At 61.5% G+C, this 57,671-nt stretch carries 49 protein-coding genes and 6 pseudogenes (1 of these 55 running past the window's edge); 27 read left to right on the top strand and 28 right to left on the bottom strand.

The window, feature by feature from the left end; all coding sequences use genetic code 11:
- Nucleotides 1-69: 69 nt before the first annotated feature.
- The 4 genes from NWE53_RS29760 to NWE53_RS29745 all read right to left on the bottom strand — a co-directional run bounded on the left by NWE53_RS29760 (nt 70) and on the right by NWE53_RS29745 (nt 2,108).
- Nucleotides 70-315, bottom strand: coding sequence for a hypothetical protein (locus tag NWE53_RS29760; RefSeq protein WP_265055299.1), 246 nt, complete (start codon nt 313-315; stop codon nt 70-72).
- A gap of 98 nt (nt 316-413) precedes the next feature.
- Nucleotides 414-737 (bottom strand): DUF6894 family protein, encoded by a 324-nt coding sequence (locus tag NWE53_RS29755; RefSeq protein ID WP_265055298.1) that lies wholly within the window; start codon nt 735-737, stop codon nt 414-416.
- A gap of 167 nt (nt 738-904) precedes the next feature.
- Nucleotides 905-1,144: a DUF2171 domain-containing protein gene (locus NWE53_RS29750; RefSeq protein WP_265055297.1), complete on the bottom strand. Its 240-nt coding sequence runs from the start codon at nt 1,142-1,144 to the stop codon at nt 905-907.
- Between the two features lie 319 nt (nt 1,145-1,463).
- Complete coding sequence (locus NWE53_RS29745) at nt 1,464-2,108, bottom strand: hypothetical protein (RefSeq protein ID WP_265055296.1); 645 nt, start codon at nt 2,106-2,108, stop codon at nt 1,464-1,466.
- 105 nt (nt 2,109-2,213) lie between these two features.
- On the opposite strand from NWE53_RS29745, the gene NWE53_RS29740 reads away from it, so the two are divergent.
- From NWE53_RS29740 to NWE53_RS29705, 8 genes are all read left to right on the top strand, one after another.
- On the top strand, nt 2,214-2,972 hold the full coding sequence (locus NWE53_RS29740) for an ImuA family protein (protein ID WP_442865108.1): 759 nt from the start codon (nt 2,214-2,216) through the stop codon (nt 2,970-2,972).
- Entirely contained in the window at nt 2,890-4,410 is a 1,521-nt protein-coding gene (locus tag NWE53_RS29735; protein WP_265055294.1) for a DNA polymerase Y family protein, read from the top strand. Before NWE53_RS29740 ends, NWE53_RS29735 begins: the two co-directional genes overlap by 83 nt.
- On the top strand, nt 4,407-7,667 hold the full coding sequence (locus tag NWE53_RS29730; RefSeq protein WP_265055293.1) for an error-prone DNA polymerase: 3,261 nt from the start codon (nt 4,407-4,409) through the stop codon (nt 7,665-7,667). The genes NWE53_RS29735 and NWE53_RS29730 overlap by 4 nt, the downstream gene beginning before the upstream one ends.
- Nucleotides 7,668-7,728: 61 nt before the next feature.
- On the top strand, nt 7,729-8,475 hold the full coding sequence (locus NWE53_RS29725; protein WP_265055292.1) for an exonuclease domain-containing protein: 747 nt from the start codon (nt 7,729-7,731) through the stop codon (nt 8,473-8,475).
- Nucleotides 8,476-8,815: 340 nt separating this feature from the next.
- Nucleotides 8,816-9,028: a hypothetical protein gene (locus NWE53_RS29720; RefSeq protein WP_265055291.1), complete on the top strand. Its 213-nt coding sequence runs from the start codon at nt 8,816-8,818 to the stop codon at nt 9,026-9,028.
- A 5-nt stretch (nt 9,029-9,033) separates the two neighbouring features.
- Nucleotides 9,034-9,246 (top strand): hypothetical protein, encoded by a 213-nt coding sequence (locus NWE53_RS29715; protein WP_265055290.1) that lies wholly within the window; start codon nt 9,034-9,036, stop codon nt 9,244-9,246.
- A gap of 50 nt (nt 9,247-9,296) precedes the next feature.
- Nucleotides 9,297-9,575: an acyl carrier protein gene (locus tag NWE53_RS29710; RefSeq protein ID WP_265055289.1), complete on the top strand. Its 279-nt coding sequence runs from the start codon at nt 9,297-9,299 to the stop codon at nt 9,573-9,575.
- 222 nt (nt 9,576-9,797) lie between these two features.
- Nucleotides 9,798-10,100, top strand: a complete 303-nt coding sequence (locus NWE53_RS29705; RefSeq protein WP_442865106.1) for a DUF982 domain-containing protein — start codon at nt 9,798-9,800, stop codon at nt 10,098-10,100.
- 269 nt (nt 10,101-10,369) lie between these two features.
- On the opposite strand, the pseudogene NWE53_RS29700 reads toward NWE53_RS29705, so the two are convergent.
- The 11 genes and pseudogenes from NWE53_RS29700 to NWE53_RS29650 form a co-directional block, all read right to left on the bottom strand.
- A pseudogene (locus NWE53_RS29700) lies at nt 10,370-10,645 on the bottom strand (glutathione-dependent formaldehyde dehydrogenase); the annotation flags it as partial.
- A gap of 268 nt (nt 10,646-10,913) precedes the next feature.
- Nucleotides 10,914-11,981 carry an ABC transporter ATP-binding protein gene (locus NWE53_RS29695; RefSeq protein WP_265055288.1) on the bottom strand — a complete coding sequence of 356 codons (1,068 nt, stop codon included), beginning with the start codon at nt 11,979-11,981 and terminating at the stop codon, nt 10,914-10,916.
- 17 nt (nt 11,982-11,998) lie between these two features.
- Nucleotides 11,999-12,787, bottom strand: coding sequence for an ABC transporter permease (locus tag NWE53_RS29690; protein WP_265055287.1), 789 nt, complete (start codon nt 12,785-12,787; stop codon nt 11,999-12,001).
- 1 nt (nt 12,788) lies between these two features.
- Nucleotides 12,789-13,676, bottom strand: a complete 888-nt coding sequence (locus NWE53_RS29685; RefSeq protein ID WP_265055286.1) for an ABC transporter permease — start codon at nt 13,674-13,676, stop codon at nt 12,789-12,791.
- Nucleotides 13,661-14,722, bottom strand: a complete 1,062-nt coding sequence (locus tag NWE53_RS29680) for an ABC transporter substrate-binding protein (RefSeq protein ID WP_265055285.1) — start codon at nt 14,720-14,722, stop codon at nt 13,661-13,663. Before NWE53_RS29680 ends, NWE53_RS29685 begins: the two co-directional genes overlap by 16 nt.
- Before the next feature lie 12 nt (nt 14,723-14,734).
- On the bottom strand, nt 14,735-15,700 hold the full coding sequence (locus tag NWE53_RS29675; protein ID WP_265055284.1) for a dipeptidase: 966 nt from the start codon (nt 15,698-15,700) through the stop codon (nt 14,735-14,737).
- 12 nt (nt 15,701-15,712) lie between these two features.
- Entirely contained in the window at nt 15,713-16,423 is a 711-nt protein-coding gene (locus NWE53_RS29670) for a hypothetical protein (protein ID WP_265055283.1), read from the bottom strand.
- Nucleotides 16,420-18,096 (bottom strand): hypothetical protein, encoded by a 1,677-nt coding sequence (locus tag NWE53_RS29665; RefSeq protein WP_265055571.1) that lies wholly within the window; start codon nt 18,094-18,096, stop codon nt 16,420-16,422. Before NWE53_RS29665 ends, NWE53_RS29670 begins: the two co-directional genes overlap by 4 nt.
- 61 nt (nt 18,097-18,157) lie before the next feature.
- Entirely contained in the window at nt 18,158-18,874 is a 717-nt protein-coding gene (locus NWE53_RS29660; protein ID WP_265055282.1) for an IclR family transcriptional regulator, read from the bottom strand.
- Nucleotides 18,875-19,185: 311 nt separating this feature from the next.
- Nucleotides 19,186-19,548, bottom strand: coding sequence for a hypothetical protein (locus NWE53_RS29655; RefSeq protein ID WP_320109591.1), 363 nt, complete (start codon nt 19,546-19,548; stop codon nt 19,186-19,188).
- 169 nt (nt 19,549-19,717) lie between these two features.
- Nucleotides 19,718-20,047 carry a winged helix-turn-helix transcriptional regulator gene (locus tag NWE53_RS29650; RefSeq protein ID WP_265055281.1) on the bottom strand — a complete coding sequence of 110 codons (330 nt, stop codon included), beginning with the start codon at nt 20,045-20,047 and terminating at the stop codon, nt 19,718-19,720.
- A gap of 223 nt (nt 20,048-20,270) precedes the next feature.
- On the opposite strand from NWE53_RS29650, the pseudogene NWE53_RS29645 reads away from it, so the two are divergent.
- From NWE53_RS29645 to NWE53_RS29610, 8 genes and pseudogenes are all read left to right on the top strand, one after another.
- A pseudogene (locus tag NWE53_RS29645) lies at nt 20,271-20,828 on the top strand (alpha/beta fold hydrolase).
- Between the two features lie 57 nt (nt 20,829-20,885).
- Nucleotides 20,886-21,158, top strand: a complete 273-nt coding sequence (locus NWE53_RS29640) for a XapX domain-containing protein (RefSeq protein WP_265055280.1) — start codon at nt 20,886-20,888, stop codon at nt 21,156-21,158.
- The gene (locus tag NWE53_RS29635; RefSeq protein WP_442865105.1) at nt 21,158-23,152 is read left to right on the top strand and encodes an amidohydrolase; all 1,995 of its coding nucleotides are present in this window, start codon (nt 21,158-21,160) and stop codon (nt 23,150-23,152) included. The genes NWE53_RS29640 and NWE53_RS29635 overlap by 1 nt, the downstream gene beginning before the upstream one ends.
- Before the next feature lies 1 nt (nt 23,153).
- A complete protein-coding gene (locus tag NWE53_RS29630) occupies nt 23,154-23,567 on the top strand; it encodes a DoxX family protein (protein WP_265055278.1) in 414 nt (137 codons plus the stop codon).
- Nucleotides 23,567-25,198: an MFS transporter gene (locus NWE53_RS29625; protein ID WP_265055277.1), complete on the top strand. Its 1,632-nt coding sequence runs from the start codon at nt 23,567-23,569 to the stop codon at nt 25,196-25,198. Before NWE53_RS29630 ends, NWE53_RS29625 begins: the two co-directional genes overlap by 1 nt.
- Entirely contained in the window at nt 25,199-25,441 is a 243-nt protein-coding gene (locus NWE53_RS29620) for a hypothetical protein (RefSeq protein ID WP_265055276.1), read from the top strand.
- A 55-nt stretch (nt 25,442-25,496) separates the two neighbouring features.
- The gene (locus tag NWE53_RS29615) at nt 25,497-26,180 is read left to right on the top strand and encodes a hydrolase (RefSeq protein WP_265055275.1); all 684 of its coding nucleotides are present in this window, start codon (nt 25,497-25,499) and stop codon (nt 26,178-26,180) included.
- A 483-nt stretch (nt 26,181-26,663) separates the two neighbouring features.
- Complete coding sequence (locus NWE53_RS29610) at nt 26,664-26,999, top strand: hypothetical protein (protein WP_265055274.1); 336 nt, start codon at nt 26,664-26,666, stop codon at nt 26,997-26,999.
- Between the two features lie 501 nt (nt 27,000-27,500).
- Here NWE53_RS29610 and NWE53_RS29605 read toward each other — a convergent pair.
- The 3 genes and pseudogenes from NWE53_RS29605 to NWE53_RS29595 all read right to left on the bottom strand — a co-directional run.
- Nucleotides 27,501-27,875, bottom strand: a complete 375-nt coding sequence (locus NWE53_RS29605) for a low affinity iron permease family protein (RefSeq protein WP_265055273.1) — start codon at nt 27,873-27,875, stop codon at nt 27,501-27,503.
- Nucleotides 27,876-27,898: 23 nt separating this feature from the next.
- Nucleotides 27,899-28,315, bottom strand: coding sequence for a low affinity iron permease family protein (locus NWE53_RS29600; RefSeq protein ID WP_442865104.1), 417 nt, complete (start codon nt 28,313-28,315; stop codon nt 27,899-27,901).
- A 141-nt stretch (nt 28,316-28,456) separates the two neighbouring features.
- Nucleotides 28,457-28,663: pseudogene (locus NWE53_RS29595) on the bottom strand (DUF892 family protein); the annotation flags it as partial.
- A 776-nt stretch (nt 28,664-29,439) separates the two neighbouring features.
- On the opposite strand from NWE53_RS29595, the gene NWE53_RS29590 reads away from it, so the two are divergent.
- The 6 genes from NWE53_RS29590 (at nt 29,440) to NWE53_RS29565 (ending at nt 38,464) form a co-directional block, all read left to right on the top strand.
- The gene (locus NWE53_RS29590; protein WP_265055272.1) at nt 29,440-30,072 is read left to right on the top strand and encodes a DUF6766 family protein; all 633 of its coding nucleotides are present in this window, start codon (nt 29,440-29,442) and stop codon (nt 30,070-30,072) included.
- A 58-nt stretch (nt 30,073-30,130) separates the two neighbouring features.
- Nucleotides 30,131-31,042, top strand: coding sequence for an NAD(P)/FAD-dependent oxidoreductase (locus NWE53_RS29585; protein WP_265055271.1), 912 nt, complete (start codon nt 30,131-30,133; stop codon nt 31,040-31,042).
- A 254-nt stretch (nt 31,043-31,296) separates the two neighbouring features.
- The gene (locus NWE53_RS29580) at nt 31,297-32,511 is read left to right on the top strand and encodes an MFS transporter (protein WP_265055270.1); all 1,215 of its coding nucleotides are present in this window, start codon (nt 31,297-31,299) and stop codon (nt 32,509-32,511) included.
- A 72-nt stretch (nt 32,512-32,583) separates the two neighbouring features.
- A complete protein-coding gene (locus NWE53_RS29575) occupies nt 32,584-33,702 on the top strand; it encodes a glycosyltransferase family 4 protein (protein ID WP_265055269.1) in 1,119 nt (372 codons plus the stop codon).
- The gene (locus NWE53_RS29570) at nt 33,699-35,945 is read left to right on the top strand and encodes an amylo-alpha-1,6-glucosidase (protein ID WP_265055268.1); all 2,247 of its coding nucleotides are present in this window, start codon (nt 33,699-33,701) and stop codon (nt 35,943-35,945) included. The genes NWE53_RS29575 and NWE53_RS29570 overlap by 4 nt, the downstream gene beginning before the upstream one ends.
- 422 nt (nt 35,946-36,367) lie before the next feature.
- Nucleotides 36,368-38,464: a catalase gene (locus NWE53_RS29565; protein ID WP_265055267.1), complete on the top strand. Its 2,097-nt coding sequence runs from the start codon at nt 36,368-36,370 to the stop codon at nt 38,462-38,464.
- A 506-nt stretch (nt 38,465-38,970) separates the two neighbouring features.
- Here the strand turns inward: NWE53_RS29565 and NWE53_RS29560 are convergent.
- The 4 genes from NWE53_RS29560 to NWE53_RS29545 all read right to left on the bottom strand — a co-directional run bounded on the left by NWE53_RS29560 (nt 38,971) and on the right by NWE53_RS29545 (nt 42,120).
- Nucleotides 38,971-39,261, bottom strand: coding sequence for a hypothetical protein (locus tag NWE53_RS29560; RefSeq protein WP_265055266.1), 291 nt, complete (start codon nt 39,259-39,261; stop codon nt 38,971-38,973).
- A gap of 47 nt (nt 39,262-39,308) precedes the next feature.
- A complete protein-coding gene (locus NWE53_RS29555) occupies nt 39,309-39,614 on the bottom strand; it encodes a VOC family protein (protein WP_265055265.1) in 306 nt (101 codons plus the stop codon).
- Nucleotides 39,601-41,124, bottom strand: coding sequence for an FAD-dependent oxidoreductase (locus NWE53_RS29550; RefSeq protein WP_265055264.1), 1,524 nt, complete (start codon nt 41,122-41,124; stop codon nt 39,601-39,603). The genes NWE53_RS29555 and NWE53_RS29550 overlap by 14 nt, the downstream gene beginning before the upstream one ends.
- A gap of 579 nt (nt 41,125-41,703) precedes the next feature.
- Nucleotides 41,704-42,120 (bottom strand): Lrp/AsnC family transcriptional regulator, encoded by a 417-nt coding sequence (locus NWE53_RS29545; RefSeq protein WP_265055569.1) that lies wholly within the window; start codon nt 42,118-42,120, stop codon nt 41,704-41,706.
- A gap of 131 nt (nt 42,121-42,251) precedes the next feature.
- On the opposite strand from NWE53_RS29545, the gene NWE53_RS29540 reads away from it, so the two are divergent.
- On the top strand, nt 42,252-43,904 hold the full coding sequence (locus NWE53_RS29540) for a M20/M25/M40 family metallo-hydrolase (RefSeq protein WP_265055263.1): 1,653 nt from the start codon (nt 42,252-42,254) through the stop codon (nt 43,902-43,904).
- Between the two features lie 137 nt (nt 43,905-44,041).
- Here NWE53_RS29540 and NWE53_RS30155 read toward each other — a convergent pair.
- Nucleotides 44,042-44,404, bottom strand: a pseudogene (locus tag NWE53_RS30155) (DDE-type integrase/transposase/recombinase); the annotation flags it as partial.
- Between the two features lie 1,046 nt (nt 44,405-45,450).
- Between NWE53_RS30155 and NWE53_RS29530 the strand changes: the two are divergent.
- Nucleotides 45,451-50,442, top strand: a pseudogene (locus NWE53_RS29530) (HAMP domain-containing protein); the annotation flags it as partial.
- A gap of 10 nt (nt 50,443-50,452) precedes the next feature.
- Entirely contained in the window at nt 50,453-52,129 is a 1,677-nt protein-coding gene (locus NWE53_RS29525; RefSeq protein WP_265055261.1) for a response regulator, read from the top strand.
- A gap of 703 nt (nt 52,130-52,832) precedes the next feature.
- Here the strand turns inward: NWE53_RS29525 and NWE53_RS29520 are convergent.
- The 5 genes and pseudogenes from NWE53_RS29520 to NWE53_RS29500 all read right to left on the bottom strand — a co-directional run bounded on the left by NWE53_RS29520 (nt 52,833) and on the right by NWE53_RS29500 (nt 56,431).
- On the bottom strand, nt 52,833-53,738 hold the full coding sequence (locus tag NWE53_RS29520) for a hypothetical protein (protein ID WP_265055260.1): 906 nt from the start codon (nt 53,736-53,738) through the stop codon (nt 52,833-52,835).
- A gap of 69 nt (nt 53,739-53,807) precedes the next feature.
- Complete coding sequence (locus NWE53_RS29515; protein WP_265055259.1) at nt 53,808-54,344, bottom strand: L,D-transpeptidase; 537 nt, start codon at nt 54,342-54,344, stop codon at nt 53,808-53,810.
- 163 nt (nt 54,345-54,507) lie between these two features.
- Entirely contained in the window at nt 54,508-54,657 is a 150-nt protein-coding gene (locus tag NWE53_RS29510) for a hypothetical protein (protein ID WP_265055258.1), read from the bottom strand.
- Between the two features lie 212 nt (nt 54,658-54,869).
- Nucleotides 54,870-55,397 (bottom strand): annotated as a pseudogene (locus tag NWE53_RS29505) (alpha/beta hydrolase family protein); the annotation flags it as partial.
- 242 nt (nt 55,398-55,639) lie between these two features.
- The gene (locus tag NWE53_RS29500; RefSeq protein WP_265055257.1) at nt 55,640-56,431 is read right to left on the bottom strand and encodes a metallophosphoesterase; all 792 of its coding nucleotides are present in this window, start codon (nt 56,429-56,431) and stop codon (nt 55,640-55,642) included.
- Nucleotides 56,432-57,155: 724 nt separating this feature from the next.
- On the opposite strand from NWE53_RS29500, the gene NWE53_RS29495 reads away from it, so the two are divergent.
- Together NWE53_RS29495 and NWE53_RS29490 are read left to right on the top strand one after the other, a co-directional pair.
- Nucleotides 57,156-57,587 carry an MbcA/ParS/Xre antitoxin family protein gene (locus NWE53_RS29495; RefSeq protein ID WP_265055256.1) on the top strand — a complete coding sequence of 144 codons (432 nt, stop codon included), beginning with the start codon at nt 57,156-57,158 and terminating at the stop codon, nt 57,585-57,587.
- A gap of 12 nt (nt 57,588-57,599) precedes the next feature.
- Nucleotides 57,600-57,671: the start of an HAD family hydrolase gene (locus NWE53_RS29490; RefSeq protein WP_331489888.1), read on the top strand. It continues 579 nt past the right edge of the window; the window shows 72 of its 651 coding nt (coding positions 1-72); the start codon lies at nt 57,600-57,602; the stop codon falls past the right edge of the window.

Below are 57,671 nucleotides of genomic sequence, written 5' to 3'. Positions count from 1 at the left end.
GGCGCGCGCGCTGGCCACTGGCTCTGCCGGTTTCATGAGAACGCCTCGCTCGTAAAAGCAAACGACCGGTCAATCCTTGTGAAGCTTGCCCAGATTTCCAGGCAGCCCCGAGAACGGCAAGTCGTCCGGCCGCAGCAAGCTTTGGTCTGCATCGGGGCCGTGAGCATTGTCACCCTTATGCGCTTCGTCCCACTGTCGAATTTCGGATGTAAGGCGAGTGAACTCGTCTGCCCCTTCCGAACCATCTGTTGCGTCGCTGATCGCCGCAGCGCGTTCGACCGCAGCCCGATATTCCGCGTGGCTTGTGATGGTCATCGCCATATCTCCCACTGTCCCTATGTCGGCCAACCCCACGCCCGTCAGGCTTGTTCCAATCGGTGCTAATGACTCGCGACCCGTGGACAGAAGCCCTTCTAGTCCGGCTTAACGGCAAGAGCCCTGGCCACCGCCTCAGCAGCATCGTCCGCCGCGGCCTCGAAATCGGCAGCCTTCGATCGCGCGTGTTCGGCCGTTTCGCCGCGAAATTTGAGCGAAGCGCGATAAATCTCTTCGCCGGCCGAATTTTCTACAGCTGCTGTCAAATCGACGGAGTTACCATCAGGTAAGGCATCGTGGGCCATGTCCGCCAAGGCCACCTGTGCCGCGTCTACGGCGGATTTATCACTCGCGAACTCCTTCGGCTCGTTGTCGCAATCTGTCTTCGTCCCGTCATTCATGGTGAAGCGATACACCGGCATGTCGCCCTCCGTTGAGCCGAAGCCTGATGGCTCAGTCGCGCCGAACTACACAAGGGGTTCGAATAGTTCCGCTTCCTGCTGCCTTCTCTCCGAGGCGGGAAGACGGCTGGGGCTGCCATCACCGATCCCGTTGCATGGCCGTAGTTGGGATGATGTTGGTTCTGCGTTTAATCAGCCGCCTCCGACCACCGCTCCCTGGCCTCAGCCGCGGGGACGATAAGCTTGATGATATCTCCATCCACACCGATCACGAGCCCGAGGTCGATATAGTGGTGTGCTCCACCAGACTCCGGATCGTTCTTCTTGAGCTTGATGAGCTGTCCGCTCAGTGCGTCGACGGTCCCGACGTGAACTCCATCGGAGCCCAGCACGCGTTGGCCTTCCTTGATTTGCTCGACGAACATCATCGCCTTGATCTCCTGGTGATACCTATTGAAGCGGCAACGGAGCGATCGGCGCAGAAGTTCCAACGAGCCAGCGGAACCAAGCTCCCATTGAGATTTTCGGCGGGGTGCGCAATCTCAAGACAGGGCAATGGGTGCGGATGGATTTCGGTGCGATAGTTGCGGCTCTGCCGTCGCATCTTTGGCCAACAAGCGACGTGTATTGTGGCGCTGCTCGCCCCATCTCGCGACATGGTCGGAATAGCGGGCCTTGTTGACCTCAGTGTTGTTTTGCGGAGCGAATGTTCGTCAGCCAGTTGTCGCTGATCCGCTTCGTGATCGTTCAGCGTAAAAAACCTTTAGCGACAAATTCTTCCCAACCCTCCAGCTGAGCATCCAGCATCTCATCTGATGCTACGGGAGCCGCTTTCGACGGGGCGTGCCGCTTTCCTGCTCGGGTCAGCGCGGCTTTGCCCGCGGCCCGCCGACGGTTCTCCACAAGCGTCGCCCCGTCCTCCTCGCGCCAAATCTCGGTCAGGTCGCCATTGAGGATGTGCTCGATATGCGCTGGCTCGAAGACGTGAAAGGTCACTGCCTTCGATCGCCCGCGCAATTTGACCGTTCGGGTTCCGGCACTCTGCAGGCGGCCAGCGCCCATCCATTTGTGGCGCTCGCGGGAAGACATCGACAGGATGTCCTCCGCCTCACTCGGAAGTACCGGAAGGTTTGCTAGTCCTCGCATCGCCTGGGAAATTGTCGTGGATGCGGCTTCGAATTCGTCCAGCGACGCGCCCGGCATATCCAGCAAAGCTTTCCCGGCTTCGACTTTCAGGAATTTCCTTGTCGCCCAAGGCAGCTTCCGTCGGAGTTCGCGTTCTATGCCCTTGGCCCGGACTGAAGATCCAAGGGTCGCACTCGATTGCAGGGGCCACTCGGCGGTTAGGTCTGATGTGCGATTCACGTCAATCGCTCGCTTCTGATAGCCCACTGGCTCAACCGCCTACAGCGCTCCCGAGTTCCGGCCAAAAAGCAAGCTTGACTCGGAATGCGGTACCGAGAACATAAGAGGAACATAAGGCGTCATTCTATAGGTATAGGCCAGTTGCTGTCACAGCCGGTATTCCAGTCGCTCCGCGACCAGATCGAGCGAATTGAAGGGCGGGGCACTCGTGATCGGACGGTCCTGCCGTTCGGAATCACGATGGTCGATTCACGCTTACCTGGGGGCGGTCTGGCACGGGGTGCTCTGCATGAGGTCGCCGGCGGCGGCAACGGTGCCCTCGACGGCGCCGCGGCCGCTCTGTTCAGCGCCGGTGTCGCAGCCAGAAGCCGCGGCAAAGTGCTCTGGTGCCTGACCAGGGCCGACCTCTTCGCCCCAGCATTCGCCCAGGCGGGGCTCGTTCCCGACCGCGTCATCTACGTCGAGGCCGGCGATGACAAAACGGTTCTCGCCTGCATGGAAGAGGGCCTGCGCCATGGCGGGCTTGGCTCCGTCGTCGGAGAAGTCGCCCGTCTTTCGATGACGGCGTCCCGGCGGCTCCAGCTTGCAGCTGAAGGAACAGGCTCGATCGGTATTGCCTTACGCAGATGGCGACGGGAGGTGGACGCCTCCGACTTCGGGCAGCCGACAGCAGCGATGACCCGATGGCGGGTCTCGGTTCTCCCATCAACGGCACTACCGGTGCCGGGCGTGGGACGGCCACGATGGCTTGTCGAGCTGATCAGGGCCAGGGCGGGCGAAAGCGCGGATTTTGAATTGGAGGCATGCGATGACACGGGTCGTCTCCGTCTTCCTGCCGAACTGGTCAATCGATCGGTACCGACGGATGGCTGGCGACGCGCCTCGGCCTGAAGTCCCGCTCGTCCTCATCGCTCGCGACGGAAGCAGGAGGTTGGTGCAGGCTGCAAATGCCGCTGCACTCGCCGCCGGGCTACGCGTCGGCATGCCGGCCACAAAGGCGCAGGTGCTTGTGTCATCGTTGGTGGTTAAGCAAGCCGATCTTGCAGCAGACGCGCGGGAACTGGAGCGACTCGCGATCTGGCTGCATCAGCGTGTCGCGCCGATTGTGGCGCCGGATCCGCCGCATGGCATCGTCATCGACACGACTGGCGCCGACCACCTCCATGGCGGCGAAGCGGACATGCTGGAGGCCATCGTCGGACGCCTCGCGATGTCGGGCGTCGAGGCAAGGGCCGCGATCGCCGACAGCTGGGGCGCCGCCCATGCGCTGGCGCGATACGTCTCTCGGTCCATAGTCATCGCGCCTGTCCGGCATGAGGCGCATCCGCTATTACCCCTTCCGTTAGAATGCCTTCGGCTGCCTGCGCAGATATCGGCCGACCTGCGTGTGCTCGGTTTCGACACGGTCGGCGACATCATCGCCCAGCCCCGTTCTCCGCTAACCCTTCGTTTCGGACCCGCGATCGCCCGTCGACTGGCCCAAGCCCTCGGGGAAGTCGCCGAACCTATCGTCGCGATCCGACCACCCGACCTGATCGAGGTGCGGCGAGCGTTCGCCGAGCCGATCGGCGCTTCGGAGACCATCGCCCGCTACATCGGCAAGCTCGTGGCGCAACTCTGCGAGCGCTTGGAACAGCGGGGTCTGGGCGCTCGCCGGCTCGATCTCGTCTGCCATCGCGTCGACCGCGGCCTTCAAACGGTCCGGGTGGGTCTGGCGCGACCGGTCTGCGATGGCAAGCGGCTGACGCGGCTGCTCTGCGAGAAGATCGAGGCGATCGAGCCGGGCTTCGGCATCGAGATCATGACGCTTGCGGCTACGCTGGCCGAGCCCTTGGAACGGAAGCAGTCCATCAGCTCTCTCGTCGAGGAGACCAGCCCCGACATTTCCGGGTTGATCGATATCCTCGCCAATCGGGTTGGCGAACAGGCCGTCTATCGTCTCGCGCCCGTGTCAAGCGACGTTCCCGAGCGTTCGGTTCGCCGCGTTGGGGCGCTTACCGAGGAGACCGGGGCGGCATGGCCGCGCCATTGGCCCCGCCCGGCACGGCTGCTGCCGCGTCCGGAGCCTGTCGAGACCATGGCGCTATTGCCAGATCATCCGCCGTCCTGGTTCAGCTGGCGTGGCGTCCGCCGGCGGGTCCAGCGGGCCGACGGGCCGGAGCGCGTATTCGGCGAGTGGTGGAAGCGCGAGGCCGAGATGGTGGCCGTACGCGACTACTTCCGGGTCGAAGACGATGCCGGTGAGCGCTATTGGATCTATCGCGCAGGTGACGGCGAGGATGTCGCCACGGGATCGCATCGCTGGTTCCTTCATGGAATTTTCGGATGAACGCCCGCTACGCCGAGTTGCAGGTCACGAGCCATTTCAGCTTCCTGCGTGGCGCATCCTCCGCCGAGGAGCTGTTCGCGCAAGCAGCCTTGCTGGGCATCGAAGCCCTGGCCGTCGCAGACCGCAACTCGCTGGCCGGCATCGTTCGCGCCCACGAAGCGGCCAAGGCGACAGGTGTCAGGCTCATCGTCGGCTGCCGGCTGGATCTCACCGACGGAATGTCGCTCCTCGTCTATCCCACCGACCGGGCAGCCTACTCCCGACTTTGCCGGCTGCTCTCGATCGGCAAGAAGCGCGGCGGCAAGGGGCGCTGCCATCTCGAATGGTCAGACGTCATTGCCCAAGGCGATGGCGTGATCGCCGTCCTTGTTCCGGATTTGCCTGACGACGAGTGCGCGTTTCGCCTGCGCCGGCTGCGAGAGGGATTCGGCGACCGTGCTTATCTCGCGCTATCGCTGCGCCGCCGACCGAATGATCACCTTCGCCTTCACGAATTGGCGAATCTCGCCATCCGCATGCGCGTACCCACGGTCGCGACCAACGACGTGCTCTTTCACGAGCCAGTACGTCGGATCCTGCAGGATGTTGTGACCTGCATCCGCCACAACGTTACGATCGATGCGCTGGGCAACCGGCGTGAGCGCCATGCGGACCGCTACCTGAAGCCGCCGGCGGAGATGCACCGGCTCTTCGCCCGCTACCCCGAGGCTCTGGACCGGGCGCTGCAGATCGCCGACCGCTGCCGGTTCTCGCTCGACGAGCTCGCATACCAATATCCGGAGGAGCGCGACGATCCCACGCTGACGCCTCAGGAGACATTGACGAAGCTGACATGGGAGGGCGCCGCGCAACGCTATCCCGAGGGCATGTCGGACAGTGTACGGGCAAGCCTCAACCATGAGCTGTCGCTGATAGAGCGGCTGGGCTACGCGCCTTACTTCCTGACGGTGAACTCTATCGTCCGTTTCGCCCGCTCGCGCCATATCCTCTGCCAGGGCCGCGGCTCGGCCGCGAATTCCGCCGTCTGTTTCGTGCTCGGCATCACCTCGATCGATCCCGGCCTCAATGATCTCCTCTTCGAGCGTTTCGTCTCGGAAGAACGCCGGGAGCCACCTGACATCGACGTCGACTTCGAGCACGAGCGGCGCGAGATCGTTATGCAGTGGGTGTTTGACACTTACGGCCGTGATCACGCGGCCCTGTGCTCGACCGTCATCCGATACCGGACCAAGGGGGCCTTGCGCGATGTCGGCAAGGCTCTGGGGCTCCCTGAAGATCTGATCGGTACATTGTCGTCGCAGGTCTGGGCCTGGTCAGAGGAAGGCGTCGAGAAGCGGCATGTAGAAGAGCTAAATCTCAACCTGGCCGATCGAAGACTTCGCCTTGCGCTCGATCTCGCTCGCCAACTCCAGGGCGCGCCACGGCATCTCTCTCAGCACCCCGGCGGGTTCGTCCTGACTCATGATCGCCTCGACGACCTCGTCCCGATCGAGCCGGCGGCGATGACCGATCGCCAGATCATCGAATGGGACAAGGACGATATCGACGCTTTGCGTTTCATGAAGGTCGACGTGCTCGCGCTTGGCATGCTCACCTGCATGAAGCGGGGTCTGGACATGCTCGCTGACCACAAAGGCATCAAGCTCGACCTGGCGTCGATCCCCCCGGAGGATCCCCGAACCTACGCGATGATCCGCAAGGCCGACACGCTCGGGACCTTCCAGATCGAGAGCCGAGCTCAAATGTCGATGCTGCCTCGGCTCAAGCCGCGGACGTACTATGACCTCGTCGTGCAGGTCGCGATCGTTCGGCCTGGCCCGATCCAGGGCGACATGGTTCATCCCTATCTCAGGCGCCGCGAGGGCAACGAGCCGGTGCACTATCCCAAGCCAGAGCTCGAAAAAGTTCTCGGAAAAACGCTGGGTGTACCGCTGTTTCAGGAGCAGGCGATGCGCGTGGCAATTGAGTGCGCCGGCTTCACGCCTGGCGAAGCCGATATGCTGCGAAAGAGCATGGCGACCTTTAAGTTCACCGGTGGGGTCTCTGCTTTCAAGGAGAAGCTGGTCGTCGGCATGGTCGAAAATGGCTATGAGGCCGAGTTTGCCAAAAAAACATTTCGGCAGCTCGAAGGATTTGGGAGCTACGGGTTTCCCGAGAGCCACGCTGCCTCCTTCGCCCTGATCGCCTATGCCTCTGCCTGGCTGAAGTGCTGGCATCCAGACGTCTTTTGCGCCGCGCTCCTAAATAGCCAGCCGATGGGATTCTACGCGCCGGCCCAGATCGTGCGGGATGCCCGCGACCATGACGTGGAGGTTCGGCCGGTCTGCGCCAACATCTCCCGCTGGGACTGCACGCTGGAGCCCACAGGTGACGAAACGAGGTTCGCTGTTCGCCTAGGGCTTCGGATGGTGAAGGGGCTCTCAAATGCCCATGCGGCCGCGATCATCACCGCGCGAGCCCGCCTGCCGTTCGAGTCGATCGAGGATCTCTGGCGCCGCTCTTGTGTGCCTGTGGCGGCGTTGGCCCAGATTGCCGAGGCCGACGGGTTCCAGCCCAGTCTCGGCCTCGCGCGGCGGGAAGCGATCTGGGCGATCCGAGTACTGCGAGACGAACCGCTGCCCCTATTTGCGGCCGCTGTGGATCGACAAGCCGACGAGGCGCCGGAGCCAATGGTTGCGCTAAGACCGATGGTGGCCGGCGGAGACGTCGTCGAGGACTACCGACACGTCGGGCTGTCGCTTCGCGATCACCCGGTCTCGTTCCTGCGCCACGATCTAAAACGCAGGGGCATCGTGAGCTGCGAGGTCGCGATGGAAACTCGCGACGGACGATGGATCGAGACCGCGGGCATCGTACTGGTGCGGCAACGTCCAGGTTCAGCTAAGGGCGTCATGTTCATCACACTGGAAGACGAGACTGGCATCGCCAATCTCGTCGTATGGCCGAAGGTGTTCGAGCGCTTTCGGCGAACGATTTTGTCGGCCGGGATGATATCGGTACGAGGACGCATTCAGCGGGAGGGCGAGGTTGTGCATCTCGTCGCTCAGCGGCTCACCGACTTATCCGCCGACCTCGCCGGCGTGGGCCAGCGGGATCGCCAATTCCCTTTGCCGCGCGGCCGGGGCGATGAATTCCACCACGGCTCGCCGACCCCGGACCCGCGCGACCTACCGCCGAAAGACCTCCGTACCCGGGATATCTACCTCCCCGACCTGCACCTCGACACGATCAAGGTGAAGACACGAGACTTTCGGTGACCAGCCAATGGCACCTCGCTCCTGACTTGCATCGACCTCTGGGCATGATGATCTCGTGTCTATGCTCAATCAACGCTTGAGAGTGATCGACCTCGAGACCGCCGGAGACGGCCCGCATGACGTCTGCGAAATCGGCTGGCAGGACATCTCCATCGGTGCAGACGGTCAATGGCAACTTAATGAGGAGCGCGGCGCGCATTTCGTGAAGCCGGGCAGGCCTATTTCCCCAGACACGATGGCGGTACATCATATCCGTGACGAGGACGTTGCCGATGCTCCGTTCTGGAATGAAATTGCCCCTTCGATCCTAAAGCCGCCAGGCGGCGTCATCGCTCTAGCAGCGCACCGCGCGGCGTTCGAGCAGCGCTATTGCCGGCCGCGCCTGAGCGCGGGAGCGAAATGGATCTGTACGTGGAAATGCGCTTTGCGGCTCTGGCCGCACCTGCCGCGATTCTCCAACCAGCTTCTGCGGTATCAGCGCAAGCCTGAAGGCCTCGTCCATGAAATCGGGCTACCCGCACATCGAGCTATGCCTGACGCCTACGTGACGGCACATCACCTAAGGGACATGTTGAACCAAGCATCGCTAGAGCAGCTACTGTTGTGGAGCAGTCAACCGGGGCTCTTGCCTCGCGTGCCGACCGGCCTCGACCGTGGCAAGAGTTGGGATCAGCTGAGTCTCGCTGCCTTGTCAGAGATGGTGGCAGGCCGCGATGCTGATCTCCGCTTCAGTGCCCAGACTGAAATGGAACGTCGACGGATCGGGCTCGAGATCGAAGCAGAACCTGCTCAAGCGAGATTGTTGTAGTCCCCGACCGTTCGTCGGCTGGAAGCCAAGCCCAGCTGGGCTGATCGCATTCGCCACGGTGTCGCTCGGCCGGAGTAGCAGGCTGACTTTTCTCCAACGTGTGGCGGCACGATAAGTCCGACCTCTTTAACGAAGCGCGCGCGTTCAAATTCCTCCGCGTTCGCCACTCGCCGGTTCGATTGAAATGTCATGGAGAAAATTGGGCAAGAGAGAGTTACCTCACTATCTGCCCTACCGCGCGAAACTTGCGCCGCCTCGTCGGCAGTCCCCAACTCGAGAGATCGCTTAAGCCATAGGAACGAAAGTTCAACGTCTGGGTTGAGCGGCCATGAGCCGATTGGTGATCCGCAACGACGATGAGCTGAACGCCGCGCTTGAGCGCGCCCATGATCTGGCGGGCTGCACTCACGACAGCGACGAAGAGCGAGAGCTGTCCGCAATCGCCGATGCCGTGAAAATCTACGAGGACACACTCGCCATGCTGAGAGGCGTAGAGAACAGGGCTGCGGCTGACCCTGAGCGAGACGTCCCGACTGGTAGCGGGTCGGAGTAAACGGAATGCCGATCGACAATCCGCCGCCGCCCGATAAGGCCACGAAAGCCGGAATAGGTGCGGTCGCGATAATCGCTTTCATCATCATGGCGATATTCTTCGGCTTCAACTTCTACCATGCCGACACGCAGCGCGACTTGAAGTCTGGCCAGCTCGATCCAAGAGACGCGCCGAAAAGCCCGACCGATCTACAGGCCCCAAGGCCTCCGCAGAAATAGGATACGCAGGACCGCGTGTGCACGCCGAGAAGGAGGAGGCTCGTACCGCAATGACCAAACACACCCCCGGCGAGGCCAAGCTTGTCAGGAGATTGCTGGAAATCATTGCTGCTGAGGGGCTCGTAAGTCCCGACCTGCTGGAGCCACATGCGACGGTCGACGATATCGGTCTTTCGCTTGATGACCTGACGCTCATCGGAAATGCGATAGAGCGTGAATTCGACTGCGATATGATGCCTGACGAAGAGATGCAGGCGTGCACTACGGTTCGCGAGCTTGTCGGGCTGATTGGTCGAAGGCTTCAAGATCGTGCGGCTAGCAACCGATGACAGCTCCCATAATCGACGCGGCGGCAAAAAGAGGCTTCCGAGCCTCGGGTATGACGAGAACTGAGCACGCTTAGTTGCAATTGACCCTACGAAAAAGGCGCCCAGCCAGCCGAAGCGCGACCGGATCTTGAACACCTCAAACTAGGACACCTAAATCAGCGTCATCCGCCCGCCAACCGCGGCGCGGACCCAAATCCATGTTGCTTCTAGGAGGATGTGGCGATGGCACTGATGCCTTCGGATGAATTTGAACAACCTGTTGTCATTCTGACCGGTCTCGGAATCCCGACCACCGTCTCGTCGGCGATGGAGGCCTACATGTTTCTGGCGGATTGGCCGAAGAGCCAGAGAGACGCTGTCCACGCCTTCGCATTGAGGGCCTGCTTGGCGGCGGTCCGCGACGAGATTGAGCCCGAGACTGCGAAAGGCGTCTTCGCCTCCTGGGCTGAGAAGAACGACATTCTGGCGCCGGACGTGACCGCGTTTGCAACCAGCCGCCGGACAGGATCGCACGGCACCGCCTGAAACGAAAAGGCCCCGCCAGCCGGAGCTGACGGGGCCATTAAGCGCGGCGCGGAACAAAACCAATCAGCTATCAACGTGCTCTCTCTCAACTGGTCCGTGGAGAGTGCCTTGGCATCATGTCCCTAATCATGGAGGTGTACCGTCGCGTGGGATCGAACTGCCGCGGTCGGCTTATGAGGTTCTCAATTTGATTGCTAGCGAACCGCACTTGGGCGGGAGCTTGCGCCCAAAGGCAGCGCCAAAGCCATAAGGCGCCGCGCCATCTTCCTTTAGGGCTTCAATACGACCTTGATGCAGCCGTCCTCCTTGTCGCGGAATTTTCTGTACATTTCGGGCGCATCCTCGAGACTCGCTGGATGGGTGATGACGAAGCTCGGGTCGATTTCTCCGGCCTCGATCCTCGCCAGCAGCGGCTTTGTGTAAGCCTGGACATGGGTCTGGCCCATTTTAAAAGTCAGGCCTTTGTTCATCGCGGCGCCCAGCGGGATTTTGTCGCCCATTCCGACATAGACGCCGGGAATCGAAACCGTGCCCCCCTTGCGGCAACGTTTCCATTAGGGCCCAGCCGTGACTTTTTCGTACCGCTTCCGCGACGCGGCGGGGCGGCGTGGTGTATGTCCGCCGCGGCCTGTGATTGAGGTCATCAACCAGTGGTGTCACGGGGATCAATCGACAACATGACCCATAACGAGGAATACGCATGAGTTCCGATCGACGGTGGTGACCAACACCAGGGCGAGGCAACTGACTTCGACGAGCTGGCGAACGTGCTCGCGAGCCCTATAAGCAGCGCCATATGCGAGTATTTTTAAGTCAGTGCTCGATCACATGGATGCGCGTGGGGGTCCATTCGACGCCGCATTCGTCGCCGCGGCGCAAGTTTGGCATGTCCATGCTGGGAACCCGGATCCGCAGTTCTTGCCCGGCCTTGCTGCCTAGGACAAGAACGCTGTCGCCATAGTTCACCAACTCCTCCACGGTAATGGAATTTCGCAGGGGCGATGCTCCCGCCCGTTCGGAATTGAGCCGGACCGTTTCGGGGCGAACCAGCACGCTGATGTCCTTGCCCGGAGAGATGTGCCGGGCGCTGGTGGCGACCGTGCCGAACCCGTCGACGTCCACGAGGCCGTCCTCGCGGGTCTTGCCCGAGAACAGGTTGCTGTCGCCGACGAAGGAGGCGACAAAGCGCGTCTTAGGCGTGAAGTAGACCTCGCTCGGCGTTCCGATCTGCTCTATGCGGCCTCGGTTGAAGACGGCGATGCGATCCGACATCGCCATCGCCTCGGTCTGGTCATGGGTCACATAGATCATGGTGACGCCAAGCTCGCGATGGATGCGCTTCAGCTCCATCTGCATTTGCTCGCGCAAGGTCTTGTCGAGCGCTCCCAAGGGCTCGTCGAGCAGAACGAGGTCCGGCTGGAATACGAGGGCGCGCGCCAGTGCGACGCGCTGCTGCTGGCCGCCGGAGAGCTCGGCCGGGGCGCGGCCGGCATAGTCGGCGAGCCCGACCATGGCGAGCGCAGCCGCGACCTTCGCCTGCGCCAGCGCCTTGGCGACGCCGCGCATGCGCAACGGAAAGCCGACATTTTCAGCCGCGTTCATATGAGGAAACAAGGCATAGTTCTGGAAGACCATGCCGATATTCCGGTCATAGGGCTCGACTGCATCGATCTGGCGCCCGGCGATGCTGATCTCGCCTCGCGTGGGGCGCGCAAAACCTGCGATCATCATCAGCGTGGTCGTCTTGCCGGAACCGGAGGGGCCGAGGAAGGAGATGAACTCGCCCGGCGCGACATCCAGGTCGATGGCGTCGACCGCGTTTTGCCCTGGCAGATAGCTCTTGGTCACCGATTTCAGCGACAGCGAACGGGCGGTTTCCATCGGAAGGCTCCAGCGTCTCAGAGGGTCGTCGCAGGCCGTTGCCGGCGCACAAGCCGGGCGGCGAACTGCGCACCGAGCCCGGCCAGCACGGCAGCCAGCAGTAGCGAGGATGCGGCGGAAATGGCAGGGTCGGCTTCCATCTGGAAACTGTTGAACATCTGGCGAGGCAGGGTTGCGCTGTCGCGGCCGGAGATGAAGATCGCGATCACCGCCTCGTCGAAGGAATGGATGAAGGCAAACAGCGCCGCCACGAGGAAGGCCGGTCGCAAGATTGGAAAAGTCACCAGCCGAAAGGTCTTCAGCGGCCGGGCGCCGAGATTCGCTGCAGCGTTCTCGAGTCTGCGATCGAAACTGACCAGCGCCGAGGTCAACGTCAGTACCACGACCGGTATCGACAGGCAGGCATGGGCGAGGATCACGCCGGTCATGCTCTGAACCAGCCCGAGCGAACCGAAATAGCTATAATAGCCCAGCGCCATCACGATGTGGGGCACGATCAGCGGCATCATAACGACGAGCCGGAAGGCCGCCCGAAAGCGAAACCGGTAGCGCACCAGCGCGAAGGAGGCGGGCGCACCGAGCAGCATCGCCAGGACCATCGTACCAAGCCCGATCAGGAAGCTGTTCAGAACCGGGCCCGTCCAGTTCGGATCGGAAAAGAAGCGCCGGTAATAGCCCAGCCAATAGCCCGGTGGCGGAAACTCCAACGACGGCGCGGTGCTGAAGGACATCGGCACGACGATGAACATCGGAGCGGCCAGCAGGATCGCGACAACAACCGCGATGATCACCGTGGAGCGCGACATCTCACCTCCACATCTTTTCGATGCCGAATAGGCGGTCGTAGATCACGAAGAGAGCGACCGCGGCGGCGAGCAGGACCATCGAAGTCGCCGAGGCCGCGCCAAATTCGAGCAATTGCTCGATTTGCTGGCCGATGCGACCGGCGATCATCTTGTCCTGCGGGCTTCCGATCAGCGTCGGCGTCACATAGAAGCCGAGGCAGGTGATGAAGACCAGGGTAGCGCCATTGAGCACGCCGGGCAGGCTCTGCGGCAGATAGACGGTCAAAAAGGCCCTGAGCGGCCGGGCGCCGAGGCTGGCTGCGGCGCGCATATAGACCTCGTCGATACGCTTCATCACGGCATAGAGCGCCAGCACCATGAACGGCACCAGCATATGGGCCATAGCGAAGGTCGCGGCGAAGGTGGTGAAGAGCAGGCGCGGCGGTGGGGTGACGCCGAGCGCCACGAGGACTCCGACGACCGGCCCGCGCGCGCCCAGGATTACCATCCACGCGTAGGTGCGGACGAGAAAGCTCGTCCAGAAGCTCAGCGCCACGACACCGAGCAAAAAGGCTGCGACCGCCCCGCCCTTCCGGGCTGCGACATAGGCCACGGGATAGGCGAAGATGAGGCTGGTGACCGTGACGATCAGCGCCGTCTGGAAAGTTCGCGCAAGGACGCTGAGATCGTATTTCGAGGCGAAGAATTCGGCGTAATTGTCGAGGCCTAACGTAGGCTCGCTCACGCTTATCCAGACGACCAGGCCCAGTGGCGCGAGGAAGAACACGGCCAGGAACAGGGTAGCTGGCGCATAGAGCAGGAACGGCGGCCGGATCAGGGCTCTGCCCCATCCGGACGCGCTCCAAGAGCCTCCTTGCGCTGCGACCGGCAGGGTCAAGTCGACAGCCATTGTTCGAAGCGCTTGGCCATGACGTCGAGCTGCGGCAACAGCTTCTCGGCATCGAGGATGACGGATCTCGACAGGTTCTCCGGCGAGGTCGGCATGTGGCGGATGACTTCGGGTGACAGATATTTGAACGAGATGGGGTTCATCGGGCCGTAATTGTTCTTCTGCGCGAACTGCGCCAGCCGCTCAGGACCGACGGCGAACTCGATGAAGCGCCAGGCATTCTTGGCCCGTGGGGAGCCGCGCGCGACCACCCAAGTCGCGACATCGATCACGGCCTGATCGAACACGAGTTCGACCGGCTGCTTCTGATCGACCATCGCCTGCGCGCTGGTGTTCCACATACCGATCAACTCGACCTCGCCATCACGCAGCAATTGCTGGGATTGCGGGCTCTGGCTCCACCAGACGCGGACCTCTTTCTTGATCCTGTCGAGTGATTTGAAGGCGCGGTCGAGATCATATGGAAACAGCTTCGCAGGCTCGACACCGTCCGCCATCAGCGCAAAGGCGAGCACGCGGGCAGGGTAGTTCTGCAAGCTGCGCGAACCCGGAAATCTGGTGGTGTCCCAGAACTCCTTCCAACTCTTCGGACCGCCATTGGGCATCTTGTCGCGGCGATAGGCGATGATGTTGGCGAAGGCATGCGAGTTGACGCCGTTCAGCGTCACCGCCCCGGGCCAGAGCGACGAGGTAGGGATCTTGCTCTCGTCATAGGTGTCGATCAGCTTGGCGTGGTTGGCGCGGCCGAGCTCAGCGACGCCAAGTGTCGTCACGTCGAATTCATAGACGCCGGTGCGGGCTTGCGCGGCGAGTTTGGCGAACGAAACCGGTGCGATCGTGCGGATCTCAATGCCGGTCTCCGCCGTGAACGGGGTGAAGAGTATCGCGCGCGCTGCTTCTTCCCAAGGACCGCCCCAGGTATTGATGTAGAGCGTCTCGGCGGCGCGAGCCCGCTTGATAAAGGGAATCGCGACGAGGCCGCCCCCCAGCATCGATAGCAGGTTGCGGCGCGTGGTCTGCGGTCGAGCCATCACTTTCCTAACCATGATACTGTCCTCTCAACCGATCGTTGCGCGATAGAGACGTAGCCAGTTGCCGGAGGTGAGCTTCTCGACCTCGGCCGCATTGAAACCGACCCGCTCCAGTGCCGGTGCGACGTCGGCCAGGCCGCTTATTTTCTTCAGCCAAGCTGGCTTCTCGCTGGGGCCGGCCTTGGCTGCCGAGCCCGCGCCGTACTGGACCGAGCGGGTCCAACGGCCCGAGCGCATCCAATCGAGATAGGCCTGGCTGGAGTGATGGCTGAAATCGGTGCCAAGGGCGACATGGTCGATGCCGGCTATGTCGACGGTCTGCGCCACCATCCGCGCCCAGGCATCGACGCTGTCGCAGGCCGGTTCAGGCGTGATGTTGCGATAGGCGGCGCAGCCAATGACGCCGCCCTTTTCCGCTAGCGCCTTGATGATCGCATCGCTCTTGTTGCGCTTGTGCGGAAAGACGGAGGCCGGGTTGGCGTGGGTGATCGAGACCGGCTTTTGCGACCACTCGATTGTATCGAGCGTGGTCTGGTCGCCGACATGCGAGAGGTCGATCAGCATGCCGCACTGGTTCATTTCCCGGACGACCTCGCGGCCAAAGCGGGCGAGGCCAGGATCTACCGTCTCGTAGCAGCTCGAGCCAAGCTCGTTCTGGTTGTTGTAGGTGAGCTGCAGGACCTTGACGCCGAGATCGGCGAAGAGCTCGACATAGCGGATGCGGCCATCGAGTAGATTGGTGTTCTGGTAGCCCAGCAGCATCGCGACCTTGCCGTCGCGATCGGCTGCGAGGATGTCGTCGGTCGTCCGCACAATAGTCATCAGATCGGCGTTGGCGCGCGCAAGGTCGCGCCACTTCGCGACGGAATCAAATGACTCGATCGCGCCTTCCCAGAAGCCAAGCGTCGGCGTGACGCAACTGAATCCGCCGGCCTTGAGATCCTCGAATACGCCGCGGTCGAACAAACCGCATTGCAAGCCGTCTATCAGCATCGGAGAGCGCCTTTACGAAGCGGAGGAAACAGGAGTGGCATGAAGCCGGGAGGGGTCGGCGGTCAGCATCGAGAGATCGGTCTCATCCTCGTCATTGCGGCCGATGACCCGTCCGTCCGCCTCGACGCGCACAGTGCCGGCATGGCGGCGGCTCTCGAAGGAATCGGGCATCAGCGCATCGTGCGAGGCGTGGTACAGCGGCCACCAGCTCGAAGCGGCGGCGGCAAAGCCGTCGCGACGCACCATATCGATGGTGCTGCGCTTCGCTGAGGGCCGGGCCGCGACTGAGATCTGGACACCGTCCCCCTTCGGCTCGATGTCGGCCGTCAGGCCGAAACGTTCGGCAAGCCCGCAGACGACCCGCAATTCGGCGGCCTCCGTGAGGTTGAGCGCGAGAACTGCGCCCTTGCCGGTCAGCCGGAAGCGCTCGGCAGCGAGATCGAGCAGCGTCTCGGCGACAGTCCAGGCATGCTGGCCGACGCAGTCGATCGTCAGCGTTTCGCCGGAACCGACATCGTCGAGCGGGGCGATGCGGCTCGCCCGCAGATGCTCGATCTGCTGCGCGATGCCGGCCAGACCCGGCCCCGGCAGCACGGCCGAGTAGAAGGCGCAATCGCGCACGGAGTGCAGCAGCCCACCGGGAGTGCCGGCCGCCTGGACCAGCCGCTCAAGAATGAGCCGGAGCTCGCGCACGGACAGGATCAGCGTGTCGGACGGCATCATGCCCGGGGCTCCGGCGGATAGAACCAATGGGGATCGGCGCTGCCGGAGGCGAGATCCTCCGGCATCGGGGCGCCGTGAAAGATCACGCCGCGTAAATTGCGGTTCAAGAAGTCGCGGGCTTTGTCGATGCCGTGGATGCCGACATTCAGCAGCCGGGTGATATGGGCCGGAACGAAGTCCTCGGCCATAATGTCGGCATGCGGCGAGTGATAGGGCAAGCCGGCGAGCGCCTGAATGCGGGTGACGACCTGGCGGTGGAGGGGATGCGCCATCAGGAAGCGCGCTACGCTGAGGCGCGGATCAGCTGCGGCAAGATCACGATCGAGCGCCACCACGAGGCGTGGCAGGTCGAGGCCGAGATTGTGCGCGTCGCCGATTTCCTCGCGCGGTCCGCGCCGCGGCTCCTCGGCCGTGCGCGACTTGTACCAGACATAGCGCTGCGAGCGCTCGGAGACGAGATCGAGATCGAAGGCCCAGCCATAATCGGCCTGGACGATGTCGCGCAGGCGAGCGATCGACATCTCTGGTCGACCGGCGAGTTCCTCGTCGATCACAAGAGTTTGCGCCAGGCCGTCGGCGATATCCGGTACGAGTTCGATGACAAGCGAAAGCAGTGTCTCATGGGCCTCGGGATGGACCCGGCCGTCGAGCGAAGCCGTGAATTCGACCAGAGGCGTCGGGTCAGCGCTGCCGGCACGGACGCGGCCGATCAGGAGATCGAGTTCGCGCCGGATGATCGCGAGATCGTCGGCAACGGTGCTGCTGGGCGCGAAGGCTTCGTATTCGGCGCGATCCTGGCGTCGTGCGAGGATCGCCTTGTCGAGCAGGGCCGCCAATTGGACGAGCGGTGCCGCATCTGTTCCGACGCGTACCAGCCTGCCATGGGCTATGGCTTCCTCATGAACCGTCAGCCACCGGTCGATCAGGCGCGGGTGGTTGTTGACGAAGAACATCAACCCCAAGGCCGAGCCGTTGCCGACGCCGAGGAAGCGGCGCAGTTCCGGCTGCATCGCCACTGCCGCCGCACCGCCTTTCATCCGTGCGAAATGCTGGACGAGATCGCCAGCAAAGACGCGCATCATATAGGCGGTGAGCATCTGCGCCTGCAGCGAGGCGCGCAGCGGGTGGTCAGGCGCGAACGCCAGGAAAGATTTGGTGCCGAAGGTGCCGTTGCCGTCGATGCCGGTATTGCGCATGAAGTAGCAGGTGCGGCCAAGCTCGGCGATCGGTGGCTGTCGCCCGAATGCGAGGTGGTCCACGGCGAGATCAAACAGCCGTCCCGACCGGTTCGAGCGCGCCCACGTCAAGGTTTTCGGGGTGGCGCGGCCCTCATAGAGCTTCGGCAGTTCTTGACGGAGCTGTTCGATCCCGGCCGGCGAGAGTTTGCCTTCGATGAGCCCGCCCATCATGTCCCAGGACCGGCCGATGATGCGGCCGGTGCGTTCGCGGCCACAGGGCTCGAACGAGAGGATAGGGAAGGTAAAATGCCACCCATTGGCCTCGATGCTATAGCGCGCCGTGCCGCGACCGCGCTCGTCGATGGCGAAATCCTCGCAGGTGATCTGCCATCGCTGATCGGAGGCGCGTGCCATCAGGGTCCGCGAGGCACTGATCCGCGAGGGCTGGATCGCAGCCAACATCTCCGGCCGCATCAGCGTGGCGGGCGACCGCATCAGGGCCTGCGGCTGCCAGGGACCGGATTCGGAGGCGTGGGAGAACGACAGGGCATTCAAGTCATGTATTCCCGAATTGAGCGCTGAAACGTCGAGCGGCAGCGACCGCAATCGGCGCGCAGGTTGCGTGGTCGAAGCGCGTGGTCGGACCGGAGATCGCGATGACTGCAATGCATTGGCCGGCGGCGTCGAAGACCGGCGCGGCCACCGCTGCGACAAATTGCGGGTCGGTTGGGGCGAATACGGCAAAGCCTCGTTCGCGGACCTCTCCCAGCGCGGCATCGTCTGGAAGCGTGATGCCCTGTTCACGTAGGCGCTCCCGCATCTCCTGCGAGCCGAAGGCGACGAACACCGAACCCGAGGCGCTGGCTCCCAGCGCCATGCGCGCGCCGACCCGCAGATCGGCACGCAGCACCTGGCGTGACTCCACCCGGTTGATGATGACCGCGTGATAGCCGTCGAGCACGGAGATGGTCGCCGTCTCGCCGCTCTCCGCGACGATCTCTTGAAGTAGTTCCGTCGTCCGCTCTCCGAGATTGGCCTGCTCAAGCGCGCGCACGGCGTAGAACTGGAAGCGCAGCGCCAGGCGGAACGCCCCGTCGGGCGTCTGCTCGAGGAAGCCTGCATCCACCAGCGTACGCAGCCGCTGATAGACCGCGGCGCGCTGGTCGCCTGTCGCCTTGACGACGTCGGGCAGCCTCATGGGCTTCGGTGACGCGGCGATGATGTCGCAGACCGCGAGCGTCTTGAGCGTAGTCGAAAGAGAGCGAACAGCCATTGCGTCTTCTATATGAATACATTGTATTATATTAAAATCGCCAAATCTGGATCTATGTCAAGCCCCGGCGGTGCCGTTTTCGCAAACAGCGACGATGCGCGTCTCGGTCAGATCGAATTGCTCACTCAAAAGCGAGGCGCAGGCTTTCCGTTTTGTGACTTCACTGCCCCGGCCGCGAGAGGCGCATCGAGCTGGGTGAGAGGCTCGGGCGGGTCCGCCGACGAAAGCTTTCCATGGCGTCATAGCGCTCAGACGATGGAGATGAATGTCGAGAGCGGGGAACGTTACGCAGACCCTGGTCCAGACACCGGTCATGATAAGGGATTTTCAGCCGGTCGGCTTAACTTGAGCCACGAGGTCGTCATTATCCCAGCGTTCACCTTCCCCTTTCGCCGACGCAGACGGCCGTAAGGGGCGAGCTTATGAAGCTCCGGCATAAAATGGGCCGTTGGTGCCGGCTGTTCTTCTAAGGCGGTCGTGATCACCGGAATGTTCAGGAGCGCGCACAGCCGAGCGATCATCTCAACATTGCGACGGAGGTCGGCAACGGGGATATCGTTGACCGTTTGGAACAGCACCAACTGATGGTCGAGCAGAAGGACCAGCGTGTCCGATGGATCGATAAGTGCCGCCGCCTGCGGGGGCCCGCGGTCGTCTTGGTAGTGACAATCCATACTCGCGTCCGGGCAGTCCCACAGACGGCTTCATCGATGTTTGCGCCGGCGGGAAGGGGTGTCTCCCGTTGCCTGGCGCCGCGATATCTAGGATCGCTGAAACGATCACCCGCGACGATCGACACAGCCCTGAGATTGATTGATCAAGTCGCCGCGCTGCGACGCAGAACTAGCGCGCATCGTCGGACAGAAGCTGCTCGCTCCTGGAGAGCGCGGCGTCAACGGCGCGCCCGGAAGCTGTGAGAGAGTACTCGATATGAAGCACCCGGCCGCTGAGATCGCGGCGTTCAACGTAGCCTGCAGCCTCGAGGGCCTTCAGCCGGGCAGACAGAACCCGCGCCGAAATAAGCGGCGGGAGCTGCCGTCTCAAGGCTCCGAAACGCAACGGCCCGCGGCGCGCCAATGAGAATACGATGTGGCTCATCCATTCCTGCGAGAAGAACTTCAGGAAGCTATCGGCAACGCAATGTTCTTCTGCGTTCTCTTTCGATCGGTTCATGCGATTTGCTCTGGTCGCTAGTATCTCTCAGGTAACTAATGGCTTTTGCCCGAAACGCCGCCTAAGTTCCGCCCGAGTTTGGATCGCCTCGGTTTTTAACATCGGCCCTTGGGCATGCAAGGCCACCTACCTACAAGCCAATTCGAGTGGCGCTCTTAGCGCGGAAGACTCACTCTTTTCTGGCCGATCGCGCGGGCCCTACAGGATCGTTCAAGGAGCTTTCATGCGATTCGTCACGACGAAGGACGGCGTCGAGATTTTCTACAATGACTGGGGTCCGAGGGACTCCCAGCCAATCGTGTTCCATCATGGCTGGCCACTATCGTCGGACAACCGGGATGGGCAGATGCTCTTCTTCCTCTCCAACGGGTATCGTGTTGTCGCACATGACCGGCGCGGGCACGGCCGTTCCCCCCAAGGTCCCCGAAGGGCACGACATGGATCACTATACCGCGGATGCCTTCGCAGTCGCCGAGCCTTGGATCTCCGGAGGTCGACCAGGGCGTGGCGCCAAGGCATGATGGGCAGCGCCAAGGCCTATTGCGAAGGCCTCAAGGCCTTCTCCGAAACCGATCAAACCGCGGATCTGAAGGCGATAGGTGTGCCGACGCTCGTTCTGCATAGCGAGAACGATCAGATCGCGCCGATCGGCGCCGCGTGCGAGTCGATCAAGCATTTGATGCACCGCACGCTGAAGACCTATCCCGGTTATGGTCACGGCATGCTGACCGTGAACACGAATATGCTGAACGCCGACCTTTTGGCCTTCATCGAAGCCTGAGGCCCCGCGCAGCGGCCGGTCGCCGACCGTTGCCGTTCAACTCGACAGGAAGGCATGATGAAGCCCTATCTGGTCTCGCTTGGAGCCGGCCTCCTGGTAGGCGTCGTCTACGGCTTGCTGAACGTCCGATCGCCCGCGCCGCCCGTGGTCGCGCTCGTCGGCCTGCTTGGTATCCTGGCCGGAGAGCAGATCGCGCCAATCGCAAAGCGCCTCGCTTCGGGGCAGGGGCTGACCCCTGGATGGCTGCGGCGGGAATGCGGCGAGCACCTCTTCGGCTCGCCGCCGTCGCCAACTTCCGGCGATAAAAGTCAAGAATGGAGCGACCGATGATCCCGACCCGCCGCCAAACCACCTTCGGCGCCGCTGCCGGGGCCTTCTCGGGCCTATTCGGAAGCGCCGTCGCCCAAGCGGCCGGCCCCCAATCCCCTGGCCAAGGAGCCCGCCCGATGACCGCCGATCTCATTCTCCGCAGCGGCCGCTTTACGACGCTGGATCCTGGCAACCCGACCGCAAGCGCCGTAGCGGTGAAGGACGGAGTTTTCCTCAGTGTCGGCAGCGAGCCAGAAGTCATGGTTCATGCTGGCTCCAACACAAAGGTGATCGACCTCAAGGGTCGTTGCGCATTGCCAGGCCTGATCGACAATCATCTCCACATCATCCGAGGGGGGCTTAACTTCAACATGGAGCTTCGCTGGGACGGCGTGCGGACGCTGGCCGATGCTATGAACATGCTGAAGCGCCAAGTGGCGGTCACGCCGCCGCCTCAATGGGTGCGCGTCGTCGGCGGCTTCACCGAGCACCAGTTCGCCGAGAAGCGCCTACCGACAATCGCGGAGCTGAACGCCGTCGCACCCGACACTCCGGTCTTCATCTTACATCTTTATGACCGCGCTCTACTTAACGGTGCTGCGCTGCGGGCGGTCGGCTATACCAAGGACACGCCGAACCCGCCCGGCGGCGAGGTCACCCGCGACGCCAATGGCAATCCGACGGGCCTGCTGCTGGCTCGGCCCAATGCCGGCATCCTCTATGCGACGCTCGCCAAGGGGCCGAAGTTGCCTTTCGAGTATCAAGTCAACTCGACCCGGCATTTCATGCGCGAGCTCAACCGGCTCGGCGTCACCGGTGCGATCGACGCCGGTGGCGGTTTCCAGAACTACCCAGACGACTACGCCGTCATCCAGAAGCTCGCCGACGACAACCAAATCACCATCCGCCTCGCCTACAACCTATTCACGCAGAAGCCAACGCAGGAGAAGGAGGACTTTCTTAACTGGACGAAGACCTCCAAGTACAAGCAAGGCGACGATTATTTCCGTCATAACGGCGCGGGCGAGATGCTTGTCTTCTCCGCTGCCGACTTCGAGGATTTCCGCGAGCCTCGGCCCGATATGCCCCCTGAGATGGAGGGCGATCTAGAAGGCGTCGTGCGCATCCTCGCCGAGAACCGTTGGCCCTGGCGCCTGCACGCGACCTATGACGAAACAATTTCGCGCGCCCTTGATGTCTTCGAGAAGGTCGACAAGGACATTCCCCTCAAGGGGCTGAACTGGTTCTTCGACCATGCCGAGACGATTTCGGAGCGCTCGATCGACCGCATCGCCGCTCTCGGCGGCGGCGTCGCGGTGCAGCACCGCATGGCCTATCAGGGCGAGTATTTCGTAGAACGCTACGGCGCGAAGGCGGCCGAGGCGACCCCGCCGGTGGCGCGCATGATAGAAAAGGGTATCAAGACTTCCGCGGGCACCGACGCCACCCGCGTCGCCTCCTATAACCCTTGGGTCGCGCTCGCCTGGCTCGCCACGGGCAAGACCGTCGGCGGCTTGCGCGTCACGCCGCAGCGCAATTGCCTCGATCGCGAGACGGCGCTCAGGATGATGACCGAGAAGGTCACCTGGTTCTCCAATGAGGAGGGTAAGAAAGGCCAGATCGCGGTCGGCCAGTTTGCTGATCTGATCGTGCCCGATCGCGATTTCTTCGCCTGTCCGGAGGACGAGATCGCGCATATCTCCGCGGATCTTACGGTGGTCGGTGGCAAGGTCGTCTATGGCGCCCGCGATTTCGCTTCCTTCGAAGAGAGCGCCCCCCCACCGGCGATGCCCGACTGGTCACCGGTCCGAACCTTCAAAGGATACGCCGCCTGGGGCGAGCCCGATGGCGCCGGCAAGAACTCGTTGCGCCGCGCCGCCATGACCAATTGCCGCTGTGCCAGCGCCTGCAACGTCCATGGCCACGACCATGCCGGCGCCTGGTCGAGCGCGCTGCCGGCCTCCGACTATCGTTCCTTCTGGGGAGCGCTCGGCTGCGCCTGCTGGGCGGTGTGACATGGCCAGGAACGGCGCCTCTCCGCCGGCCGGCGCCTTGCGCTGGTTCGCGCTGCTGTTGCTCTGTGCCGCCTATATCCAGGGGCCAGTGACCAAGATCCTCGATTTTGAGGGTGCGCTAGCCGAGATGACCCATTTCGGCTTAACGCCGGCACCGCTCTTCGCCGTCGGCATCATTGTCTTCGAGCTTGCGATGACTGCTCTGATCCTGATCGGACGCTGGCGCTGGCTGGCTGCGCTGGCGCTCGCCGGGTTCACGCTGGCCGCGACCTTCATCGCCATTCGCTTCTGGGAGATGTCGGCCGGCCAGGGAAGGGCGATGGCGATGAATGGCTTCTTCGAACATCTCGGCTTGGTCGGCGGCTTCATCGTGGTCGCGCTCGACGACCGATCGCGGCGCAAGGGAGACACGTAGTGAATACTTCCACGACGCCGGCACCTCCGTCCGGCTTCGCGCCGCTGCGCCAAACCGTCTTCGCCGTGCTCTGGGCGGCGACCATCATTGGCAATATCGGCTCCTTCATGCGCGATGTCGCCAGCGCCTGGCTAGTGACGGACCTCTCCGGTGCGCCGGCCGCAGTGGCGCTCGTTCAGGCGGCGGCGACGCTCCCGGTCTTCCTGCTCGCCATCCCCGCCGGCGTGCTCTCGGACATCCTCGACCGCCGCAGGTTCCTGATCGCGGTCCAGCTCCTGCTCGGCTGCGTCAGCCTGTCGCTGATGGCGTTGGCGAGCCTGGGCCAGCTCAGCGTGCCGGCCCTGGTCGGCCTGACTTTCGTCGGCGGCGTCGGCGCGGCGTTGATGGCGCCGACCTGGCAGGCGATTGTGCCTGAGCTTGTCGGCAAGGCCGATCTCAAGAGCGCGGTGGCGCTGAATTCGCTCGGCATCAACATCTCGCGCGCCATCGGCCCGGCGCTGGGCGGGCTGATCCTCGCCGCCTTCGGCGCCGGCGTGACCTACGGCGCCGACGTGCTGAGCTACGTCATTGTCATCGGCGCGCTTTTCTGGTGGCGCCGCCCTATAGGCGCCGACGATGCGCTAAGCGAGCAGTTCGCCGGTGCCTTCCGGGCCGGCCTCCGCTATGCCCGGGCGAGCCGCGAGCTGCACGTCGTGCTGCTGCGTGCGGCGATCTTCTTCGGCTGCGCCAGCGCCGTCTGGGCACTGCTGCCGCTGGTCGCGCGCAACCTACTCGGTGGCGGGGCTGGCTTCTACGGCGTGCTGCTCGGCGCGGTCGGCGCGGGTGCAATCGGCGGCGCTATCCTGCTACCACGTCTGCGCGCCGGCCTCGATGCCGAAAGGCTTCTGCTGTTCTCGGCCGTCTTGACTGCGGCGGTCATGGCCGTGCTAACGCTCGCGCCGCCGCAATGGCTCGCGATCGTCGTCCTTCTGCTGCTCGGCGCCGCCTGGATCGTGGCGCTGACGACGCTCAACGGCGTCGCCCAGGCGATCCTACCGAACTGGGTGCGCGGCCGCGCGCTTGCAGTCTATCTCACTGTGTTCAATGGCGCGATGACCGCGGGCACCCTTGGATGGGGTGCGGTGGCGGAAGCCGCCGGCATCCGCGTCACGCTGTTGATTGGAGCAGCCGCACTGCTTGTGACCGGCCTGATTATGCAGCGGATCAAGCTGCCGGCCGGCGAAGCCGACCTCGCGCCCTCCAACCACTGGCCAGAGCCGCTCGTCGCCGCCGAGGTCGCCAACGACCGCGGACCTGTCCTGATCCTGATAGAGTACCGCGTGCCGGCGGCCGATCGCGAGGTGTTCCTACGCGCGATCAACGCGCTCTCGGTCGAGCGGCGTCGCGACGGCGCTTACGGCTGGGGCATCACCGAGGACACGGCAGATCCGGAGGGGCTGGTCGAATGGTTCATGGTCTCGTCTTGGGCCGAGCATCTTCGCCAGCACCGCCGGGTGTCCAAGTCCGATGCCGATGTGCAAAGCGAGGTCAGGCGCTTCCATGTCGGGAAGGAGGGGCCGGTCGTGCGACACTTCCTGCATATCCATCCGCTGCCTGGCCTTGCAGGCGCGGGGGAGGGAGCCAAGGCGTGAATGGCGGCGCGCGATCGCTTCCCTGGCAGGCCTCTGGCTGGCCTCGGCACGAGGCGAAGACCCGGGCAAAAAACGGCGGCCCTGCCGGAGCCGCCGCCTTACGCGCAGCTGCAGCAGAACCCGGACTATTCCTATTTCGCCGATCCTCATGTGCAGGCGCGATTCGCAGCCGCCATGCGCATCAGAGCGACAATTCCCACCGCGGATCTGCAAGCTGCGCTGCAGGGCGAGCAGGGTAACTGACCCATTCTGCTACGCATCGTCAGGCCGTCCACACGTTCACCTAGAGGAGAGCAACATGTCCAAGTACCTGGAAGTCCTGACCCCGAAGAACTGCCAAATGATCTTCATCGACCAGCAGCCGCAGATGGCGTTCGGCGTGCAGTCGATCGACCGGCAGGTGTTGAAGAACAACGTCGTGGGCCTCGCCAAGGCGGCGAAGACGTTCAACATCCCAACGACAATCACCACGGTCGAAACGACCAGCTTCTCCGGGCACACCTATCCCGAGCTGCTGGCCGTGTTCCCCCAGAACAAGATCCTCGAGCGCACCTCGATGAACTCATGGGACGACCAGAACGTGCGCGATGCGCTCGCCGCTAACAACCGCAAGAAAGTCGTTGTCTCCGGCCTGTGGACCGAGGTCTGCAACACCACCTTCGCGCTCTGCGCCATGTTGGAAGGCGCCTACGAGATTTATATGGTTGCGGACGCCTCCGGCGGTACCTCCGGCGATGCGCATAGATACGCTATGGACCGGATGGTCCAGGCCGGCGTCGTACCGGTGACCTGGCAGCAGGTGCTCCTGGAATGGCAGCGCGACTGGGCCCATCGCGAGACCTATGACGCCGTCATGGCCATCGTGAAAGAACATTCCGGCGCCTACGGCATGGGCGTCGACTACGCCTATACCATGGTCCACAAGGCACCCGAGCGCGTCGCGCATGGCGAGCGCATCGGTCCGCGCCCGGCAGATATTTAATCCTTTTCCGGGGACGCAGCGGATTCTTTCCGCTGCGTCCCCCAGCCATCGGGCAATTGCGCAAACAAAATTCCCGTCACTGCGGATCGACTGGAGCGAAGCGAAAAGCAACGGCCTTCAGCGAAAGCCATCGATTCTCACGACGGCTGGTTCCCACGATTGAGTTATGACGGGCGGCTTTTATGACCCGCTAGCGCATCCCAACGGATTCGGTCGCGCTATCCGGCAAAGCGTCGGACGCGTGGCACAGAACATTAGTTGGCGCGCCGTCAACGGGGTCGACGCGTACGCCGGTGGCCCGCCTGGCTCGGCCGAATGAATGGTCGGCGGTGGCATCCTTGCTCTCAGCATCGTCATCGTGGTGCCTGTGGCTCTAAAGGTCGGAACTCAACAACAATGGTCTGCGTTTACTCGCGTCGGGGCAGTCAGTGTATTATTTCGGGAGTTGCTTTCCGACCTTCGCAGCGAGAATAGGAGGGTGTGATGAGGAAACTCGCAACGCTCGCCACTGCCGGTTTGATCGTCTTGGGCAGTGTGGGAACAGCCGGAGCGTATTATCGGCGTGCAGGCTGGGGCTACTATAATCATGGCGGGAACGGCGGGGCCGTCGCCGCCGGGATCGTCGGCGGCGCTTTGCTCGGGGGGCTAATCGCATCGGCGGCTCGCCCGGCCTATGGCTACGGATATCTCGCCTATGGCTACGGATATGGATATCCGGCCTATTATGGCCCACGCCACTACTATGCCCGACCCGTCTATTACCGTCCGCGCTATTACGGGTGGAACCGGGGTTATTACCACCCGCACTATTACTGGTGAAGTCGCTCTTGCTGGAGGTTTCGAGCACTGGGATTATTCGTATCCGGCCGGGTTGAGCGACTGCGTCCCGACCAAGGAACCCTTTGCATCAGATATCGATGGACGTGAGCAGCTCATTCGTTTGGAGAGCGCTGTACCGATATTTGTGCCCAAGCTCGGTTGTGATGCACTCCTAATCATCGGCAATCGCGACTGAATGAGCGCCCTACCCACATCTCGGCGCCGTCCAAGCCAATTGATAACAAGGCGATGAGATCGTGGATCGCTTCTACAGTTATCCGTTGCAAGTCGCTCCGTTGCTCCAGCGAGCGTAGTGTTAGCCGAACCAAGTTTGCCCTCTGTTAGGGCGCTATAACGGTGGCCTCGTTCAGTCGCAAAGCCTGACATTTCGAGCGACGCTCGCCATTGGCCTTCCGCTTGACTCCTCTGGAGCGCGCCCCAGTCGTCCCAGTCGATGGAGGGCTTGGGGCACCGCCTTATTGAAATGCACTAACGGACCGCTCACTGCGGTTCCCCACTTTCCAACTGCGCAGTCTTTTGCTCATCCTGGCGTATCCGCTCGATCTCTACGTCAGTACCCTCCTCAATGCCGATGAGCGCATTCCGTGCGTGGTCGTGAGCTTTAATTAACTCGTCGATTTTTGCGTGAAGTGCAGCTCCATCGCGGTTCTGTGTGGCTTGAAGGATGGGCAACAGCAACAATGTAATCGTACTGATTGCTAAACTAGCGCCGCCTAATAGATGGTCGCTACCCGAGAAAAACGCCCCGAAGCCTATCAGCGAGAGTGCCACCGCGATGAGCAGCATAGCGGGGCGGCCTGCAAATCGTGCGCAACCAGTCGCGAAATCGTGGAACCAGCTCGTTCTGAACCTCATCGGAAACCTGTCGGTTTACCCGTTCATTCTTCTCTGTCGGCTTTATCCCTTGCTTTCTGCGCTCGCGCTGCGAAATCCTTCCGGATCTGCGTCAAATCCCCTTCATCCAGCTCTTCAAGATCAAGAAGCTCTTCCCGCGCTCCCTTCAGCCGGATTATCAGCTCGTCAAGTTTGATTTGCATCGCGGCGGTGTCACGGTTCTGGCTGTTCTGAATAATGAAGACCATCAAGAAAGTAATGATGGTCGTTGAAGTATTGATGACGAGCTGCCAGGTGTCGTTGAAACCAAAGAACGGCCCAGAAATAGCCCAGATGAGGATAATGCCAACGGCGGCGAAAAAGGTGATCGGCTTACCCGTCCAGCTCGATATGGCCTGAGCCATTCGGGTGAAAGGCGAGCACTTGTTGTTCTGCGTTACCAAGTGAGAATAATCGGTCATTGCAGCCTCGAAAAAAAGTACCGCCCCAGTCGTGAGGTCGTTGAGCCTAGGGCTTACGCCATCTCGTAGTACTCGACGGCCTTGCGCTGTGTCGACCAGGCCGACGTCCAGGGCCGGGTTGTCCCAGAAGCCCTCCATGATGCTCTTGCCATCCTCGATAATGCCGAGGATGGCGTCGCAGGTGTTTCCGCGCGGCGCCTTGCCGACGAGCTCGAGAACCTCAGTAAGGCGTTCAACATGAGCTTCAGTTTCCTCGCGATGGGTCTCGAAAGCCGTGTCGCTTTGGGTGAGGTGGGGGCCTGGCCCACCTTGGGCAGGGACTTCAGGACCTGCTTTACTGCGTAGCATCCGTCCTTGAGCGTATCGAGGGACGGGGAGCCCAGGGTTTTAGGTTCTTTTTGCATCAGTGCCTCCTGCCGGATGCGAAGCGACTCGCTAAACTAGGCAAATGATTGAGAGGTTCCCACGAAACCGGAACCCTTCGTCCTTGGGGCCGCCGCAGCCAACAAAGGAGCCCGATCTGACGTCCAAGGAAGATAGGCTGCTCGAATGGTTTTGCGATGCGCAAGCGATGGAAAAAGAAGGCCAAAACAATGCTCACGGCTAATCCAACCGTATCGAAAGCTACCCGGATCTAAAAGCGAAGATCGATCAGCATCTTGCTGAAACGAGGCGCCGCGACGGCCGCCTTCATTTCATTCGTCGGGCGCGTCGAGGCGCCCCAAAACGCTCAACAGTTGAAGCGAGATCTGTCTAGCAAGCTCTCTAGAGCCGGCCGAGAGAGGAGGGCGACGCAACGATGCTTCTCTGCGGCTTCGGAGTTGAGGATTACATAGCTTCCAAACCGTAACGGCATGCGCCGCGCAGCTTCAAAGGCGTTTTCGATATCTGGCGACTGGCTGTAAAGCGCGCCCGCCACATATCCTTTAGTCAGTTACTTCGACCGGCAGCGTATCGGACGTGATCGCGACCGAAGTCAGGTTGTGACGCCGCGAGTCCCACCTCAGTCCGAGTTTGTAGAACGTCCCTGGCCGCCGCTCGAGGCGGAACATCGAATTACAGGGCGAGTTTTCCCCCGACCGGGCTTGCACCGAGACAATCAAGGATACTGAGGCGGCGCGCAGATGCGGAATTTCATTCGCGACAACGGCCTCACGCTGGCTCTATCTGCAATGTTCCTTCTTTCTCTGGTCGGCATGGCCCTCACCGGCCACTCGGCGCGAAACCAAGAGCTCATTGAACATGGCCAAGCCGCGATCCGTTTCGCAGCCTACCTATCCGGAGGCGATTTTCTGTCCGCTCTATTTGAAAATTGGGAGAGCGAATTCCTCCAGATGGCGGTCTATGTCGTCTTGACGGCGATGCTGCTTCAACGTGGTTCGGCGGAGTCGCGCGATCCGGATGCCCCGGAGAGAGAAGACGACGAGGTCGCGTGGGGTGCTCACCATCCGATCCTTGCTTGGCTCTATGAACGCTCCCTGGGCATCGCCCTGGCACTTCTCTTCATCGCCTCTTTCGGCCTCCACTGGCGGTTCAGCATGGTCAAGGCCAACGAACAGGCTGCTCATCACGGCCGGGAAGCTCAATCGGCCCTGGACTATCTCGGCGATTCACAGCTCTGGTTTGAATGCTTTCAGAATTGGCAATCGGAGTTTCTATCGACGGCGGTCCTTGTGGTGTTGTCCATCTTTCTGCGCCACCGGCGTTCTCCCGAATCCAAGCCGGTGGGAGCCCGCCACGCCGAAACCGGCGCTTGACCTTGTGCGGAAGTAACACGGCATAACGGACAGCTCCGACGATCGTGAAAGGCGAGCGATGGCTGAAAACCTCGACTGCCTAATCATAGGTGGAGGCCCTGCCGGGCTTACGGCAGCGATCTATCTGGCTCGGTTCCATCTCAAAATCATCGTAGCCGACGACGGAAACAGCCGAGCGCTGCAAATTCCCCTGACACGCAACCACGCGGGCTTTCCGAAGGGAATTTCCGGAACGGATCTGCTGCGCCGCATGCGCGTCCAGGCGCTGAAATACGGGGTCGGCTTCATCGACACTCACATCGATCGACTCCAGGCCGCCGACGATGGTTTTCAGGCTGAGGTGGGCGCTTCCCTCGTGAGCGCGCGATCCGTCCTTCTCGCAACGGGCGTGACTAACAGGCGTCCCGCGATCCCAGAAGACCTTCACGCAAATGCGCTGCGCCGCGGGCAACTGCGGTACTGCCCCGTGTGCGACGGTTACGAGGTGACGGACCAGGACGTGGCCGTCATTGGCCGCGATGCCCGTGCGTTAAGCGAGTGCATCTTTTTGAGATCGTTCACCGATCGTGTCACGCTGGTTCTGGACGACAGATCAGAGTTGACCGACCTGGACTTGGACCGTGTCAGGACGATCGGTGTCACGATCGTCGGGGGGCGGCCTAAGGATTTTGTTCTCGACCCAAGCCGAATCCACTTCTGGGTCGGCGAACATTTCATGACGTTCGATGCCATTTATCCCGCATTGGGGTCGGAGGTTCATTCGGAGTTAGCGGCGTCGGCAGGCGCAACATTGACCGAGGAGGGTTGCGTGAAGGTCGATGCCCACCAGAGGACGGATGTTTCGGGGCTTTATGCTGCCGGCGACGTCGTAGTTGGCCTGGATCAGATCAGCCATGCCATGGGCGAAGCGGGGGTCGCTGCCACCACCATCCGCAACGATCTTGCATCCGCCATGCCGATCTTACGCTAGGCAATCGAGCTGCCGCCTCACTCCTAGCGAGCATTGCGTGATATCGGAGCCCAGCTTGGCGAATGCGAAAACCCTGCGGCTCCGGTCCGATGCGGATTCACCAGCCGCAGCTTTCGATTAAGTACTCCCGTGCAGGTGCGAACATATCTTGGGATTGTCGGTGACCACTCAAGAACTTCGGATGCTGACACGACCAAGCACGCCAAGAGTGGGTTCATAAACCCGACATTTGATGTCGGACTCGTGAGGAGCGGATGCCCTATCGTCTGAGCCTGGACTGGGTAAACTTCTTACTGGCCGACCTGAGAGGAGGGCTCGGGCCGTATGTAAATGTCTTCCTGTTGACGGATGCTGGCTGGGACCAAGGGACGATCGGTGCTCTGCTGACGGCCAGCGGCCTGATTGGCATCGCATTTCATCCCCCCCTGGGTGCGTTCATTGACGCCACCCGAGCGAAACGAGCCCTGATCGTTGGGGGTGCGTGGGCGCTAGCGCTAATGGGAGTGGCGATCGCGACTTTCCCGACCCTGGCGGTGGTCTTCGTTGCCGATATCAGCATGGCTTTACTGGGCGGTGTGTTCGGACCGACGGTCGTAGCGATAACGCTCGGCATCTTCGGGGCACGGGAAATTGCTGCGCAGCTTGGGCGCAATGCTGCGTTCGACCGTTTCGGCAATCTTTTCATCGCGGCGACGGCCGGAATTGTAGGCACCTATTTCGGTCAGCGCGGCGTGTTCTATATGCTTCCGCTGTTCGCGATGCTGACAACGATCGCGGTCCTTTCGATACCCTCTCACGGCATCGATCATGCACTCGCTCGCGGCCTGGACGAAACCGACGACGGCCGAGCGCGACCCTATGCCTGGCGGCATTTGTTCACCGAACGGCCTTTTGTGCTGCTCGCGCTCGGCACGGCGCTCTTCCATTTCGCCAATGCGCCGATGTTGGCTCTGGCAAGCCAGAAGCTCGCACTGGAGGCCAAGGGTTTCGAGTCTGCAGTGACCTCAGCTGCGATCGTGGTGGCACAACTCACGACGATTCCGATGGCCTACCTTGTGATGCGGTCCAATCCGGTCGGCAGGAAGGTGCTCCTTCTTCTCGCGTTTGCCGCCGTACCGCTGCGCGGCATCTTGTTTGCTTTTGTCGCTGATCCCTACTGGGTGATCGGCTTCCAGATCCTCGACGGGATTGGATCGGGGCTATTCGACGTTTTGCTGCCGCTTGTTCTCTACGGTGCAGTCCGAGGCAGTGGTCGCTATAATATGGCGCGTGGACTTATCGGCACAATCCAAGGCATCGGCGGCGCGTCGAGTTATGCTTTAGCGGGATCTATCGTGGTTTGGGCCGGATACAGCGTCGCCTTTGCTGTTCTCTCTGGCATCGCGTCAGCCGCATTCCTCCTGATGTTGGTTGCCATGCCCGAAATAGTTCCGCGAGCACCTGTCGGAGAGCGCATGACCGACCCCTGAGCGCGAACTTTCGGGCCGAAGCGGCGTTGCATGCTGGCCTGTATATGTCGGCGCGGGGGGCGGAGAAAGAGAATGCGGATTGCGCAAGTTGCACCGCTGGCCGAAGCGGTCCCTCCAAAGATGTACGGCGGAACGGAACGGGTGGCGTCCTGGTTGACCGAGGAACTCGTTCGGCTCGGACATGAAGTCACTCTTTTCGCGTCGGGCGATTCCAAAACTTCCGCTGAATTGGTGGCATGCGCGCCAGAAGGTCTGCGCCTCGCGGGCATCCGCGATCACACGGCCAGTCATCTCGCCATGCTCGCCAAAGTTCGCGAGCGAGCGGCCTCCTTCGATATTATCCATTTCCATCTCGACCTGCTGCAGCACGCCGTTTTCACGGATCTTGCCCAGAAATGCGTAACGACGCTGCATGGCCGGTTGGATCTGCCGGATTTCCTGCCCGTTTATCACGCCTTCCCGCAGATGCCGCTGATATCGATTTCCGACTGCCAGCGGTGCCCAATGCCTGCGACTGCGAACTGGCTGGCGACCGTTCAACACGGTCTGGGGCGGGGTCTGTGTCCATTCGATCCACGAGGAGGGGATTATCTCGCTTTTCTCGGGCGGATTACGCCCGAGAAGCGGCCCGATCGAGCGATTGAAATCGCAAAGCAGGCTGGCATGCCGCTCAAGATCGCGGCCAAGGTCGATCCCGTTGACGAAGACTATTATCGAGCAGAGATCAAGCCCTTGCTCGATCATCCCTTGATCGAGTTCATAGGCGAGATCGATGAAGGGCAGAAAGCGGCCTTTCTTGCAGGTGCGCGCGCGCTGCTCTTCCCGATCGATTGGCCCGAGCCCTTTGGGCTCGTGATGATCGAATCGATGTCAGCGGGAACGCCTGTCATTGCCTGGCGCAACGGCTCGGTGCCTGAGGTAATCAAAGACGGTGTGTCCGGCATCATCGTGGATTCCATCGCTGAGGCCGTCGTAGCCGCGGAGCGCAGCGTCACCATGGATCGCTATGAAGTGCGGCGGTATTTCGAAAGCCGTTTCACCGCGGCACGGATGGCGAGCGATTATCTCGACGCCTTCAATCGCTTGCTGGGTTCGTCTGGGGGACGCCAAAGCGCCGCACAATGGACGCAGAGCCGTGACGCACTACGGCCTGTCCAGCCCGGTCTTCAGCGAGGAGGAGCCTTTGGATGAAGGAGCATGGCATCGCAGCGCGTGAGCGCGAGATTCCACCACCCCACGAGCAGTTGGCTGATCACGCTCTCGATGCCCATCCATCTCTCGTGGAACGACCGCTCCGCACACTGAAATCCGGTGATGCCTTCGCGGTTCTCGACAGCTATGGGGACATGGGTATCACCCCTGGTACGTCCGAAGGCATTTTCTGCAATGACACCCGGCATCTTTCCCGGCTGCAACTGTTCTTCGAAGGCAAGCGGCCGCTCCTGCTCAGCTCGGTCATCCAAGACGACAATGCTTCCCTCACCGTGGATTTGGCCAATCCTGAAATTGCTCGCGGCGACGGCAACGCGCTCATTCCGCGCGACGCCATCGCAATAGAGCGGACAAAGTTCCTCTGGAATTCGGCGTGCTACGAGCGGATTGGCTTACGCAATTTCGACCGCGTTCCCCACGAATTCAGCCTGTCTCTGGCCTTCGATGCAGACTTCCGTGATTTGTTTGAGGTGAGGGGGATGAAGCGGGCCCATCGCGGTGAAATGGACGGCCGGGCCATTTCTTCGCTCGTAGAATTCTCCTATCGCGGCCTCGACGACAGGACGCGCCGAACGGTTCTCCGCTTCGAACCGGCACCGCTCCAACTGACGAAGGATTTCGCCTCGTTCCGGTTTGCCCTCAAGCCCGGCGAGCGGACGTCGCTACTCGTGACCGTTGCCTGCGAATTGATAGATGCCGAGGCTTCGGGCGGGCTTGCCGTGGGCACATCAGGCGTATCACCGATTGGCTTTGCCAAGGCCTACCAGCGGGCTCGTCGAGACCTACGCGCGCTGACAGCGAGCATCGCCAAGGTGGATTCGACGAACACCCTCTTCAACGACCTGATCAGTCGCTCGACCTCCGATGTGTATACGCTTGTGACGCGCAATGCCGAGGGAATCTACCCTTACGCCGGCATTCCTTGGTTTTCGACGATGTTCGGTCGCGACGGGATCATCACCGCGATGATGCTGTTATGGGCTGATCCGATGGTGGCGCAAGGTGTTCTGCTTCGGCTGGCAAGGGCGCAGGCCGTTAGCAGCGATCCCGAAGCCGACGCCCAACCCGGCAAGATTCTGCACGAACGCCGAAGCGGCGAGATGGCCAATCTCGGGGAAGTTCCTTTCGGCTTCTATTATGGTTCTGTAGATGCAACTCCGCTCTTCGTCATGCTGGCCGGCCAGTATTTTGAGCGCACTGGCGATCTGGCCACGATTGAGCGACTCTGGGGAAATATCGAGGCGGCACTGCAATGGTGCGACACCTTCGGCGATCGCGATGGGGATGGGTTCGTCGAATACTATCGCGAGACTGAAAGCGGGCTGGCCAATCAAGGCTGGAAGGACAGCCACGATTCGATTTCACACGCGGATGGCTCCCTGGCCCGAGGACCTATCGCGCTGGTCGAAGTTCAGGCTTACGTCTATGCCGCCAAACAGGCCGCGTCGACCATGGCGATCGCTCTCCGCCTGGATGCTCGGGCGGACGCGTTGCGGCAGGAGGCTTCCATGTTGCGAGCCCGCTTCGACGAAGAATTCTGGTGCGAGGAGATCGGCAGTTACGCGCTGGCGCTGGACGGAGACAAGAAGCCCTGCCGTGTCCGATCGTCGAACGCGGGACATGCCCTATTTGGTGGTATCGCAGAACCCGCGCGCGCAATACGGGTCGTCGAGACCCTGATGAGTGAAGCCGCCTTTAGCGGCTGGGGTATCCGAACCCTGAACGCCAGCGAAACTCGCTATAATCCCATGTCTTATCACAACGGCTCGATCTGGCCGCATGACAACGCCCTGATCGCTTTTGGTTTCGCGAAATACGGTTTCAAGCTCCAGGCAGCACGCTTATTCGAGGCGATCTTCGACGCGGCAACCTACCAAGACCAGCAGCGCCTACCGGAGTTGTTCTGCGGATTCTTGAGGAGGCGCCGGCGCGGTCCGACCGCGTATCCGGTCGCTTGTTCACCACAGGCCTGGGCCGCGGCCGCCCCCTTCGCGCTGTTAGCCGCCTGCCTAGGCCTACACCTGCCGGCAGCCACGAATGAGGTCACGCTGATCGATCCGGTCCTTCCCTCGTTCCTCGACGATGTTACAATTCGCGGATTGAAACTGGGAGCGTCACAATTCGATTTGCGCGTGCATCGCCACAAGAGCGATGTGACGTTGAATGTGCTCAGGCGATGGGATGAGAGCAGTGCGCGCGTGGTCATGATCAAAACGAAATAGCGTTTTATAAATCTACAGTAACTCTGAAACTTAAAGTATGAAATTACCATATGAAAATATAGTTACTGTAAACTACTGATATTATATTTTTAATCTTATAAATGACCTCTTGCTATTAATAAAAGTCACGTGCCAGTCGCAGGGCAATCCTAGTCTGCCTTTGATGTTGCTGTAAATCTCAGCGACGTTCGTCACGAAGCATTGCCCCGGGTTATCTGACGCAAAATATAGCAGGCGAGGAGCATCGCCAAGGGCCAAGTGGACGCCGGAACTTAAGGACCGCTCATTTCGTTCTGTGAGCACTCCACGAGGGCGGAGATATCGACGCCTCCTCCTCGCCGAACCGATCAAGATGAGCCTCGATCCGCTCGAAACCGAGCGACATATGCGGCTCGCGCGTCAGCAAGCAAGGACAAGGATCCATGGCCCGCTCTCCCCGCGATGAAACCGCCAATTCCAAAGTCTCGATCGGCAACGGCGGCGAACTGCACCAGACAGCCGTCGCGCCGGACGGCCGGATCACCACCAATCATGGCGTTCCCGTCAGCGACAACCAGAATTCACTGAAGGCAGGCGGTCGCGGTCCAACGTTGCTCGAAGACTTCGTCCTGCGTGAGAAGATCCAGCATTTCGACCACGAACGCATCCCTGAGCGCATTGTCCATGCACGCGGTTCGGCCGCCCATGGTTTTTTCGAACTGACCCAGTCGTTGGGGGAGTTCTCTCGTGCCAAAATCCTGACCGAAGTCGGAGTCAGGACTGAGGTCTTCACGCGCTTCTCGACGGTCGCTGGCGGGGCCGGCTCAGTCGACACGCCGCGCGACGTCCGTGGCTTCGCGGTGAAATTCTACACCAAGGAAGGCAATTGGGATCTCGTCGGCAACAACATTCCCGTCTTTTTTATCCAGGACGCAATCAAGTTTCCCGACCTGATCCATGCGGTGAAGATGGAGGCCGACCGCGGCTACCCTCAGGCAGCCAGCGCCCACGACACTTTCTGGGACTTCGTGGGACTGATGCCCGAATCGACCCACATGGTCATGTGGGCGATGTCGGACCGTGCGATACCGCGCTCGCTGCGGATGATCGAGGGTTTCGGCGTCAACACGTTCCGCCTGCTCAACGACAAGAATACGCCGACCTTCGTCAAGTTCCACTGGCGCCCCAAGCTCGGGACCCAATCCACCTGCTGGGATGAGGCGGTGAAGATCGCCGGTGCCGACCCGGACTACCATCGCCGCGATCTGCATGAGGCCATCGCCAAGGGGGATTTCCCGGAGTGGGACTTCGGCGTGCAGTTGCTCAGCCAGGAGGAGGCCGATGCTCTGCCCTTCGACATTCTTGACGCAACTAAGGTGATCCCCGAGGAATTGGTGCCGATCCGCATCATCGGTCGCATGGTGCTGAACCGAAATCCGGACAACTTCTTCGCCGAGACCGAGCAGTCCGCGTTCCTGCCGACAAATATGCCGCCCGGTATCGATGTCTCGGAAGACCCGCTGCTGCAAGGTCGCCTGTTCTCCTACCAGGACACGCAGCTCTCTCGGCTCGGGACCGTGAACTTCCACCAGATTCCGATCAACAGGGCCAAGGGCTGCCCCTTCCAGAACCTGCAGCGCGATGGGCATATGCAGACCCAGGTCTTCACCGGCCGGGCAAACTACGAGCCCAACAGCCTCAACGAGGCCGGCGAGGCTAGCGGCCCTCGCGAGGACCCGATAGGCGGGTTCCGGACTGGTGCGATTCCGGTCGAGGAGCATAAGGTTCGTCTGCGCGCAGAGAGCTTCGCAGATCATTACAGCCATGCCCGATTGTTTTTCCGCTCGCAGAGCGAGATCGAGCAAGCGCATCTGGCGAGTGCTCTCGTCTTTGAGCTGTCGAAGGTCACTCTGGAGCACGTCCGCAATCGCGTGCTGTCGAATCTCGTTAATGTCGATGAAACCCTAGCGCAGCGCGTTGCCGATGGGCTTGCGATGCCCCTGCCAAAGGCTTCCGAGCCGGGTATAGCGCCGGTCGACATGGAGCCGTCGCTGGCGCTCCGGATTGTCGGCAAGTACCCTGAGACTCTGAAGGGGCGGACTGTCGGCATATTGGTTTCGGATGGGGCGGACGGGGCAGTCGTCGCCGCCGTCAAGGCCGCCGTCGAAGGCGATGGCGGAGCCGTCAAGATCGTCGCGCCGAAGATCGGCGGCGTGAAGCTCAAGGACGGGAAGACACTCAAGGCCGATGGCCAGCTCGCCGGCTCGCCTTCCGTGCTCTTCGACGCGGTGGCGATCATCCTTTCCGAGGACGGTTGCGCGATGTTGATGAAAGAAGGTGCGGCGGTCGATTTCGCCAAGGACGCCTTCGGGCATCTCAAGGCGATCGGCTACAGCGTTGAGGCCGAGCCGCTTCTCGACAAGGCCGGAGTCGAGCCGGATGACGGGATCGTCGCGCTGGGCAAAGCCGTGGAGGCGTTCCTGCTTCCGGCGCGAACGCGGCAATGGGGCCGCGAGCCGAAAGTCCGCATGCTGGCGTAAATGCTCGTTTGGTCGGAGCCGCAGCCAGCCGCCTAGAGTTTGGTTCACGTCTAAATCAGCGACGGGCTCGGTACTACGAGGCCGTCGGCGGCGGCATAGCAATCTAGTGATCTCTTGGCATTTCGCTCTTGATCAACTCCGCCAGTCAACGGGCGGGCTGAGCTCTTTGCATCATCCGAGATGGTGAGCCGGTGCAACCGAGCGAGAGCTGATACGCGTTCGCGAAGTTGCTGGTCAGCTCTTAACTCGCGGCTACGCCAACGTCGGCTCTCGATGGCCGTTTTTATAGTTCATGGCCTGTGGGCGGCCGGCGTGGTCAGAGTGGACAATGTGGCCGCTGCCCGGGCGCTGATAGGGGTCGCAGCGTTATTTCGCTTCCGTGACAGGCGAGCTGCCTTCCGCAGCAGCGAGAAACGGAAGGGCGCCTAGATCTGGCCACCTACGTAGGATCGGCTCTGCAAGCCCAGCAGTGCGTTATGCCGGCTAGTCTCGAGCGCCCCGCGTCTTTATCGAGTTTGACGGACGTCCCGCGCTCTACCCACCTTTGCGGCGACGCTGCGATAATCCAAGGCGTCGTTGGATTCTCGCAGCGCCTCTTTCAGAAAGCGGATCGGAAAGCGGATTGCTTCGGCGTTGGCCTCGGAGAGTTCCGTGGTCCTCTCGGACGCACCGTTTTCAGCGCGAGCAAGCGCCGCCTCTATCTCAGAAGCGGCAAGCACTCCTTTTCGCTTCAGTTCCTCAAACAGGGCGGCGACAGAGAGCATTAGGCCTTCAAGCTGCAAGTTGGCCGTGTTCATTGTAAACTCCCGAATGAATATGGTGTGGTTCTAATAGCAGCGTCGGTTCATTTGCCGTGACGCGTGACCGCCTCGATCTTGTTTCCGCCCGGATCAAGCACAAATAAGGAACAACCCACCTTCGGCCACCCTGAGCCGAAAGCGATATGGACGCTGTTTCCTGCGCTCGCCCGCTCGCCGTTGGCGCCCGTTTCCAAGCTGACCAGCAGACTCGATACGCCAAAATCTGTGGGGTATGCGTTTTCCGTTAGGCTGAGAAAGCAAACACACTCGAGCACGGCGTCATATAACTCTCTGCTGGCCAAGACATTGGTTCCAAGCGAGATATGATAATCATGACTATTCATCAACATCCGAGAGCGGTCCGATAGCCGGGGCGTTCAATACGCTCCCGTCCGGAGAGAAATGCGATCCGTGGCAAGGGCAATCCCAGCAGACTTCGAACGAGTTCCAATGAAGGTGGCAGCCAAGGTGCGTACAGACCGCCAACTTCTCGATGACCTCGCCCTTCTCGGTCCGGTAGGCGGCGATTTTGCTCAGGCCGCGCCTCACGATCGCGCCTTGACCAGGCTTGAGCTCGTCGATGGAGGTCAGCTCGCCGGGAGCGAGGTACTCGGCGAAATTTTTCACCGCTGTAATGTTCTCGCTGACATAAGTCGTCGCGGCCTTAAGAGGCTTCCGGTTGGGGTCGTAGACTGCGGTCAAATAATTCTCGCGCCCGAGAATGAGGTCGGGAATGAGCAGGCCGGCAACCACGCCGTGGGTGATGCCTTGCCCGGAGTCGCCGGCGGAGACCAGGACACGTTCGCTGCCGGCCTCGCGTCCGATGAAGCCGCAATAATCGAGCGTATCCATGACCTGCCCCGACCAGCGATAGCGTTCCGGACCGAGATCCGGGACGAGGGTCTTGATCCAGGAGGTGAGGGCGGCGAAACGCGCATCGGCATCGTCAGCCTCGCCCGTCTTGTGATCCTCGCCACCGACGATGAGGATGTCCTTGCCGTCTTCGCCAGGCGTCAGGCGGACATAGTGATAGGGATCTTGCGTATCCCAGTAGAGCGCGTCGTTCAGCTTCCCCGCCTCGATTTCGAAGCCCATGGCGTAGGTCCGATAGGGCGCCTGCTTGGTGTGAAGGGCGACGAGATCATGGATGGGAGAATTCGTCGCAATAACGGCATGCCCGACCGTCACAGTGTGACCTGACTCCAACTTTAGCTCGACGTGGTCATCCCCCTCCTTCACCTCGATAACTGCGGTGTTGGCATGGAGGCGCGCGCCTTTCTTGGTGAGCGCATCCGCCACGCCTCGGAGATACTTAAGCGGATGAAAAGTCGCCTGAGCCGGGTAGCGTAGGAACGGGCGCTCGTCGAGTGTCCGCAAGGGCAGACCTTTTCCGCGTTCGACGGTGACCCCGATGTCCATCGCCGCGGAAACCTCGTCGTCGAGGACGCTCTCGTCGCTTTCCGGATCCAGGAAAAGGATTCCGTCGAGACGCCTAAACTCGCAGTCTATCTGAAGCTCTTTTTGGATAGACTCGATCCGATCAACGGCGGCACTCTGGCTTGCGTGAAATCCCTTCGCCAGCTCCTGCCCGCGCATCGATAGCAACTCGCTCAGGGAATCGTCGCAAATGGGCGCAAGATGGGCAGTGGTGCGGGATGTCATGCCGCCGGCGATCGCACCTCGATCAAGCACGACGACGGATAGACCGCGCACTGCAAGTTCATAAGCGATGGACAGGCCCGCGATGCCTGCGCCGACTACCGCCACGTCTGCCGCGTGGTCCGCCTGAAGGCGCCGGGCGTCGGGTGCTACCTTTACATCCATCCAGACCGAACGGCTTCGTTCACGTTTCGCATTCATGGGAGACCTCGGCAGTGATCTGCGTCCAACGTCCCCGGATGGAATATGTTCGAACGGTTCTGACTCCGCCTCTACCTGATTATCGGATCGGCTCCTGGGGTCGGTTGGATGGCCGAGATCGGTTCTCGTAGCTGCAGCGCTGCCGCCTCGGCATCATCTCCGGCCAGCAGTGCGTCGAGATCCTTTTTCTTCAGCTCCTCACTCGGTACGTCGATCGGGTCCTCGCCCGTCTCGCGCAGAGCCTCCCGCAATTCCTCAAGATGGTCGAATATGGCGCCGCGCCGCGCCCGATCGCCGACGAAGTCTTCTTGTCCCGGGCCTCGAGGTTGTAGCTCGTGATGATGACTGAAGGGAGCTGGGTGGCGCCGTGGGAGCCATTGGGCCGATTGGACTTCGAATTCCTTGCCATGGGAGCCTGGTCGCTGCGAGACACCAAGGGGACCGTGGCGAAGGAGTTCCTGAGCTGGCTGCCTGGTCTCCAGGGGTCGCCGCGCCGGGCTCACGGTCGCCAAGCACCAAGAACAGGCGCCACACCCGTCGCTCCCGTTCCAAGCATCGGATTGAGCGCTCGAAGCTCGGCTACGCCGGGCCCAGGAGGATATGTGTCTCGGACTTGGAGATGCCGTCCATAATCCTGATGCCGCTCACTAGCCGATTGAATGCGGGCATGTCCGCGACCTCGATTTCGGCAATCAGGTCCCAGAGACCATTTGTCGTGTGGAGACCGGCAAATCCGGGGTTAAGCCTCAACGCCGCTACGGTCTTCTTAACGTTCCGCCCTTCTAGCTCGATCATCATTATGCCGCGTATCCGATCGGTTGATTCGATCTCCTTCATCCGAACCGTGAATCCCGCAATGGTCCCGTTTGCGATCAAGCGATCCATCCGGGTTTGAACGGTGCCGCGGGCGACGCGCAGAAGCTTGGCCAACGTCGGAACCGTGGACCGGGCATTGACGCGAAGTTCGGCGATCAGCCGATAGTCGAGGTCGTCCATTGAGCTACCGATTCTGACACGTAAGCTGACGAATCCGACAGTATCAGCTTCAAATCGGCCCGGCAGGCCGTTCATGCGGATCATGAGGTCGCCTATCTTCGGGCCGCCCTCAGTACATTTGGAACGTCGCGATGGAACCACAGCTGAAGCCGGAATTCGGGCGTCGCGTTCGGGAGCTTTCGTGCTCCCTGGTTGGGTGGGGTAGCGAAACCGGAACTACCGGTGAGGCAGAGTTCGGAGCGAAGCTCGCGGAACTGCTTGGCGAAATACCCTACTTCCGCGATCACCCTGATCAGATTCGCCTTGTCGACAGTCACGGAGACCCCATTACCCAAAGTGTCGTGGCAATCGTGCGGGGGCAGGGGGCCCGGACGCTGGCGCTGGCAGGACACTACGATGTGGTTTCAATAGCGAACTATCGCGAACTCGCCCCACTTGCCTTCAAGCCCGATGAGCTGCTGCAGGCCTTGTTCGCCGATCTCCAGAGCAGGCCCTTGAACGCCGCCGAGCAACGTGCCTTGGAGGATCTGAATAGCGGTGAGTTCCTACCTGGTCGGGGCCTGCTCGATATGAAGAGCGGGATCGCGGCTGGAATTGCCGTCCTAGAAGCCTTTGCCACCGAGCCAGATAGGCCAGGCAATCTCATTCTCATCGCGACGCCTGATGAGGAGAGGGGTTCGAGGGGGATGCGGAGCCTTCGGGATGCTCTGCCCGGCATTGCGCGCGAGTTTGGGCTCGACATCCAGGCGGGCATCAACCTTGATGCGACGAGCGATCAGGGAGACGGCGAGGAAGGTCGCGCGATATACCGCGGGACGATCGGCAAGGCGCTGCCGTTTGCGCTGATCATCGGGCATTCCTCGCATGCGAGCTACCCCTTCGAAGGCATCAGCGCTCAGTTGATCGCTTCCGCGATCGTCAAGGCCGTGGAGGCGAACCCCACGCTTTGCGACAGGGCCGACGGGGAAGTGTCCCCGCCACCGATCTGCCTTGAGGCCAAGGATTTGCGCGGGGGTTACGAGGTCACGACGCCGGAGCGAGTCTGGCTCGGTTTCAACTGGCTTTCTCATAGTTGGACTGCGGTGGAACTCCTCGGCCTCTTCGAACAAAACGTTCGCATCGCCGCTGCCGACGCGATCGAGAGTTTCAATTGCCGGGCACGTAGCTATGCAGCGATGCTCGCAATGCACGAAACTCCGCCGGTGCCGAGTGCCTCGTTCGTTTCGGTCGCGGAGCTGCGGCGGAGGGTCGAACACGTTGGCGGCGCCGATGCCTTGTCCAGGGTTCGAAATGTGGAGCAAACCTGGATCGACTCAGACGATCCCTTGGCTCAAACCCGTGCGGTGGTCGGTGCGATGATCACGGAAGCCGGTCTGGTCGGCCCCGCCGTTATCTACGGCCTCAGTAGCCTCGTTTATCCCGCCACCCATGTAACGACACTGGGCGACCACTCCGACTTTGCCGCCGCAATTGAAGCCGCACGACTGGCTCAGGAAAAAATGGGGTACTCCGCGATTAAGTACCGCGAGTACTTCACCGGCATCTCGGACATGAGCTTCTTCGGACACCGGCCGTCCGAGGCCGATCGTGCATTGATCGCGGCCAACACGCCGGTCGAATCACTCGTCGATAGAGCGAGGGACGATGTACTGTCGTTCCCAGTGGTGAACATTGGGCCTTGGGGACGGGAGTTTCATCAAAGGCTGGAGCGGGTCAACGCGCCCTACGCGTTCGAGGAGCTACCAAGGTTCCTATGGGAGATCGTCCGACGATTTGTGCGATAGTTCCTCCTCGTTACACACTTTCGGGGTCGCGGAAAAACCATCGAGCGCCCGAGCTAAGTCCTGTGCGCTCCTCTGCCATATATCTCCGCTTGGGTTCGAACGCAGAGCGGGTCAAGAAGCGACATCGGCGACCGCTTCTAGTACGCCATCGCGGGCGGACGATGCAGATGGTTGTCGAGGGCGGAGCGACGAGAGAGAGGCGGGACGAACAGATTCCGGACGGCGGAGAAGACAGAGACGAAGCGTTGCAGGCTCCCCGGAGATCGGGTCCCGCATCGTCCATTTGGCTTTCGCAGCGGCAGGTGTGAGTTCTCAGCGCGGTTGTTGAGGCGCTTTTGCGCGATGCTCGATCGCCGGCAGGATCTTGCCGCAGGACGGCGGCATCGGAGGTGGCTATCCGACGAGGGCACAGCCCTGCTTCTGGACAATGGGCCTCAACAGGCGCCGCGCCGCCTTCGTGTCACGTGCGTCTGCACGATCTCATCGAGGGCACATCGATCATCAAACGCGAACGGCTTAGTTAAATGGCGACGGTGCAGATCAGAGGCGCTTATAATGGTAAATGCCCGGCGACCTTCGAAACGGGAGCCGCGGAACTTTCAATGGCCCGCAGAGTTTGGCGTGTCGGCGCAAGCCAAATCGAGGGGGTTAAAATGAAAACGCTTTTGGCCGAGTGGATGCAAAGTCCCATCATCCCCGATATATCGCAGCGCCTGCCGCGATAGGGCAGCCTGCGCCGCGCGCGACTTGCCCGACATCCTCGTATAGGGCCGGCCCCGATTGAGCCCGAAGCGACCGTCGCGTTAGGATTGACCGAAATCTGGCGCGCCCCCGCTGTCAAATGCGTTTGGATTAACGCGCGTCCCGGCGGTACTTCTGCCTAAGGACAATCAGACCTGGTTGCCACGGCATCGCTTAGCATTGTGGAAAAGAGACGGCGGGTTGTGATCGCCGCCTCCCCGTGAACGACAGCCATTCGACGAATTGAACCTGCCCTTAAGCAAGGCCGCCATTCGGAGCTATGTCCATGGACACGCCTGCCCGTCCCGCCGCAAAGAATCGCTCGTCCGACAAGGCATCGCAAAGAATCCCAATCGCAACCGCGCCTAACGGTCTAGGTTCGATGACCGCCGTCGATGTCTCCGCCGTCGATCTCGCGGAACTGCTCGAAGCGCTCCAGCTGGTCCGTCGGGGCGAGTTTTCAATCAGGCTGCGCAGCAACCAAAGCGGCGTTGCCGGTAAGATCGCCGACACCTTCAACGACATTGTCAGTGCCAATGAAAGAATGGCGCGCCAGCTTGAACAGGTTGGCGAAATTGTGGGCCAGGAGGGGAAGACGCGCACCCGAGTTCGCCTCGGCCTGTCGGACGGCGCCTGGGCGGAGATGGAAAACTCCGTCAACACGCTAATCGACGATCTGCTCTGGCCGACCGCCGCCATGACGCGCACCATCGCCGCAGTCGCCAAGGGTGATCTGCTGCAGCCGGTCCCACTCGACGTGGACGGCCGCCCGCTAAAGGGCGAGTTCCTCCGCTCGGCGACCATCGTCAACACCATGATCGAGCAGCTCAGCATCTTCACCTCCGAAGTGACCCGCGTGGCGCGCGAAGTGGGGACGGACGGAAAGCTCGGCGGCCAGGCGCAAATCAGGGAAGTGACTGGCGTCTGGAAGGACCTGACCGAGAGCGTCAACTCCATGGCATCGAACCTGACCGCCCAGGTCCGCAATCTTGCCGAGGTAACCATAGCCGTAGCCAATGGCGACCTGTCGAAGAAGATCACCGTCGATGTCCGCGGAGAGATACTGCAGCTGAAGGAAGCCATCAATACGATGGTCGATCAGTTGCGTTCCTTCGCCTCGGAAGTGACGCGTGTCGCGCGCGAGGTGGGCACGGAGGGCAAACTCGGCGGTCAAGCGATCGTGCCCGGCGTCGCCGGCACTTGGAAGGACCTCACGGATTCAGTCAACGCGATGTGCGGCAACCTGACCGCACAGGTTCGCAACATCGCTCAAGTCACGACGGCCGTCGCGCGCGGCGACCTCTCCCGCAAGATCACTGTCGATGTTTCCGGCGAAATCCTCGAGCTGAAGGAGACCATCAATACGATGGTCGACCAGCTCAACGGCTTCGCCGGCGAGGTGACGCGCGTGGCTCGCGAAGTCGGCACCGATGGCAAGCTGGGCGGCCAGGCCCGCGTGCCCGGCGTCGCCGGCACCTGGAAAGACCTGACCGACAACGTGAACTCTATGGCGTCGAACCTGACGGCCCAGGTTCGCAACATCGCGGAGGTTTCGACCGCGATCGCGAATGGCGATCTGTCACGCAAGATCACGGTCGACGTGAAGGGCGAAATTCTCCAGCTGAAGGAAACGCTCAACACGATGGTGGATCAGCTCAACCGCTTCGCCTCGGAGGTGACGCGAGTGGCGCGCGAGGTCGGCACCGAAGGCAAGCTCGGAGGACAGGCGCTCGTGCCGGGCGCTGACGGCACCTGGAAGGATCTCACCGAGAACGTGAACTCGATGGCGTCCAATCTGACCGGGCAGGTCCGCAACATCGCGGAGGTGACCACCGCAGTCGCGCGCGGCGACCTCTCCCGCAAGATCACGGTCGACGTGAAGGGCGAAATCCTCGAGCTGAAGAACACGATCAACACCATGGTCGATCAGCTCAACGCCTTCGCCGGCGAGGTTACGCGCGTGGCTCGCGAGGTCGGTACCGAAGGCAAGCTCGGCGGACAGGCGCAGGTGCCCGGCGTCGCCGGCACTTGGAAGGACCTGACCGACAGCGTCAACTCGATGGCCGGCAATCTGACGGCCCAGGTGCGCAACATCGCGGAGGTCGCGACGGCGATCGCGAACGGCGATCTGTCGCGCAAGATCACGGTCGACGTGCGCGGCGAGATCCTGCTGCTGAAGGAAACGCTAAACACGATGGTCGATCAGCTCCGCTCATTTGCCGGCGAGGTCACGCGCGTGGCACGTGAAGTGGGCACCGATGGGCGCCTTGGCGGACAGGCTGTGGTGCCCGGCGTCGCCGGCACCTGGAAGGACCTGACCGACAACGTCAATCTGCTCGCCGCAAATCTGACGACGCAGGTCCGCAACATCGCGGAGGTGACGACGGCGGTTGCCCGCGGTGATCTCTCCCGCAAGATCACCGTCGACGTGAAGGGCGAAATTCTCGAACTGAAGAACACGATCAATACGATGGTCGATCAGCTCAACGCCTTCGCCGGCGAGGTGACGCGTGTGGCGCGCGAGGTCGGCACCGAAGGCAAGCTCGGCGGCCAGGCACAGGTGCCCGGCGTGGCCGGCACCTGGAAGGATCTGACCGATACCGTCAACGTCATGGCGGCCAACCTCACCGAACAGGTGCGCGGTATCGTCAAGGTCGTCACTGCCGTGGCCAATGGCGATCTCAAGCAAAATCTGACAGTCGCCTCCAAGGGCGAGGTCGCGGCGCTCGCCGAGACCATCAACAACATGACGAATACGCTTGCGACCTTCGCTGACCAGGTCACGACTGTCGCACGCGAGGTGGGCGTGGACGGGCGCCTGGGGGGCCAAGCGAACGTCCCGGGCACAGCCGGCACCTGGAAGGACCTCACTGGCAACGTCAATCTCCTGGCAGCGAATCTCACGACGCAGGTGCGCGCCATCGCGGAGGTCGCGACGGCGGTCACGAAGGGAGACCTGACGCGCTCGATCCAGGTCGAGGCTCGCGGCGAGGTCGCCGAGCTCAAGGACAACATCAACACGATGATCGGCAATCTGCGCCTCACCACCGAGCGCAACACCGACCAGGACTGGCTAAAGACCAATCTCGCGCGCTTTACCAACATGCTGCAGGGCCATCGCGACGTCTCGACAGTGGCCCAGATGCTCCTTTCGGAGCTAGCGCCGCTCGTCGGCGCCCAACACGGGGTCATCTACCAGGTCGAGTCCGAGGGCACCTCAGCCGGCCTGAGGCTGCTTTCGGTCTATGCCGACGACCCGGTTAAGGGCCATCCGGAACGACTCCAGATGGGCCAGGGACTGATCGGCCAATGCGCCAAGGATGCACGGCGGATCCTGGTCACGGACCTGCCTCCTACCACCCTACCAATCGGCTCGGGCGTATTCAAGGCACAGCCCCGCAGCGCCATCGTCCTGCCGGTCCTGTCCGAGGGCCAAGTCAAAGCCATCATGGAGCTCGCGACCACAAGCTGCTTCCGCGAGCTGCAAGTTTCCTTCCTCGACCAACTCACCACCTCGATCGGCATCGTGCTCAACTCGATCGAAGCGACGATGCAGACCGAAAGCTTCTTGAAACAGTCGCAGCAACTGGCCGGAGAGCTCCAGACGCAGCAGCGCGAACTTCAGCAGACGAACGAACAGCTCGAACAGAAGGCCCAGCAACTCGCCGAGCGGAATGTCGAGGTGGAGGCCAAGAACCAGGAGATCGAGCAGGCCAGGCGCGCGCTCGAAGAGAAGGCGACCGAGCTGGCCCTAACCTCCAAATACAAATCTGAGTTCCTCGCCAACATGTCGCATGAGCTACGGACGCCGCTCAACTCGATCCTGATCCTTGGGCAGCAGCTCGGTGAAAATCCGGACCGCAACCTCTCCGACAAGCAAGTCGAATTCGCTCGCACCATTCATGCCGCAGGAACCGACCTGCTCAATCTGATCAGCGACATCCTCGATCTCTCCAAGATCGAGTCCGGAACCGTTTCGGTCGAGGCCGAAGAAATCTTCTTCACCAGCCTTCTCGACATCATCACGCGCTCGTTCCGTCACGAAGCGGAAAACCGCAGGCTCTCCTTCGCCGTCGAGTTGTCGCCGGACCTGGACCGCAGCTTCATCACCGATTCAAAGCGACTGCAGCAGATCCTCAAGAACCTTCTCTCCAATGCTTTCAAATTTACCGAGAAGGGCAGCGTCGCGCTCAAGGTTTCTCCGGTCAGCGGCGGCTGGAGCCCGGACAATGCGTCGCTGCGCCACGCCCCCGCCGTCATCGCATTCGAGGTCTCAGATAGCGGTATCGGCATCTCGACCGACAAGCAGCGGATCATCTTCGAAGCGTTCCAGCAGGCCGATGCATCGACCAGCCGGAAATACGGCGGCACGGGACTAGGGCTGGCCATCAGCCGGGAGTTGGCCACCCTGCTGGGCGGCGAAATCCAGCTGCGCAGCACGCCGGGCTCGGGCAGCATCTTCACCCTGTTCCTGCCCTCTAGCTTCGTGGGTGCGGCGCCGATCGCGATGCGCCCGACCGTCGCCGATACGGCTGCAGTATCGATCGCAGCATTGACGGCGGGCCGGCTCGGCGAGAACGCGGCGGAGCAGCTGCAGGATGATCGTCATCGGATTGTACCCGGGGATTCAGTTCTGCTCATCATCGAGGACGATCCCCACTATGCCAGCGTGCTAATCGACCTTGCCCGGGACCACGGTTTCAAGGTGCTCGTCGCCATGCGTGGTTCGGAGGCACTGACGCTAGCACGCCAATACCGGCCAACCGCGGTCACTCTCGACGTCTTCTTGCCAGATATGTTGGGCTGGACGGTGCTGAGCCAACTCAAACAGGATCCCGCGACACGCCACATTCCGGTACAGATCGTCACCCTCGACGAGGATCGCCAGCATGGTCTCGCGCGTGGAGCTTTCGCCTTTATGAACAAGCCGACGACGACGGAGGGGCTCGGCCGCGCCCTCGCCCGGCTGAAGGACTATGCCCAGCCGCGTCGCAAGCAGCTCCTCCTGGTCGAAGACGACGCGCGGGAGCGGCAGGCCGTCACCGGACTGCTCGACCACGATGATATCGACATCGTCAGCGCCGATACCGGCGCGAAAGCGCTCGAAATCCTCAGCGAGGGCGCGACAGACTGCGTCGTGCTCGATCTTAAACTGCCCGACATGTCGGGCTTCGAGGTGCTGGAGCATATCCGTGACGACGCGGCGATCGGCGACGTGCCGGTTGTCGTCTTCACCGGGCGCGAACTGTCGCCGGAGGAGGACACGCAGCTTCATACGATCGCCCGCAGCGTCGTTGTCAAGGGCGTCGAGTCTCCGGAAAGGCTGCTGGACGAGACGGCGCTCTTTCTACACCGGGTCGTGTCGGACCTACCTGCCGCCCAGCAGGAGATGCTGGCGCAGCTGCACAGCTCCGACGCGGATCTTGTCGGCAAGATCGTGCTGCTCGTCGACGACGATGCGCGCAACATCTTCGCGCTAAGCAGCATCCTCGAACGCCGCGGCATGCGGGTGATCACGGCGACGACCGGCAGCGAGGCGATCGCAGCGATCAAGAAAGAGCCGGACATTGCCCTCGTGCTCATGGATATCATGATGCCCGGGATGGACGGATACGAGACGACGCAGGCCATCCGGGCCGATCCCGCCCTGCGCCGGCTGCCAATCATCGCCCTCACCGCGAAGGCGATGAAGGGCGATCGCGAGAAATGTCTGGAGGCCGGCGCGTCCGATTATCTGGCCAAGCCGGTGAACACGGAACAATTGCTATCCGCCCTGCGTATGTGGCTGCATCGCTGAGGGGGCTCCCATGGATCCGGTAAACATTCTCCTGGTCGATGACCAACCGGCGAAGCTGCTCAGCTATGAGGTCATCCTCGGGCAGCTGGGCGAGAATCTGATCAAGGCGCACTCCGGCCGCGAAGCTCTTGAACATCTTCTCCGCAACGACATGGCCGTCATCTTGGTCGATGTCTGTATGCCGGATCAGGATGGCTTCGAACTCGTGGCGATGATCCGCGAGCACCCTCGTTTCCAGAAAACTCCGATCATCTTCGTCTCGGCGGTGATGATGGCTGAGCCGGACCGGTTGCGCGGGTACGAAGCCGGCGCGGTGGATTATGTCTCCGTGCCGGTGGTGCCGGAGGTTCTGCGTGCGAAGGTCAAGGTCTTCACCGAGCTCTACCGGACGAACCGGCAGCTCGAGCGCCTCAATACCGAGTTGGAACGACGCGTGGCAGAGCGGACCGCACAGCTGGAAGCGTCGTCCGCGGAACTGCAGTCATTGAACGAACAATTGGAGAGCCGCATCGAAGAGCGCACCCGCGAACGGGAAGAAGCGCTGGCCCAATTGTTCGAGGCTCAGAAGCTCGACACCATCGGGCAACTCACCGGTGGCGTCGCGCACGATTTCAATAATCTCCTGATGGCGGCGCTCGGCAGCCTCCATCTGCTCCAAAAGCGGCTGCCGCATGAAGAGCGCATAGACAAGCTCTTCAACAATGCGATCCAGGCCCTCGACCGAGGCGCTGCTCTGACGCAGCGCCTGCTCGCCTTCGCACGGCGCCAGGAGCTGAAGCCCCAGGCAATCGACATTCCCGCCATCGTGGTCGGCACGGGGGATTTGCTGCAACGAGCGATCGGCCCTGGGATCGAGTTCGTCCGGGAGTTGCCCAAGGCGCTGCCTTTAGTGCTCGTCGATGCCAACCAACTGGAACTCGCCCTGCTCAATCTCGTCGTCAATGCGCGCGACGCGATGCCGAACGGAGGTAAGCTAACGATCACCGCCGAAGCCTCGGTCGTCTCATCCGACAATCCGCAAACGGAACTCGCGCCTGGACCCTATGTCTGCATCCGGGTCAGCGACACCGGTTCCGGCATGGACGAGCTAACTCTGCAGAAGGCAGCGGACCCGTTCTTCACCACCAAAGGGCCCGGCAAGGGTACGGGGCTCGGCCTCTCGATGATCAAAGGCTTGGCCGCACAGTCGGGAGGCATGCTGGCGCTGTCGAGCCGTGTCGGTATGGGGACAAGCGCAACTTTGTGGCTACCCGTTGCAAGTGAGGCTGAGACGTCCGCATCGCTTGCGAAGGCCGAAGAGGCGGCTCGCCCGCTGGAGCAGCCGTCGGCTTCCCGCGTCATTCTCCTGGTCGACGACGACCCGTTGGTGAGCATGGGTACGGCAGCAATGCTGGAGGATCTCGGTCATACGGTCGTTGAGGTGAACTCGGGCGCTAAGGCCTTGGACGCGTTGTTGGAGAATGAGCGCATCGACCTCGTCATCACGGATCATTCGATGCCTGGGATGACCGGCGCAGAGCTGGCGCGAAGAATTCGGGCCTCTCGGCCGGAACTGCCTATCATTCTGGCTTCGGGCTATGCCGAGATTCCGGATAATGAAGGCCTCGAGGATCTTCTCCGCCTGGGTAAGCCGTTCGCGCAGAGCCAGCTGACCTCCGCCATTGAACGCTGTCCGCCGCCCGGTTGATTAGCTTTCTCCAAGCCAACGCCGGCGCTATTTGTGCGGTCCGACGCGAAGGCCGAGCTGAATGAAGTCCCAATCGTGCCATACTCATGGCTTTGATGGGGCGCCGGCGGCGCGACCCGAGCACGGCGTGAATTGCCCCGGATTGCTGACAGGCCGGTCGCCTGGAAGGCCGCCGCGCCGCGTTCCGGTGGGGCTATCGGCGTTGGTCGAATTTAGGACGAACGCCGAGCGCGCGATTGGCGCGCGGCACTCCGAAGCTTTCTGATGAAAGGGCTCGCTGGAGCCTGTCCCGCTGGTTGCTGAAATCGCCGACTGCTTCCCGCGCAGGGAGTAACGCCTAACGCCGTTCGGCAGCGTGGTTTCCACCGCCATCTGCTCGACGCGGCGGCGATCGGTGGTCGAGGATTTCGTGTACCGCGGTGTTTCCCGGGGCGGGTAAGACGATTGGCTCTCTCGAGCGGTAGTCGGGCACGGTGAGCACGTCACGACGCGCCAGCATGCCCTCGTCATGGGAAATTGGGTGACTCTGCTCGTGGCGCATCCCAACCAACTTCAGCGCACGCGACAGTTCCAGCGACGAGCTGTGCAACGATCAGTATCACGTCGTTCGACGGCATCGACCGTCATTGGTTGACTCGGCTCTCTCCCCCTTTAAGTCGAGCACGTCTGATAACGGGACAAGAACGGGCCAATCGATCAATGATCAATCGTTGGTAGGGAGGCTGGTTTTGCGGGTTTCCCGAGCGCGTTCTACGGATCTCGCCGCCCTACGTGCGGCACGCAATTCTTGGATTGTCGGCTGCCACCATCCGCGTTGAAAGGCATTCGTTGTGGTCGGGCGTCGCGCAGGCCACGCCCTGATAAGCTCTTCATGCGTCGGACGCCGCCACAACGCCCAGACTAGAACGTCGAACAGTTCGGAACTCCAAGCGTAATGCCGAGCGGCAGTTTCCGCTGGCACGATTTCCCCTGTCACTTCAAGGACGACGAGCGGTCCCTCATGGGACATCAGCACTCGGTCCGGCGGCGGAAGTTCAGTTGCAGGAACGGGATAGCGGCGGCGGCGCCGCTCGGCTGCCGTGGCCTTCGCCTCCTCGTAGTCAGGCGCGGATCTCGCTGCCTCCCGTCGCTGCCTTCGTGCTTCTGGCTCGCTGCGTTGCGCGGCAGCTTCGATCGCGGGCCATCTCCTGCGAAGCTCGTCAACCGACCGATATGGAACCTGCCAAGCCTTGTCCTCGCCGTTCCACCAGGCCCATGGCACAGCGCGCAACTCGTCGACAATCGTTCGCGAGAACGGTGTGCGCACGATCATCTCATCGGCGGCCTGCAAATAGGGACTAACGATCGGCTCGAACGAGAAGGAATCGCGGCCGCGCTCGTCGGCTGGGGCGAAAGCACGCGGGAGTTCGCGAGCGAACCACCGTTCCGCGCGACGCATCGCCGTCGTTCCGGGCAGCCGCCAAGCCGCCAAGTGCTCGCTCCAGCGTGCTCGCGGAAAGGCCCGCCGAAAGCGCTCCACGGCTGCGGCGTCGAACGGGAAGGACACGATGGCGCCCGGACCTTCTTCATCGTCACGGATTTGGATGTCATTGTGCTCGCGCGCAGCCATCGGCCTATCGTCCCGCAGCCCCCGACGATGGCTCCGGCCCGGCCAAGTTGGCAAAAGCCGGGATGAGAGCTATTCGATGAACCGCACGGTCGTGCCGGGCCTGACGATTTGGGCCAGTTCTTCTGCGTCCCAATTCGTAAGCCGGACACAGCCATGCGATGACGCCTTGCTGATCCTCGAAGGTTCCGGCGTGCCGTGAATGCCGAATGTCGGCTTCGACAGCTCGATCCACACCGTCCCGACCGGGTTGTTGGGACCTTTCGGAAGCGCCAAGCGGCGCTTGTTATTCCCCTGCTGGAAATTCTTGATCGGGTCGTAGTGATAGGTCGCGTTCTTAACGACCCTCACCACCTGATATTCGCCCTCGGGCGAGGGTGTCTCCTCGCTCCCGATAGTCGCTGGGTGCATCGCGATGACTTTTCCCGTCGCATCCAACGCGCGCACCATACCATTTGTCTTGTCGGTCTCCACCGTTCGTGCCTCATTGGAAGGAAGGCTTCGTCCGACTGAGACGACGTGCAACGTTTCCTCGCGCTTCAGATAATCTTTTCGTGGGTTGAGCATCCTGAGAAGGCCCTCGCTCATATGAAAGCGTTCGGCGAACATCTCCTGCGCGTTCCTGTAGCCGAGCCGATTCATTCGGGCCTGACGAGCATAGTCATGAGGAATGCGCCGGGATAACCGGGCTTTGATATCCTCCTTCGTTACGAAGTAGTCCGAGACGATATTCGTGCTGACGTCCCCTTTGAGCGCTCGCCAAGTTGCTGCGTCAAGTGGCCGCGGGTCGGCCCGCCTGGTTCACCCCGTCGGCAGTAAGGGCTTGTGCGCCCGCCGGCGCCAGCACCATGCCGCCAAATACCAAGGCGGCTTGGAACTTCTTCAGGAGCTCGAAAACGGCTGACGGCACGGACATCACCATCGCTGGATCCATTGCTCGCCAACGCGATATTTCATCCTGAGGTTCCGCGATGACACGGCGCGCTTTGCATTGCTTGCCCCGATCCAAAGCTGGATGATCTCTCGGGCCCTCGCCATATCGCCATGCACGGGCGGACCAGCGCTCCATCCAATACGCCTGACGTAGCGCGATCGAAGGTTTTGACATCGATCTCTGTGGGGCAGCCTTTGTCGTCAGAGATGCCTGCGCAGAAAATCCTGTGTTCTTGAAATAGCATCGGGCCAGGCAGCGAGAGAAAAACCATGGCCTTCGCCAGGGTAGATGTGGGTTTCGGCCATTCCGCCGGCGTTGTTGACCAATCGCTCGATTCCGCTCGCGTTTGAGACCGGCACCACGCGGTCAGCGTCCCCGTGTAGGATTAGTGTCGGCGGAAGGGAGGTGCTCTCCAACCCGGACGGGACAAACCCGAAGAAGTCGAGCACGGCTGAAATTCTGTGATCGTGAGCGGCCGACGCCAATGCCAAAGCTCCCCCGAGTGAAAAGCCCACGACAGCGAACCGGCCTTCCTGCGAGTGCTCGATAATCTCGTTGAGCTTCGCTTTCAGGTTGGCAATGCACGCCGTCAATGGCCCATCCAGGATGACGTTTGCCTGAAGCTTGCGCTCGTGAATCATGAGCCGTGTCCCGCGGGTCAGATAGCGGTTCGGCCGAGCGAAGAAGCTCATGAAAGTCGCGCCGGCAGAGAGGCATGGAGCATATCCCTTCGACGATATAGTAATATCCTCGTTTTCATATCCGATCCAGGCAATGAGCTTGGTGTGGTCGTAAAGGCGCAGCGGCCTTTCCAGCGTCGGCGCCGCGTAAGGCTTCTTAGGTGACTTCGTCGATCGCATCCTTGGCTAGAGCTTATGCGACGCACCTTCGCGCGCCAAGGCAGTGAGACGGTGAGACATCTTAAACAGGCACTACAAGGTGGGCGCGTTGCTGCCTTCCGGAAGGGTTGTCAGCCGCCGAGCCAAGACAGGTCATCTATCAACGTGCCGTGACCACGGTCGCACCGATCGGCCTCCACTTCGACGACAGAGCGACGGTCGCCGGCCGTTTGCCAAAAGCACAACTCTCGTTCAGCCTGGTCTATCACTAGCACCGAGAGCCGACCGCTGAAGCATGCGCCGGTGTCCATGGAAATGCGGTTTTCCGTGACGACGGGTAGGCCCTCTTTCATGACGGTATGCCCGTGGACCACGACACGCTTCAGCGTTCCGCGGTGATCGAGAAATGGATCTTTGATCCAGAGCAGGTCCTTCGGCGACTGCTCGGCAATAGGTGCACTTGGGCGGATGCCAGCATGTGCGAAAAGCATCGGGCCCTCGTCGACGATGAATGAGGAATTTCGGAGCAGGCTTAAATGCGCCGGATGATGCTCAAGGATGAACTCCCGCCCGGGATCCACGTCGAGGTCGCAATAGGAGTCGAGGGTCTGCCTGCCGCCATCGTGGAACCACGAATAGAGCTCGCTCCGGTCGTTCTCTAGGAAACGAAGAAACCAGTCGTCGTGGTTTCCCCTGATGAAGGTTGACCCTGGATGGTCGGCTAGGACGCGTCCGAGGACGTTGAGACAACCCCTACTATCGCGCCCTCTGTCGACGATGTCGCCGAGAAAAATAATTCGCGGCGGCCGTCTACGGCGAGCGGCATCGCGCTCCACAAAGTCGACGATAGCGATGAGAAGGTCTGAGCGACCGTGCACGTCGCCGATCGCGTAGGTGAGAGGCATGGACATCGTGGTTGACATTACATCTATCTGGCCGATTCCGGAGTCCGGCAGCCCCCCGCACCGAGATTCAGCCATCGTGGCCTGCGACCACTCGATATACTAGCGCAACGTCGCTGTGCGGAGATTAGACGGTCTAATCGCCGCAAAATTTGCGGAGATCAGAGAGGCGGGCGCGTTATTACCACTTCTGCAAAAGTGGTAATAACAGGCAGTCTCAACAGAATGGGGACGGGGGCACTGTCGCCGGACTTTTCACCTGTAAGGAGATGCTCGGCCTGTCGTTCAATCACCGTTGAACGCCCCATTTTCCTGCGAACCTCTCTGGGCACCCCGGCCGGCTCGGTATCTGGGAATAGCGCGCACTTGGCGGAGAGCGAGGCAAACTTCAAATAAGATACTGATTTATCTAAGTTTGCTCCAATTGCCTTCCGCTTTCCATTCGGCGGACTACAGAAATTTTGGCTGGGGGCTCGGTGCGGGTGAGGACGCTGGCACGGCGCGGCGAGCGGCTGCAAGACGCTGAAATTGATCGGCAAATACACCTAACGTACCATGCGCTCTTTGTTCCCCGCCAAGTGCGCGCTATTCCCCGGCAATTCCGGAAGCCCGTGTGCTCCCTTCCCGGGCATCACCACACGGTAGCACTCTGGGATCTGGCTATGAGAGCACGAAGGTCACCAAGCGAACTGAAGGTCCGCAAATCAGCTATACTGGTTCCACTACTGACGCTGGGAGCACGTTGATGGAAAAGCCACCTGAGGAACGTGTTCGCGTTAGCGCGCCGGGGCTCCGCACGTTCTTGAATATCGCGGACCGCTGGGAATTGTCCTCGGCCGACCGGCTCGCGCTTCTGCAGTGCGATGCGAGGCAATATGGGGAATGGTCGACCGCTGCGCGGTCGAATGGTCCGGTCGTTCTCGAAACGCCTGTTCTCCTGCGTATCTCTGCACTCCTCGGTGTCTTTAAGGATGCGCAGCAGCTTTACGGATCTCCGCAAAAAGAAAGAGATTGGCTGCGCTCCACCAACATGGCTGCGCCTTACCAGGGGCGAGCTCCCATCGATCTCCTGAGAGGGACGCTCGACGATCAACTTGCTGTGCGGGGTGAGGTCGCGGCTATCAGATGGGGTGGGGGCGTAGCGCCTAATGCGATCGACAAGAACTTCACAAAATAAACAGATGAAGATCTGATCTGGGCAGACGATCGTCCGCAGATCCGAGCTGTCTGCTTCGACGGGTTCGGAACGCTCGTCGAAATT

The organism is Bosea sp. NBC_00550, assembly GCF_026020075.1.
Classification (GTDB): Bacteria; Pseudomonadota; Alphaproteobacteria; order Rhizobiales; family Beijerinckiaceae; genus Allobosea.
This window is presented reverse-complemented; position numbering and strand designations above follow the sequence as displayed.

Excerpts from the sequence above, each read along its gene's own strand:
- NWE53_RS29760 (WP_265055299.1), bottom strand. The coding sequence starts at position 315 with ATGACCATCACAAGCCACGCGGAATATCGGGCTGCGGTCGAACGCGCT.
- NWE53_RS29755 (WP_265055298.1), bottom strand. The coding sequence starts at position 737 with ATGCCGGTGTATCGCTTCACCATGAATGACGGGACGAAGACAGATTGC.
- NWE53_RS29750 (WP_265055297.1), bottom strand. The coding sequence starts at position 1,144 with ATGATGTTCGTCGAGCAAATCAAGGAAGGCCAACGCGTGCTGGGCTCC.
- NWE53_RS29735 (WP_265055294.1), top strand. The coding sequence starts at position 2,890 with ATGACACGGGTCGTCTCCGTCTTCCTGCCGAACTGGTCAATCGATCGG.
- NWE53_RS29730 (WP_265055293.1), top strand. The coding sequence starts at position 4,407 with ATGAACGCCCGCTACGCCGAGTTGCAGGTCACGAGCCATTTCAGCTTC.
- NWE53_RS29725 (WP_265055292.1), top strand. The coding sequence starts at position 7,729 with ATGCTCAATCAACGCTTGAGAGTGATCGACCTCGAGACCGCCGGAGAC.
- NWE53_RS29715 (WP_265055290.1), top strand. The coding sequence starts at position 9,034 with ATGCCGATCGACAATCCGCCGCCGCCCGATAAGGCCACGAAAGCCGGA.
- NWE53_RS29710 (WP_265055289.1), top strand. The coding sequence starts at position 9,297 with ATGACCAAACACACCCCCGGCGAGGCCAAGCTTGTCAGGAGATTGCTG.
- NWE53_RS29705 (WP_442865106.1), top strand. The coding sequence starts at position 9,798 with ATGGCACTGATGCCTTCGGATGAATTTGAACAACCTGTTGTCATTCTG.
- NWE53_RS29695 (WP_265055288.1), bottom strand. The coding sequence starts at position 11,981 with ATGGAAACCGCCCGTTCGCTGTCGCTGAAATCGGTGACCAAGAGCTAT.
- NWE53_RS29690 (WP_265055287.1), bottom strand. The coding sequence starts at position 12,787 with ATGTCGCGCTCCACGGTGATCATCGCGGTTGTTGTCGCGATCCTGCTG.
- NWE53_RS29685 (WP_265055286.1), bottom strand. The coding sequence starts at position 13,676 with ATGGCTGTCGACTTGACCCTGCCGGTCGCAGCGCAAGGAGGCTCTTGG.
- NWE53_RS29680 (WP_265055285.1), bottom strand. The coding sequence starts at position 14,722 with ATGGTTAGGAAAGTGATGGCTCGACCGCAGACCACGCGCCGCAACCTG.
- NWE53_RS29675 (WP_265055284.1), bottom strand. The coding sequence starts at position 15,700 with ATGCTGATAGACGGCTTGCAATGCGGTTTGTTCGACCGCGGCGTATTC.
- NWE53_RS29670 (WP_265055283.1), bottom strand. The coding sequence starts at position 16,423 with ATGATGCCGTCCGACACGCTGATCCTGTCCGTGCGCGAGCTCCGGCTC.
- NWE53_RS29665 (WP_265055571.1), bottom strand. The coding sequence starts at position 18,096 with ATGCGGTCGCCCGCCACGCTGATGCGGCCGGAGATGTTGGCTGCGATC.
- NWE53_RS29660 (WP_265055282.1), bottom strand. The coding sequence starts at position 18,874 with ATGGCTGTTCGCTCTCTTTCGACTACGCTCAAGACGCTCGCGGTCTGC.
- NWE53_RS29655 (WP_320109591.1), bottom strand. The coding sequence starts at position 19,548 with ATGGATTGTCACTACCAAGACGACCGCGGGCCCCCGCAGGCGGCGGCA.
- NWE53_RS29650 (WP_265055281.1), bottom strand. The coding sequence starts at position 20,047 with ATGAACCGATCGAAAGAGAACGCAGAAGAACATTGCGTTGCCGATAGC.
- NWE53_RS29640 (WP_265055280.1), top strand. The coding sequence starts at position 20,886 with ATGAAGCCCTATCTGGTCTCGCTTGGAGCCGGCCTCCTGGTAGGCGTC.
- NWE53_RS29630 (WP_265055278.1), top strand. The coding sequence starts at position 23,154 with ATGGCCAGGAACGGCGCCTCTCCGCCGGCCGGCGCCTTGCGCTGGTTC.
- NWE53_RS29620 (WP_265055276.1), top strand. The coding sequence starts at position 25,199 with ATGGCGGCGCGCGATCGCTTCCCTGGCAGGCCTCTGGCTGGCCTCGGC.
- NWE53_RS29615 (WP_265055275.1), top strand. The coding sequence starts at position 25,497 with ATGTCCAAGTACCTGGAAGTCCTGACCCCGAAGAACTGCCAAATGATC.
- NWE53_RS29610 (WP_265055274.1), top strand. The coding sequence starts at position 26,664 with ATGAGGAAACTCGCAACGCTCGCCACTGCCGGTTTGATCGTCTTGGGC.
- NWE53_RS29605 (WP_265055273.1), bottom strand. The coding sequence starts at position 27,875 with ATGAGGTTCAGAACGAGCTGGTTCCACGATTTCGCGACTGGTTGCGCA.
- NWE53_RS29600 (WP_442865104.1), bottom strand. The coding sequence starts at position 28,315 with ATGACCGATTATTCTCACTTGGTAACGCAGAACAACAAGTGCTCGCCT.
- NWE53_RS29590 (WP_265055272.1), top strand. The coding sequence starts at position 29,440 with ATGCGGAATTTCATTCGCGACAACGGCCTCACGCTGGCTCTATCTGCA.
- NWE53_RS29585 (WP_265055271.1), top strand. The coding sequence starts at position 30,131 with ATGGCTGAAAACCTCGACTGCCTAATCATAGGTGGAGGCCCTGCCGGG.
- NWE53_RS29580 (WP_265055270.1), top strand. The coding sequence starts at position 31,297 with ATGCCCTATCGTCTGAGCCTGGACTGGGTAAACTTCTTACTGGCCGAC.
- NWE53_RS29575 (WP_265055269.1), top strand. The coding sequence starts at position 32,584 with ATGCGGATTGCGCAAGTTGCACCGCTGGCCGAAGCGGTCCCTCCAAAG.
- NWE53_RS29570 (WP_265055268.1), top strand. The coding sequence starts at position 33,699 with ATGAAGGAGCATGGCATCGCAGCGCGTGAGCGCGAGATTCCACCACCC.
- NWE53_RS29565 (WP_265055267.1), top strand. The coding sequence starts at position 36,368 with ATGGCCCGCTCTCCCCGCGATGAAACCGCCAATTCCAAAGTCTCGATC.
- NWE53_RS29560 (WP_265055266.1), bottom strand. The coding sequence starts at position 39,261 with ATGAACACGGCCAACTTGCAGCTTGAAGGCCTAATGCTCTCTGTCGCC.
- NWE53_RS29555 (WP_265055265.1), bottom strand. The coding sequence starts at position 39,614 with ATGTTGATGAATAGTCATGATTATCATATCTCGCTTGGAACCAATGTC.
- NWE53_RS29550 (WP_265055264.1), bottom strand. The coding sequence starts at position 41,124 with ATGAATGCGAAACGTGAACGAAGCCGTTCGGTCTGGATGGATGTAAAG.
- NWE53_RS29545 (WP_265055569.1), bottom strand. The coding sequence starts at position 42,120 with ATGGACGACCTCGACTATCGGCTGATCGCCGAACTTCGCGTCAATGCC.
- NWE53_RS29540 (WP_265055263.1), top strand. The coding sequence starts at position 42,252 with ATGGAACCACAGCTGAAGCCGGAATTCGGGCGTCGCGTTCGGGAGCTT.
- NWE53_RS29525 (WP_265055261.1), top strand. The coding sequence starts at position 50,453 with ATGGATCCGGTAAACATTCTCCTGGTCGATGACCAACCGGCGAAGCTG.
- NWE53_RS29520 (WP_265055260.1), bottom strand. The coding sequence starts at position 53,738 with ATGGCTGCGCGCGAGCACAATGACATCCAAATCCGTGACGATGAAGAA.
- NWE53_RS29515 (WP_265055259.1), bottom strand. The coding sequence starts at position 54,344 with ATGTTCGCCGAACGCTTTCATATGAGCGAGGGCCTTCTCAGGATGCTC.
- NWE53_RS29510 (WP_265055258.1), bottom strand. The coding sequence starts at position 54,657 with ATGGTGATGTCCGTGCCGTCAGCCGTTTTCGAGCTCCTGAAGAAGTTC.
- NWE53_RS29500 (WP_265055257.1), bottom strand. The coding sequence starts at position 56,431 with ATGTCAACCACGATGTCCATGCCTCTCACCTACGCGATCGGCGACGTG.
- NWE53_RS29495 (WP_265055256.1), top strand. The coding sequence starts at position 57,156 with ATGGAAAAGCCACCTGAGGAACGTGTTCGCGTTAGCGCGCCGGGGCTC.